Annotated in this window: 50 protein-coding genes and 1 tRNA gene (1 of these 51 running past the window's edge); 29 read left to right on the top strand and 22 right to left on the bottom strand. The window is 62.9% G+C overall.

Annotation, left to right across the window (positions count from 1 at the left end):
- The 9 genes from gltS to MB818_RS08085 all read left to right on the top strand — a co-directional run.
- Window positions 1–1,176: the 3' portion of a sodium/glutamate symporter gene (gene gltS / locus MB818_RS08125; protein WP_234162968.1), read on the top strand. The gene continues 36 nt to the left of window position 1, outside the view; the window shows 1,176 of its 1,212 coding nt (coding positions 37–1,212); the start codon falls outside the window, past its left edge; its stop codon occupies window positions 1,174–1,176.
- Between the two features lie 9 nt (window positions 1,177–1,185).
- A complete protein-coding gene (gene glyS, locus MB818_RS08120; RefSeq protein ID WP_234162967.1) occupies window positions 1,186–3,393 on the top strand; it encodes a glycine--tRNA ligase subunit beta in 2,208 nt (735 codons plus the stop codon).
- 195 nt (window positions 3,394–3,588) lie between these two features.
- Window positions 3,589–6,153: a pyruvate, phosphate dikinase gene (gene ppdK / locus MB818_RS08115; RefSeq protein ID WP_234137835.1), complete on the top strand. Its 2,565-nt coding sequence runs from the start codon at window positions 3,589–3,591 to the stop codon at window positions 6,151–6,153.
- Window positions 6,154–6,312: 159 nt separating this feature from the next.
- Window positions 6,313–6,957 (top strand): cell wall hydrolase, encoded by a 645-nt coding sequence (locus MB818_RS08110; protein ID WP_234137836.1) that lies wholly within the window; start codon window positions 6,313–6,315, stop codon window positions 6,955–6,957.
- Window positions 6,958–7,034: 77 nt separating this feature from the next.
- Window positions 7,035–8,411 (top strand): multicopper oxidase family protein, encoded by a 1,377-nt coding sequence (locus MB818_RS08105; RefSeq protein WP_238904734.1) that lies wholly within the window; start codon window positions 7,035–7,037, stop codon window positions 8,409–8,411.
- A 99-nt stretch (window positions 8,412–8,510) separates the two neighbouring features.
- Window positions 8,511–9,431, top strand: a complete 921-nt coding sequence (locus tag MB818_RS08100; protein ID WP_234137838.1) for a dihydroneopterin aldolase — start codon at window positions 8,511–8,513, stop codon at window positions 9,429–9,431.
- Window positions 9,428–10,426: a dihydropteroate synthase gene (gene folP, locus MB818_RS08095; protein ID WP_234137839.1), complete on the top strand. Its 999-nt coding sequence runs from the start codon at window positions 9,428–9,430 to the stop codon at window positions 10,424–10,426. Before MB818_RS08100 ends, folP begins: the two co-directional genes overlap by 4 nt.
- Before the next feature lie 39 nt (window positions 10,427–10,465).
- A complete protein-coding gene (gene glmM, locus MB818_RS08090; RefSeq protein WP_234137840.1) occupies window positions 10,466–11,812 on the top strand; it encodes a phosphoglucosamine mutase in 1,347 nt (448 codons plus the stop codon).
- A 52-nt stretch (window positions 11,813–11,864) separates the two neighbouring features.
- Entirely contained in the window at window positions 11,865–12,356 is a 492-nt protein-coding gene (locus MB818_RS08085; RefSeq protein ID WP_234162965.1) for a hypothetical protein, read from the top strand.
- Here MB818_RS08085 and MB818_RS08080 read toward each other — a convergent pair.
- Window positions 12,350–13,270 carry a DMT family transporter gene (locus MB818_RS08080; protein ID WP_238904732.1) on the bottom strand — a complete coding sequence of 307 codons (921 nt, stop codon included), beginning with the start codon at window positions 13,268–13,270 and terminating at the stop codon, window positions 12,350–12,352. The two genes, MB818_RS08085 and MB818_RS08080, sit on opposite strands and share 7 nt — an antisense overlap.
- A gap of 54 nt (window positions 13,271–13,324) precedes the next feature.
- Between MB818_RS08080 and MB818_RS08075 the strand changes: the two genes are divergently transcribed.
- Window positions 13,325–14,116, top strand: coding sequence for an NYN domain-containing protein (locus MB818_RS08075; RefSeq protein ID WP_234162964.1), 792 nt, complete (start codon window positions 13,325–13,327; stop codon window positions 14,114–14,116).
- Between the two features lie 47 nt (window positions 14,117–14,163).
- Here the strand turns inward: MB818_RS08075 and ilvC are convergent, their stop codons facing one another.
- Window positions 14,164–15,186: a ketol-acid reductoisomerase gene (ilvC, locus tag MB818_RS08070; RefSeq protein WP_234137844.1), complete on the bottom strand. Its 1,023-nt coding sequence runs from the start codon at window positions 15,184–15,186 to the stop codon at window positions 14,164–14,166.
- Between the two features lie 131 nt (window positions 15,187–15,317).
- Here ilvC and MB818_RS08065 point away from each other — a divergent pair, with 131 nt between their 5' ends.
- The gene (locus MB818_RS08065) at window positions 15,318–15,773 is read left to right on the top strand and encodes an Lrp/AsnC family transcriptional regulator (RefSeq protein WP_238904731.1); all 456 of its coding nucleotides are present in this window, start codon (window positions 15,318–15,320) and stop codon (window positions 15,771–15,773) included.
- Window positions 15,770–16,228 carry an Lrp/AsnC family transcriptional regulator gene (locus tag MB818_RS08060; protein ID WP_234144866.1) on the top strand — a complete coding sequence of 153 codons (459 nt, stop codon included), beginning with the start codon at window positions 15,770–15,772 and terminating at the stop codon, window positions 16,226–16,228. The genes MB818_RS08065 and MB818_RS08060 overlap by 4 nt, the downstream gene beginning before the upstream one ends.
- On the opposite strand, the gene hutC is transcribed toward MB818_RS08060, so the two are convergent.
- Window positions 16,225–16,926 (bottom strand): histidine utilization transcriptional repressor HutC, encoded by a 702-nt coding sequence (gene hutC, locus MB818_RS08055; protein ID WP_238904730.1) that lies wholly within the window; start codon window positions 16,924–16,926, stop codon window positions 16,225–16,227. The two genes, MB818_RS08060 and hutC, sit on opposite strands and share 4 nt — an antisense overlap.
- Window positions 16,927–17,448: 522 nt before the next feature.
- Between hutC and MB818_RS08050 the strand changes: the two genes are divergently transcribed.
- On the top strand, window positions 17,449–18,576 hold the full coding sequence (locus MB818_RS08050) for an aminotransferase class V-fold PLP-dependent enzyme (protein WP_234137848.1): 1,128 nt from the start codon (window positions 17,449–17,451) through the stop codon (window positions 18,574–18,576).
- Window positions 18,577–18,631: 55 nt separating this feature from the next.
- Here the strand turns inward: MB818_RS08050 and MB818_RS08045 are convergent, their stop codons facing one another.
- Complete coding sequence (locus MB818_RS08045) at window positions 18,632–19,828, bottom strand: UbiH/UbiF family hydroxylase (RefSeq protein WP_238904728.1); 1,197 nt, start codon at window positions 19,826–19,828, stop codon at window positions 18,632–18,634.
- A gap of 76 nt (window positions 19,829–19,904) precedes the next feature.
- The gene (locus MB818_RS08040; protein ID WP_234137850.1) at window positions 19,905–20,153 is read right to left on the bottom strand and encodes a hypothetical protein; all 249 of its coding nucleotides are present in this window, start codon (window positions 20,151–20,153) and stop codon (window positions 19,905–19,907) included.
- A gap of 199 nt (window positions 20,154–20,352) precedes the next feature.
- On the opposite strand from MB818_RS08040, the gene MB818_RS08035 reads away from it, so the two are divergent.
- Entirely contained in the window at window positions 20,353–21,921 is a 1,569-nt protein-coding gene (locus MB818_RS08035; protein ID WP_238904726.1) for a ComEC/Rec2 family competence protein, read from the top strand.
- 6 nt (window positions 21,922–21,927) lie between these two features.
- Here the strand turns inward: MB818_RS08035 and MB818_RS08030 are convergent, their stop codons facing one another.
- Window positions 21,928–22,572 (bottom strand): pyrimidine 5'-nucleotidase, encoded by a 645-nt coding sequence (locus MB818_RS08030; RefSeq protein ID WP_234144871.1) that lies wholly within the window; start codon window positions 22,570–22,572, stop codon window positions 21,928–21,930.
- 100 nt (window positions 22,573–22,672) lie between these two features.
- Here MB818_RS08030 and MB818_RS08025 point away from each other — a divergent pair, with 100 nt between their 5' ends.
- Window positions 22,673–23,323 carry a GntR family transcriptional regulator gene (locus tag MB818_RS08025; RefSeq protein ID WP_234137853.1) on the top strand — a complete coding sequence of 217 codons (651 nt, stop codon included), beginning with the start codon at window positions 22,673–22,675 and terminating at the stop codon, window positions 23,321–23,323.
- Between the two features lie 46 nt (window positions 23,324–23,369).
- Here the strand turns inward: MB818_RS08025 and MB818_RS08020 are convergent, their stop codons facing one another.
- Both MB818_RS08020 and carA read right to left on the bottom strand, forming a co-directional pair.
- The gene (locus tag MB818_RS08020; protein ID WP_238904725.1) at window positions 23,370–25,304 is read right to left on the bottom strand and encodes a glycosyltransferase; all 1,935 of its coding nucleotides are present in this window, start codon (window positions 25,302–25,304) and stop codon (window positions 23,370–23,372) included.
- Window positions 25,305–25,405: 101 nt separating this feature from the next.
- Window positions 25,406–26,572 carry a glutamine-hydrolyzing carbamoyl-phosphate synthase small subunit gene (gene carA / locus MB818_RS08015; protein WP_234166903.1) on the bottom strand — a complete coding sequence of 389 codons (1,167 nt, stop codon included), beginning with the start codon at window positions 26,570–26,572 and terminating at the stop codon, window positions 25,406–25,408.
- 188 nt (window positions 26,573–26,760) lie between these two features.
- On the opposite strand from carA, the gene MB818_RS08010 reads away from it, so the two are divergent.
- Window positions 26,761–27,240 carry a GatB/YqeY domain-containing protein gene (locus MB818_RS08010; protein ID WP_234166902.1) on the top strand — a complete coding sequence of 160 codons (480 nt, stop codon included), beginning with the start codon at window positions 26,761–26,763 and terminating at the stop codon, window positions 27,238–27,240.
- Window positions 27,241–27,288: 48 nt separating this feature from the next.
- Here MB818_RS08010 and MB818_RS08005 read toward each other — a convergent pair whose 3' ends face one another.
- The 6 genes from MB818_RS08005 to MB818_RS07980 all read right to left on the bottom strand — a co-directional run bounded on the left by MB818_RS08005 (window position 27,289) and on the right by MB818_RS07980 (window position 32,261).
- Window positions 27,289–27,567: a hypothetical protein gene (locus tag MB818_RS08005; protein ID WP_238904723.1), complete on the bottom strand. Its 279-nt coding sequence runs from the start codon at window positions 27,565–27,567 to the stop codon at window positions 27,289–27,291.
- Window positions 27,564–28,040 (bottom strand): prephenate dehydrogenase/arogenate dehydrogenase family protein, encoded by a 477-nt coding sequence (locus MB818_RS08000; RefSeq protein ID WP_238904721.1) that lies wholly within the window; start codon window positions 28,038–28,040, stop codon window positions 27,564–27,566. Before MB818_RS08000 ends, MB818_RS08005 begins: the two co-directional genes overlap by 4 nt.
- Before the next feature lie 188 nt (window positions 28,041–28,228).
- Entirely contained in the window at window positions 28,229–28,705 is a 477-nt protein-coding gene (locus tag MB818_RS07995) for a DUF2244 domain-containing protein (protein ID WP_234137858.1), read from the bottom strand.
- 59 nt (window positions 28,706–28,764) lie between these two features.
- The gene (locus MB818_RS07990) at window positions 28,765–29,679 is read right to left on the bottom strand and encodes a glycosyltransferase family protein (protein ID WP_234137859.1); all 915 of its coding nucleotides are present in this window, start codon (window positions 29,677–29,679) and stop codon (window positions 28,765–28,767) included.
- Between the two features lie 210 nt (window positions 29,680–29,889).
- Window positions 29,890–31,548, bottom strand: coding sequence for a cytochrome c oxidase subunit I (ctaD, locus tag MB818_RS07985; RefSeq protein ID WP_234137860.1), 1,659 nt, complete (start codon window positions 31,546–31,548; stop codon window positions 29,890–29,892).
- A 170-nt stretch (window positions 31,549–31,718) separates the two neighbouring features.
- Complete coding sequence (locus MB818_RS07980) at window positions 31,719–32,261, bottom strand: MarR family winged helix-turn-helix transcriptional regulator (protein WP_238904719.1); 543 nt, start codon at window positions 32,259–32,261, stop codon at window positions 31,719–31,721.
- An 89-nt stretch (window positions 32,262–32,350) separates the two neighbouring features.
- On the opposite strand from MB818_RS07980, the gene MB818_RS07975 reads away from it, so the two are divergent.
- The 3 genes from MB818_RS07975 (at window position 32,351) to MB818_RS07965 (ending at window position 34,667) form a co-directional block, all read left to right on the top strand.
- Window positions 32,351–33,100 carry a hypothetical protein gene (locus MB818_RS07975; protein ID WP_238904717.1) on the top strand — a complete coding sequence of 250 codons (750 nt, stop codon included), beginning with the start codon at window positions 32,351–32,353 and terminating at the stop codon, window positions 33,098–33,100.
- A 114-nt stretch (window positions 33,101–33,214) separates the two neighbouring features.
- The gene (locus MB818_RS07970) at window positions 33,215–33,637 is read left to right on the top strand and encodes an HIT family protein (RefSeq protein ID WP_234216229.1); all 423 of its coding nucleotides are present in this window, start codon (window positions 33,215–33,217) and stop codon (window positions 33,635–33,637) included.
- Between the two features lie 79 nt (window positions 33,638–33,716).
- A complete protein-coding gene (locus tag MB818_RS07965) occupies window positions 33,717–34,667 on the top strand; it encodes a cation diffusion facilitator family transporter (protein WP_234216228.1) in 951 nt (316 codons plus the stop codon).
- A gap of 507 nt (window positions 34,668–35,174) precedes the next feature.
- Here MB818_RS07965 and lipB read toward each other — a convergent pair.
- Entirely contained in the window at window positions 35,175–35,825 is a 651-nt protein-coding gene (lipB, locus tag MB818_RS07960) for a lipoyl(octanoyl) transferase LipB (protein ID WP_238904715.1), read from the bottom strand.
- 57 nt (window positions 35,826–35,882) lie between these two features.
- Entirely contained in the window at window positions 35,883–36,542 is a 660-nt protein-coding gene (locus MB818_RS07955; RefSeq protein ID WP_238904713.1) for a DsbA family oxidoreductase, read from the bottom strand.
- 141 nt (window positions 36,543–36,683) lie between these two features.
- Between MB818_RS07955 and MB818_RS07950 the strand changes: the two genes are divergently transcribed.
- Both MB818_RS07950 and MB818_RS07945 read left to right on the top strand, forming a co-directional pair.
- A tRNA-Leu gene (locus MB818_RS07950) sits at window positions 36,684–36,770 on the top strand.
- Window positions 36,771–36,862: 92 nt separating this feature from the next.
- Complete coding sequence (locus tag MB818_RS07945) at window positions 36,863–37,186, top strand: hypothetical protein (RefSeq protein ID WP_238904710.1); 324 nt, start codon at window positions 36,863–36,865, stop codon at window positions 37,184–37,186.
- Between the two features lie 330 nt (window positions 37,187–37,516).
- Here the strand turns inward: MB818_RS07945 and MB818_RS07940 are convergent, their stop codons facing one another.
- Both MB818_RS07940 and MB818_RS07935 read right to left on the bottom strand, forming a co-directional pair.
- Window positions 37,517–38,143 (bottom strand): tetratricopeptide repeat protein, encoded by a 627-nt coding sequence (locus tag MB818_RS07940; protein ID WP_238904708.1) that lies wholly within the window; start codon window positions 38,141–38,143, stop codon window positions 37,517–37,519.
- Between the two features lie 325 nt (window positions 38,144–38,468).
- Window positions 38,469–38,897 carry a carboxymuconolactone decarboxylase family protein gene (locus MB818_RS07935; RefSeq protein WP_234137867.1) on the bottom strand — a complete coding sequence of 143 codons (429 nt, stop codon included), beginning with the start codon at window positions 38,895–38,897 and terminating at the stop codon, window positions 38,469–38,471.
- A 105-nt stretch (window positions 38,898–39,002) separates the two neighbouring features.
- Here MB818_RS07935 and MB818_RS07930 point away from each other — a divergent pair, with 105 nt between their 5' ends.
- The gene (locus MB818_RS07930; RefSeq protein ID WP_234137868.1) at window positions 39,003–39,497 is read left to right on the top strand and encodes an RrF2 family transcriptional regulator; all 495 of its coding nucleotides are present in this window, start codon (window positions 39,003–39,005) and stop codon (window positions 39,495–39,497) included.
- A gap of 70 nt (window positions 39,498–39,567) precedes the next feature.
- On the opposite strand, the gene MB818_RS07925 is transcribed toward MB818_RS07930, so the two are convergent.
- The 3 genes from MB818_RS07925 to MB818_RS07915 are packed head-to-tail and all read right to left on the bottom strand — an operon-like array spanning window position 39,568 to window position 45,069.
- Complete coding sequence (locus MB818_RS07925) at window positions 39,568–40,782, bottom strand: MFS transporter (protein ID WP_304622095.1); 1,215 nt, start codon at window positions 40,780–40,782, stop codon at window positions 39,568–39,570.
- A 30-nt stretch (window positions 40,783–40,812) separates the two neighbouring features.
- Window positions 40,813–43,941: an efflux RND transporter permease subunit gene (locus MB818_RS07920; protein ID WP_234216218.1), complete on the bottom strand. Its 3,129-nt coding sequence runs from the start codon at window positions 43,939–43,941 to the stop codon at window positions 40,813–40,815.
- A gap of 3 nt (window positions 43,942–43,944) precedes the next feature.
- Window positions 43,945–45,069 (bottom strand): efflux RND transporter periplasmic adaptor subunit, encoded by a 1,125-nt coding sequence (locus tag MB818_RS07915; RefSeq protein WP_369426328.1) that lies wholly within the window; start codon window positions 45,067–45,069, stop codon window positions 43,945–43,947.
- Between the two features lie 230 nt (window positions 45,070–45,299).
- On the opposite strand from MB818_RS07915, the gene MB818_RS07910 reads away from it, so the two are divergent.
- The 6 genes from MB818_RS07910 (at window position 45,300) to MB818_RS07885 (ending at window position 53,526) form a co-directional block, all read left to right on the top strand.
- Window positions 45,300–46,262, top strand: coding sequence for a GlxA family transcriptional regulator (locus MB818_RS07910; protein ID WP_238904705.1), 963 nt, complete (start codon window positions 45,300–45,302; stop codon window positions 46,260–46,262).
- A gap of 79 nt (window positions 46,263–46,341) precedes the next feature.
- Window positions 46,342–47,100, top strand: coding sequence for a beta-keto acid cleavage family enzyme (locus tag MB818_RS07905; RefSeq protein WP_238904703.1), 759 nt, complete (start codon window positions 46,342–46,344; stop codon window positions 47,098–47,100).
- Window positions 47,097–48,419: an aspartate aminotransferase family protein gene (locus tag MB818_RS07900; protein ID WP_234177264.1), complete on the top strand. Its 1,323-nt coding sequence runs from the start codon at window positions 47,097–47,099 to the stop codon at window positions 48,417–48,419. The genes MB818_RS07905 and MB818_RS07900 overlap by 4 nt, the downstream gene beginning before the upstream one ends.
- 185 nt (window positions 48,420–48,604) lie before the next feature.
- Entirely contained in the window at window positions 48,605–49,987 is a 1,383-nt protein-coding gene (locus MB818_RS07895) for a TolC family protein (RefSeq protein ID WP_369426327.1), read from the top strand.
- Between the two features lie 86 nt (window positions 49,988–50,073).
- Entirely contained in the window at window positions 50,074–52,203 is a 2,130-nt protein-coding gene (locus tag MB818_RS07890; RefSeq protein ID WP_238904701.1) for an ATP-binding cassette domain-containing protein, read from the top strand.
- The gene (locus MB818_RS07885) at window positions 52,204–53,526 is read left to right on the top strand and encodes an HlyD family type I secretion periplasmic adaptor subunit (RefSeq protein WP_234137875.1); all 1,323 of its coding nucleotides are present in this window, start codon (window positions 52,204–52,206) and stop codon (window positions 53,524–53,526) included.
- Between the two features lies 1 nt (window position 53,527).
- On the opposite strand, the gene MB818_RS07880 is transcribed toward MB818_RS07885, so the two are convergent.
- Window positions 53,528–55,747: a CHASE2 domain-containing protein gene (locus MB818_RS07880; protein WP_234137876.1), complete on the bottom strand. Its 2,220-nt coding sequence runs from the start codon at window positions 55,745–55,747 to the stop codon at window positions 53,528–53,530.
- Window positions 55,748–55,978: 231 nt separating this feature from the next.
- Between MB818_RS07880 and MB818_RS07875 the strand changes: the two genes are divergently transcribed.
- Window positions 55,979–57,671: tandem-95 repeat protein (locus MB818_RS07875; RefSeq protein ID WP_238904699.1), on the top strand; the 1,693-nt coding region annotated here is incomplete at its 3' end.

Genomic DNA, 57,671 nt, shown 5'->3' with positions numbered 1-57,671 from the left:
GTGACCTTGGGGCTGGCGGTCTATCTGATCGGTGTACGTATCAATGACCGGCTGCCGTTTCTGGAGCGGTTCAGCATCCCCGAACCGGTGACGGGCGGCTTGCTGGCTTCGCTGGTGGCGCTGGCGCTGTATTCCCTGTTCGGGATCGAACTGGCCTTTGATCTGACCGGGCGCGATTTCCTGCTGGTTCTGTTCTTTACCGGTATCGGGTTGAACGCGCGGCTTGGCGATCTGATCGCGGGCGGCAAACCGCTGGCGATCCTCCTGGTGCTGACCCTGCTGACCATTCTGGCGCAGAACGTGATCGGGGTGCTGGGCGCGGTGGTGTTCGGCTTTCCGCCGCAGGCGGGAGTGCTGTTCGGCTCGGCGTCGCTGATCGGGGGACACGGCACCGCCATCGCCTGGGCGCCCGAGGTAGCACGGGTCACCGGCCTGACAGCCGCCACAGAACTGGGGGTCGCGGTGGCGACGCTGGGTCTGGTGATCGCGGCGCTGATTGGTGGCCCGATCGCCACCTATCTGGTCGACAGCCGCAACCTGACCCCGAACCGCCCGGACGAGGAACTGACCGTTGGTCTGCCCAACGAGATGGACGAGGAGCCCCCCCGGATCGACCACAAGTCGCTGATGAGGGTGCTTCTGACGCTTAACGTGGCGATCCTGCTGGGCTTTGCACTGCACGAAACCATCGACCAGATGGGGTTGAAACTGCCGCTCTTCGTGCCCTGCCTGCTGACCGCCATCGTGGTGGGCAACCTGCGCTCGGCCCTGTTTCCGCGTGCCCCGCGCGTGTCGCGCACGCCCACGCTGGCGCTGATCTCGGAATTCGCGCTGGGCGCCTTCCTGGCGATGTCGCTGATGAGCCTGCAACTCTGGACCATCGCCGAGACCGGCCTGGCGCTTGCGGTGATCATCGCCGCTCAGACGCTGTTTGCGCTGGGGTTCATCCTGCTGGTATTGTTCCGGGTCATGGGCGGCGGTTACCGCGCGGCGGTGCTGGCGGCGGGGTTCGGTGGCTTTGCGCTGGGCGCAACCCCCACCGCGATTGCAAATATGACGGCCGTGACCAAGCGCTATGGCCCGTCGCCTCTTGCCTTTATCGTGCTCCCCCTTGTATCCGCCTTCTTTGTGGATATCGCCAATGCGGTCGTCATCCAGATGATCGTCAATTTCTAAGGACCGACCATGCCCGACCTGCTGATCGAACTGTTTTCCGAAGAGATCCCCGCCCGTATGCAAGCGCGTGCCGGTGAGGACCTGAAAAAGCGGATCACCGACGGTCTGGTCGAGGCCGGACTGACCTATGCCCATGCCGCCGCGTTGACCACGCCGCGCCGTCTGACGTTGGCCATCGAGGGGTTGCTGGCCGAAAGTCCGGCGCTCCGCGAAGAGCGCAAGGGTCCAAAGGTAGGCGCGCCGGAACAAGCAATAGACGGGTTCCTGCGCGGTGCCGGGATCAACCGCGACCAGCTTGAAGAACGCGAAACGCCCAAAGGTGCGGTCTATTTTGCAACCATCGAAAAACCCGGCCGCCCGGCGGCAGCGATCGTTGCCGAGGTTTTGGAAGACACTATCCGCAATTTCCCTTGGCCCAAGTCGATGCGATGGGGGGCTGGGTCCTTGCGCTGGGTGCGACCCCTGCAATCGATCCTGTGCATTCTGACCACCGAGGCCGATACGCAGGTGGTACCGCTCGACGTCGACGGAATCACGGCAGGTGATCGCACAACTGGGCATCGTTTCATGGCGCCGGCCCGGTTTTCCGTCACTTCCTTCGAGGATTACCAGGCGAAGCTCAAGCGCGCGCACGTGGTGTTGGACCCCACCGAGCGGGCAGAGCACATCTGGAACGATGCCCAGAACATGGCCTTTGCCGCCGGGTTGGAACTGGTCGAGGACAAGGGGCTTTTGGCTGAGGTCGCCGGCCTGGTCGAGTGGCCCGTCGTGCTTATGGGCCAGATCGGGGCCGAATTTCTGGACCTGCCGCCCGAGGTGCTGCAAACCTCGATGCGCGAGCATCAGAAATTCTTCTCGGTCCGGAACCCTAAGACGGGCCGGATCGAACGGTTTGTCACCGTCGCCAACCGCGAGACCGCGGACAATGGCGCCACCATACTTGCGGGCAACCAAAAGGTGCTGTCAGCTCGGCTGGCCGATGCCAAGTTCTTCTGGGACAACGATTTGCGCGTGGCGCACACGGGCATGGGGGCATGGACCGAGGCCCTTGAAAACGTGACCTTCCACAACAAGCTCGGTTCGCAGGGCGACCGTATCCGCCGCATCGCAGCGCTGGCGGGTGATCTGGCACCGATGGTCGGAGCCGATACCGGGCAGGCCAAACAGGCCGCGACACTGGCCAAGGCTGATCTGAGCTCGGAGATGGTGTTCGAATTCCCTGAACTTCAGGGACTTATGGGGCGTTATTATGTTGCAGCTTCGGGTCAGGATGCGGCCATAGCAGCCGTGGCGCAGGATCATTATTCGCCGCTCGGCCCCTCCGATGACGTACCTACCGCGCCGCTTTCGGTCATCGTGGCGCTGGCCGACAAGCTCGACACGCTGACCGGCTTTTGGGCCATTGACGAGAAGCCGACCGGCTCGAAAGACCCTTTTGCTCTGCGACGCGCTGCGCTGGGGGTGATTCGGCTGGTGCTGGCCAACGACCTGCGCCTACCGCTGGACCGACCTATCGACGCCCAGTTGCTGCGCCACAAGTATCACGCCAGCAATGGCGAGGCCGAATTGCGCGACCTGATCGAAGAGATCGCCGATCACGGCGTGTTCGGCGCCGCGTTCGAGACCATCAGGGAAAAGCTGGGTGATGCGGACGCGCTCGAGGCACTGGCCGGGGACGTTCCCGATCTCTCCGCCGACCTGCTTTCCTTCATCCATGACCGGCTCAAGGTCTTTCTGCGCGACGAGGGCATCCGCCACGACGTGATCGACGCCTGTATCGCGATGGAGGGCAACGACGACCTCAACCTACTGGTCAAACGCGCCCGCGCGCTCAACACGGTGATCGCCACCGAGGATGGCGAGAACCTGGTGCAGGGTTTCAAGCGCGCCAACAACATCCTGACCCAGGCCGAGGAAAAGGACGGGGTCGAATACTCCTTTGGAGCCGATATCAAATTTGCCGAGGCCGACAGCGAAAAGGCGCTGTTTGCCGCGCTGGATCAGGCTGAGGCATCCATCGACGCCGCGCTCAAGATCGAGGATTTCGCCGCAGCGATGACGGCCATGGCCGCCCTGCGTGCGCCGGTCGATGCCTTCTTCGAAGAGGTGCAGATCAATTCCGACAATCAGGTGGTGCGCCGCAACCGCCTGAACCTGCTCAGCCATATCCGCAAGGTCTGTTCCAGTGTCGCCGATCTGACGCGGATCGACGGCTGAGGCACCCGACGCGCCATCCCCTTGTGGCGCGCATCGGGCCTCGTCAGGCGCTCGGTCTGCCGAGATCCGGTGCTGCTGCTTCTTTCTGGTCACAAATACTCATATGCCCAGTAGCCGCGGGCGCTGTCTGTGCGCACATGGCGCTTGCGCCGCCTTCAAACGCCCTTATTCTGCACGCAAACGAGGGGTGCCGCAGTGCAGAATAATCCGAACACCACGCTGATCACCGCCACCGCACCGGTGGCAACAGGCACCCATGGCGGCCGCGCCAAATGCCTGCAACGTCTGGTACGCCTCGACCTGCCGGTGCCGCGGACGGTGGCGCTGTCCTTTTCGGCGGTGCATGACATCGCGCAAGGCCAGCTGCCCGATATCGCGGCCATTGTCGGTCAGTTCGAACCGACCGCTTTGCTCTGTGTGCGGCCCAGCTCCGAGGACCCTGATTGGGGTGGGCCCGGTGCGGTGCTGAATATCGGCATGAACGATGCCCGTTTCGTTGAACTGAGCGACAGGATGGGGGCCGAGGCGGCGGCGGCGCTCTACCTGCGCTTCGTGCAGACCTTCGCCATTCACGTGGCCCGTCTGGACCCGGACGTGTTCGACGAGATCGAGGCCGACGGACGCGAGGGGCTGCGCCAGTCGTTGCGCGCCTATGAAGACGAGACCGACGAGAACTTTCCCCAGGATCCGGGCGAGCAACTGGCCGCCGTGCTGCGCTCGATGGCGCGCGCGTGGGAGGGCACCTCGGCCCGGCTGTTGCGTCAGGCCAAGGGCGCGCCCGCCGATGCGGGGCTTGGCCTTGTGGTGCAGGAAATGATCCCCGGCCTCGGCCAGGGTGAATGCGGCTCGGGCGTGTTGCAACTGGTGGAACCGGCCACCGGCCTGCCACAGATCACCGGCCGCTACCTGAGCCAGAGCCAGGGCCGCGACGCGCTGGGGGCAGGGGCCGAGGCGCTCTATCTCGAAAAGGACCCGCGCGGCGTCTCGCTCGAGGATGTGGCGCCCGAGGCCTTTGCCGCGCTCAAGCAGCACGCGGCGCTGATGCGCGAAAAGCTGCGCGAGGAGATGCAGGTCGAATTCGTGATCGAATCCGGGCGTGTGCATATCCTGGACGGGGTACGCGTGCCCCGCAGCGCCCGCGCGGCGCTGCGCATCGCGGTACGGCTGGCCGAGGATGGCATCATCCCGCAGCAAGAGGCGGTGATGCGCATCGACCCGCATTCGGTGAACGAGTTGTTGCACCGTCAGGTGCACCCGCAGGCAAAGCGCGACGTGCTGACCACCGGTATTGCCGCCAGCCCGGGCGCGGCCACCGGGAAGATCGTTTTCACCGCGGCCGAGGCGCAGGCGAGTGCGGCGCGGGGCGAGCCTTGCGTGCTGGTGCGCCGCGAGACCTCGCCCGAGGATGTACGTGGCATGCATGCGGCCGTGGCGGTGCTGACCGAACGGGGTGGCATGACGAGCCATGCGGCGGTGATCGGGAGGGGCCTCGGCCTGCCCTGTATCGTGGGCGCCTCGGACATGGAGTTCCAGACCAAGGCGCGCATGATCAAGGCGCCCGACGGGCGGGTGTTCCGCACCGGTGACATCCTGACCATCGATGGCAGTTCCGGCCAGGTGCTGGCGGGCGAACCCGAGATGATGGAGGCGGCGCTGGATGACAGTTTCCAGACCCTGATGGCCTGGGCCGATGCCGAACGCGATATCGGCATCCGCGCCAATGCCGACACCCCCGCCGATGCTCAGGCCGCGCGCAATTTCGATGCGCAGGGCATCGGGCTCTGCCGGACCGAGCACATGTTCTTTGAGCCCGGTCGCCTGACAGTGATGCGTGAGATGATCTTTGCCGCCACGCCATCGGGGCGCAAGGCGGTGCTGGAACGGCTGCTGCCGATGCAGCGCGAGGATTTCGTGCAGCTTTTCCGCATCATGGAGGGCAAGCCGGTCTGCATCCGCCTGTTCGACCCGCCACTGCATGAATTCCTGCCCACCACCCGCAGCGGCCAGCGCGAACTGGCCGAGGCGCTGGACCTGCCGGTCAGCGACGTGACCCGCCGGGTCGAGGCGATGAGCGAATACAACCCCATGCTGGGCCTGCGCGGTGTGCGGCTGGGGGTCACCGTGCCCGAGATCTATGACATGCAGGCCCGCGCCATCTTCGAGGCGACGCTCGAGGCCAGCCGCAAGGGCGAACCGGTGGTGCCCGAGGTGATGATCCCGCTTGTCTCTGCCAAGCGCGAGGTGGAGCTGGTCAAGGCCCGCATCGACGCGGTTGCCGCCGCCGTCGCCTCCGAGCGCGGGCAGGAGTTCGACTATCGCCTGGGCGTCATGGTGGAAACCCCGCGCGCGTGTTTGCGCGCCGACGAGATCGCCGCCTGCGCATCGTTTCTTAGTTTCGGCACCAATGACCTGACCCAGATGACCTATGGCCTGTCGCGCGACGATGCCGGTCGGTTCATGTCGGCCTATGTCCGCCAGGGCGTGTTTCCCGAGGACCCCTTCCACGTTCTGGATCGGGAAGGGGTGGGCGAATTGCTGAAACTGGGGGTCGAACGGGGCCGCCGTGGTCAGCCCGGCGTGACCGTTTCGGTCTGTGGAGAACATGGCGGAAACCCCGAATCAATCGCCTTTTGCCGGGCCGCGGGGTTCGACTATGTGTCCTGTTCGCCCTTCAGGGTTCCGGTGGCGCGACTGGCTGCCGCGCAGCTGGCGATTTCGGATAAACTTGGTGTTTCGGCTGAGTTGAGCGCCAAGATATAGTGGATTCGAGTGGGGTAGTATGCCTTGCATTTCTGGACGTGAGCCCCAGAAAACCCTTGCAAATTTGCAAAAACTAGATCTTTCCGCCCGTCTGGAGTATGGGCTGTCTGCGCCGACTGGGGAGGTACCGGTGCGTGATGCCTGATCTGGGGGAAGAAGATGAAACGATTTGTTCTGACAGTGCTGCTTTCTGCTGCTGTCACGCTGCCCAATTTTGCTGTTGCCGATCGGGGGCCCGAGGGCCTCAAAGCCGAAACTCAGCGCGATGCCAATCGCGAGGTTAGGACCTTTCGCGACTATCTCAGCGCTCTTATGCCGAAGTCGGAACAAGACGCACCGGTGACCGAGGTGACGTTCTCGCGTTCCTGGATCGACGGACAGCCCCGGGCCCAAGGTGGAGAGCAATGGCAATGCCTGGCCGAGGCGCTGTATTTCGAGGCGCGCGGCGAGACCGTGAAGGGTCAGTTTGCCGTAGCCGAAGTGATCCTGAACAGGGTCGAGAGCGAGCGCTTTCCGAACACGCCCTGCGGTGTCATTCGTCAGGGAACCGGGCGCAAGTATCAGTGCCAGTTCACCTATACCTGCGACGGGCGCAAGGAAGTCATCGCCGAGAAACAGGCCTATGAGCGGGTCGCCAAGGTTGCGCGCCTGGCCATGGACGGGGCCGCCGAAAGCCTGACGGATGGGGCCACCTATTACCACACTACCGCCGTGCGCCCCAGCTGGGCCCGCCGGTTCACCCAGACGGCCAAGATCGGGGTGCACCTGTTCTACCGGCATGGTCAGCGCACAGCGAGCAACTGAGTGACGCACCCGCGCTGGAACCCTGCTGGCAGGGGCTTGGCGCAAGACTATATTGCGGGCGATGAAGGAGGCCCGCAATGCTGTTGACTCGCCGACATGTTCTGAAAGCCGCGGCTGCCAGCGCGCTGCTGCCGCGTCTGGCCGCAGCCGGGCCGGTCACTTTGACCGCGCGCGAGGCACGCCAGCAGATCGCGCCAGAGGGCTATCCCGACACTGCGATCTGGGGTTATGATGGTGGCGCGCCGGGGCCGGAAATCCGGGTTGCACAGGGCGCGCGTCTCAGCCGCCGCCTGATGAACGAGCTTCCGCAACCGACCGCCGTGCATTGGCACGGCATCCGCATCGACAATGCGATGGACGGCGTGCCCGGCCTGACGCAACAGGCGGTGCCACAGGGTGGCAGTTTCGATTATGACTTCACCCTGCCTGACGCGGGCACCTATTGGTACCATTCGCATAACCGGTCGATGGAGCAGGTCGCGCGCGGTCTTTATGGACCCCTGATCGTCGATGAACCCAGCGTGCCCGATATCGACGGCGAATGGGTGCTGGTACTGGACGACTGGCGGCTCGACCCCGAAACCGGCGCGCTGGCGGGCGATTTCGACAATGGCCATGACCTCAGCCATGCCGGTCGGCTGGGCAACCTGCTGACGGTGAATGGCGGTTTCGACCCGGCCTATCCTGCAAGGCAGGGCGCGCGGCTGCGGCTGCGGCTGATCAACGCGGCCAATGCGCGGGTATTCGAGCTGGGACTCGACGGCATGCAGGGCTGGATCGTGGCGCTGGACGGGATGCCGCTGGAGGAACCGCTGCCGGTCAGTGGTGCCTTTCCCCTGGCACCGGCGCAGCGGGCCGACCTGATCGTGGACATCACCGCCGAAAGCGGCACCGCCGCCAGCCTTCTCAGTATCGAGCGCGACGGTGGTTATGGCCTGTGCCGGTTCGACGTCGCGGGGCAGGGCGCGCGTGCCACCCGCGAGGCGCCTGTGCCGTTGCCGCCCAATCCGCTGCCGGTGATCGAGGGGTTGGCCGACAGCCCGCTGCACCAGATGCGGCTGGAGGGCGGCGCGATGCGCTGGCTCGACAGCGCGCGGCTGGGCGAGACCGAGTTGAGCGGGCGCGAACTGGCGCAGCTGGGCCGGTTCTGGGCCCTGAACGGTCAGGCCGACCGGCCCGAAACCCCGTTCCTGAACGCGGCGCGCGGCAGCCTGCACCGGATCGCATTCGTCAACGAAACCGCCTTTGACCATGGCATGCACCTGCACGGGCACCATTTCCGGGTGATTGCCCCGAACGGAGAGCTTGGCCCCTGGCGCGATACGGTGCTGGTGGCGCGTGGTGAAACCCGCCAGATTGCCCTGGTCGCCGACAATCCGGGCGATTGGCTGTTGCATTGCCACATGTTGGGCCACGCGTCTTCGGGCATGACAAGCTGGTTTCGCGTCACCTGATGACGCATTCGATAACTGGTGCGGCGCATGTCGTCCTGCTATAGGCTGGATCTGCGCCTATTGAGGGCAGACTGACACGACCCCGGAAAGGCCCGCCAGATGAGTTCCGAAATCCGCCTCGCCTTTGCCCATCCCTCGGAGCGTTCCGAAGCGACGGCATCGCGCGGTCCGCTGGACCGTATCTCGTTGCGCGACCATGTGGTCGAGGTCGAGATCGGCGCATTCCAGGCCGAACGCGGCACCACCCAGCGCATCTGTTTCAACGTGGTGGTCGAGGTGATGCCGCTGACCGGCCCCATCGACGACGACGTCGACCGTATCCTGTCCTATGATCGCGTGACCGAGGCAATTGCTCGCGCGCTGGCTGAAGAGCGGCTGAACCTGCTTGAAACGCTGGCCGAACGCGTGGCCGAGCTCATCCTGCACGAGCCGCAGGCAGTGCGCGCCTTTGTCCGCATCGAGAAGCTGGATCGCGGCCCCGGTGCGTTGGGGGTCGAGATCGTGCGCGGTCGCGACAAGCTGCATGTGGACCAGACCGAGGATCTGCGCCCCCATCCGCGCCTTGTCTACCTGTCCAACGCGGCGATTGCGTCGGATAACCTCAAAGGCTGGATCGACCAGCTGGAACACCGCGACCGTCCTCTGATCATCTGTGTCGGGGCGTCGGACCTTGCGGTCCCACAGACCGGTCATGCGATGACCCAGCGTCGCATCGACCTGTTGGCGATCGAGCAGAACGCCTGGCAGCTGGCCGCGCGCGATCTGCGTTGCAAGGTGGTCTCGACCCGGACCGAACTGGACTGGGCGATGAAGAACGGTCAGATATGTGTCTGGGCACCCTCAAAGATCGTACTCGACGCGGTGGATGGCCCTTCGGCCAAACCGTCCGAGGCGGTTGCGTTGGCCGCCTGGTTCGCGGCCACCTTCGAGGCAGGCGAGATGTTGGTGATTGGCGCGTCGCTGCCTGTTGGGGCCGATGTGCCGCTGCGCGCGGTTCCGGTGGAGCAGTCCGACCTGTGAGCGACTATTTTCGTCCGCTGGTGCAGCAGGGCGCGGTACGGCCCAATGACGCAGAGCCGCTGGCGGGCAGCGCGCTTTGGTTCACCCATGCCGAGCACTTGCGTCGAGGGCAGCCGGGCGCGGTGATCCCGGTCGGCGAGATCCCGATGTCGTATCTTGAACGGCTTACGCTGCCACGTCCGGCCTTGGCCGGGCTCGACATGAACCGCCCGCATCTGATGGGTATTCTCAACGTTACGCCTGACAGCTTCTCGGATGGGGGGCGCCATTTCGAGGTCGAGGCCGCCCGTCGTGCCGCAATTGAAATGGTCGCGCAGGGTGTGAGCCTGATCGACGTGGGCGGAGAGTCCACGCGGCCCGGTGCGGCTGAGGTGCCTGCGGAGGATGAAATCAGTCGAACCGCACCCGTTATCGAAGTGATCCGGGCTGAAACCGGCACTGCCATTTCCATCGACACCCGCAAGGCCAGCGTAGCCGAGGCGGCGCTGGTCGCCGGTGCAAGCCTGGTGAACGATGTGTCGGGCTTTACCTTTGACGCCGCGCTGGCACCCCTCTGCGCCGAGACGCGGACTCCGGTCTGTATCATGCATGCACAGGGTGATCCGGCGACCATGCAGCATGATCCGCACTACGAGGATGTCCTGCTCGATGTCTTTGATTTTCTGGCCGCTCAGACCGACCGGCTGGTCGCGCAGGGCATGACGCGCGGCCAGATCGTGATCGACCCGGGTATCGGGTTCGGTAAGACGCAGGAACACAATCTGACACTGCTACGAAACCTGTCACTGTTCCACGGCATCGGTTGTCCGATCTTGCTAGGTGTCTCGCGCAAGCGGTTTATTGGGGCCATCGGCAAAGAACCGCGCGCCGAGGCGCGCGGGCCAGGCTCGATTTCCGTTGGTTTGTCGGGGCTTGCGCAGGGCGTCCAGATATTGCGCGTGCATGACGTGGCAGAAACCGCGCAGGCCTTGCGCCTCTGGGCCGCCGTCCGCTAAAGCTGTTCCGCCAGGGATTTCAAGAAAAGCGAGGCGGGGATGCGCAAGCTATTCGGTACCGATGGGGTGCGGGGCACCGCCAATACCCACCCGATGACCGCCGAGATGGCGCTGAGGATCGGCGCCGCCGTGGGCCGCTATTTCCGCCGTGACGCCAGCGGTGTGCACCGTGTGGTGATCGGCAAGGATACCCGCCTGTCGGGCTATATGCTGGAAAGCGCGCTGACCGCGGGGCTGACCTCGACCGGTATGAACGTACTGCTGCTTGGCCCGGTGCCGACACCCGCGGTGGGGCTGATGACCCGCTCGATGCGGGCCGATCTGGGGGTGATGATTTCCGCCAGCCACAACCCGGCCGAGGATAACGGCATCAAGTTCTTTGGCCCGGACGGGTTCAAGCTGTCCGATCAGGCCGAGATCGAGATCGAGGCGCTGATTGAGGCTGGCGTACAGCCGGCGCAAGCGCAAAATATCGGTCGCGCCAAGCGGGTCGATGATGCCCGGTTCCGCTATGGCGAGCGGGTGAAATCTTCTCTGCCGCGCGATCTACGGCTTGACGGGCTCAAGGTGGTGGTCGATTGCGCCAATGGTGCGGCCCACCGCGCCGCGCCCGAGATCTTGTGGGAACTGGGCGCCGATGTGATCCCGGTGGGTATCGCGCCCGATGGGCTGAACATCAATCGGGGCTGCGGCTCGACCCATCCGCAGACGGCAGCCGAACAGGTGGTGGCGCATGGCGCCCATGTGGGGATCGCGCTGGACGGTGACGCCGACCGGGTGATCATGATCGACGAGACCGGCACCCCCGCAGATGGGGACCAGCTGATGGCGTTATTGGCGGCACGCTGGGCCGCCGAAGGCCAGCTTGCCGGTGGGGCGCTGGTGGCAACGGTGATGTCGAACCTGGGGCTGGAGCGGTTCCTGAACGGGCAAGGGATCAGGCTGGAACGCACCGCCGTCGGCGACCGCTACGTGGTCGAGCGGATGCGCGAGGGCGGGTTCAACCTGGGGGGCGAACAATCGGGCCATATCGTGATGAGCGATTATGCCACCACCGGCGACGGGCTGATGGCGGGGCTGCATTTCCTGGCCGAGATGGTGCGGTCTGGCCAACCCGCCAGCGCGCTTGCCCGCCAGTTCACACCGGTTCCCCAACTGCTCAAGAATGTGCGCTTTGCCGCCGGCCAGGCGCCGCTTGACACTGCGCCGGTTCAGGTCGCGATTGCCGAGGCCGAGGCGGCGCTGAACGGTTCTGGCCGGTTGCTGATCCGCAAGTCTGGCACCGAACCGCTGATCCGGGTGATGGCCGAGTGTGAGGACGAGGCGCTGCTGGAGCGGACCGTCGATAGCGTGGTCGAGGCGGTGGCCGACGCGGTTCAGGCTTGAAAACAGGCGCGGCGCTGCGCATCCTGCCCCCGTTGAACAGGGAGAATTCTGGATGTTTCGTTCTTTGACCACTTTTGCATTTCTGCTTTCGGCCGGAATGGCCCAGGCCGGGATGACGGTTGATCTGCTGCCACCCTGGGACGGCAAGAAGATCCCCAAGGGCCAGCATTGCCAGTTGCAGGGCGGCAAGGGTGCGACGCCGCCGATGCAGGTGGCGGGCATCCCTGAAGGCACGGTGATGCTGGTGGTTCAGTACAACGACAAAAGCTACAAGCCGCTCTCCAGCAAGGGCGGGCATGGCACCATCGGCTATCCGGTCAAGGGCGCCAGCGCCAAGCTGCCCGCGGTGCCGGGCATGACCGCGAAACTGCCGGGCGGGGTACGGGTTGTGGCCCCGGCGCGCAGCACCGGCGAATACGCCTCCAAGGGTTATCTGCCGCCCTGCTCGGGCGGGCGTGGCAACACCTATGAGGCGGTGGTGCAGGCGGTTGGCGCCGATGGCAAGGTGCTGGACCGGGTGAAACTCAAGATCGGCCGTTACTGACGGGCGAACAGGCGCCTGAGCGCGCCATACTGGCTGAGCCCGACCCCGGTCAGGATCAGCAGCAGCGACCACAGCAGGACCGGCGGCAGCGGCTCTCCCAACAGGGCCGCGCCCAGCAGGACCGACCAGACCGGCACCTGATAGTTGGTCAGGCTCATGAACACCGGCCCGGCGCTGCGGATCAGGGTGACGCGCAGCAGATTCGCCGCGGCCGTGGGCACCATGCCCAGGAACACGATCAGGCCCAGCGTGCGCAGATCGGTGGAGGGCGGCGGGCCTTCGGCGATCCAGGCCATCGGCAGCACCGCGACCACCCCGATCAGCAAGAGTACGGTCGACAGGCCGACCGGATCGACCGCCGGCAGCCGCCGCATCAGGATCGAGGCCACCGCGTAACAGGCGGTCGCCGCCAGACAGGCCAGCCGCCCGGGCAGTTCCAGCGTCGCGCCGCTGCTCTCGAACGCCTGCGCCCCCATCAGCAGCGCAACTCCGGCAAAGCCGATGGCAAATCCCAGCGCGCGGCGCCAGGTCATTCGCTCGCCCGGCACAAGGAAATGCGCCAGTGGCAGCACCATCAGCGCGATCGAGGCCATCGAGACGCCGGTAAACCCGGCCGTCACATATTGCTGACCCCATGCGATCAGCGAGAAGGGCACCGCCGAACTGAGCAGTGCGATGGTCACCAGCGAGAGGCGCTCTGACCGGCTCAACGGCGCCGAAAACAGCCGCCCGCCCATGAGGCGCCAGACCAGCGTGCTGAGCACCGCCCCGAAACAGACCCGCCCGGCGGCCAGCCAGAACGGCGTGATCCCCTCAAGCGCCAGTTCGTTGATCAGGAATGTCCCACCCCAGACAAAGCCCAGCGTCGCCACCATGGCCCAGCTTTTCGCCGTTATGTCAGGGGATTGGGTCATTGTCTTCCCGTTGATGAGGTGTCGACAGAAAGCCTCTGCTTCTTTCCGAGGTCAATGACGAACGTTTCGGAGCGGGGCGAAACTTTCTCAACTCAGTCAAAGTTCTGCCGCCATTTCGTGCAACTAGAGTCGAAGTTGCAATATGAGATTAACGACAGAATGGACAGGCCCGGTTTCGCGCTCTTGATCGATGGTGACAATATCAGTGCCGAGTACGCATCTCAGATCGGGAAGATCGCGCAGAACGTTGCCCCAGCCCGGTTTCGGCGAGTGTATGGGGATGCAAGCAGATTGCCGAACTGGGAGAAAACGCCCGGGTTCCGGGTGATCCATAGCGGATCCGGCAAGAATTCCGCCGATATCCTGCTTGCGATTGACGCGATCGAGCTTGCCTGCTGCAGGCAGGTGGACACGGTTATGATCGTCAGTTCGGATGGTGATTTCAGCCATCTTGCAACCCGGTTGATCGAACGTGGAGTGCGTGTCATTGGCAGTGGCGAAGACAAGAGCCCGCCCGGATTTCGTGCGATATGCTCGGAGTTCCACATCCTCAGACCCAGGTCGAAACAGACTTCGAGCGAGGAAATGCGGGCCTGCCCCAACCCCCAGCCGGCCAAGTTGCACGATCTTGTGCGCAATGTGGTGTCAAAGCATGACAGCGCTTCTCAGGGTGTACCGCTTGTGCAGCTCAACGGTTTGATGCGTGCGAGCCATGATGTTCGAATCAGCAATCACCCGGACAAAACCTGGCGCGGCTACTTGTCCAAGCGTCAAAACCTCTTTCGTTTGACAGGAGAAGGGCAGGAAACGCGGGTTCATGTTCACCCCGCTTCGCCGCTGCAATGAAAAAGGGCGCGCAATCGGCGCGCCCTTCGTGTTCCTGAACCTGCGGATCAGTTCTTCGACTTGTCAACCATCTTGCCGGCCGAGATCCAGGGCATCATGTCGCGCAGCTTCTGGCCGACCTGCTCGATCTGGTGCTCGTCATTGGCGCGACGCGAGGCCTTGATGGTCGGCTGGCCAACCGCGTTTTCCAGCATGAAGTCGCGGACGAACTTACCCTGCTGGATGTCGGTCAGAACGGCCTTCATCGACGCCTTGGTCTGCTCATAGGGCAGGATGCGCGGGCCGGTGACATACTGGCCGTATTCGGCGGTGTTCGAGATCGAGTAATCCATGTTGGCAATACCGCCTTCATAGATCAGGTCGACGATCAGCTTCACCTCGTGCAGACATTCGAAATAGGCCATCTCGGGGGCGTAGCCCGCCTCGACCAGGGTCTCGAACCCGCAGCGGATCAGCTCGACCAGGCCGCCGCACAGCACGGCCTGCTCGCCGAACAGGTCGGTTTCGCATTCCTCGCGGAAGTTGGTCTCGATGATGCCCGAACGGCCGCCGCCGATGGCCGAGCAATAGGACAGGCCGGTTTCTAGCGCCTTGCCGGTGGCGTCGGTGTGAACTGCCACCAGGCAGGGCACGCCGCCGCCCTTGGTGTATTCGCCGCGCACGGTGTGGCCGGGGCCCTTGGGCGCCATCATGATGACGTCGACGCCTTCCTTGGGCTCGATCAGGCCGAAATGCACGTTCAGGCCGTGGGCAAAGGCAATTGCGGCGCCGGGACGGATGTTGTCATGCACGTATTTCTTGTAGGTCTCGGCCTGCAATTCGTCGGGCATGGTGAACATGATCACGTCGCACCAGGCCGCCGCTTCGGCGATGCCCATGACCTTGAGCCCTTCGCCTTCGGCTTTCTTGGCCGAGGCCGAGCCTTCGCGCAGGGCGACAACCAGGTTCTTGGCGCCCGAGTCGCGCAGGTTCAGCGCGTGGGCGTGGCCTTGCGAGCCATATCCCAGGATGGCCACTTTCTTGTCTTTGATCAGGTTGATGTCGCAGTCACGATCGTAATAGACGCGCATGATGCCGGTCCTTTCTGTTTCGATTGCCGCGTTTCTATAGGCTGTTACGCCGAGGTGCGAGAGGAATGAGGTTGAGATTTCGTCAGTTTGATGAAAGATAATTCGCCAAGTTCGAGAAATACGGAAAATTCATGCTCGATGATATCGACCGCCGCATTCTGCGCCATTACCAGGCCGACCCCAGTCTCAGCGCCGCCGAACTGGCCGAGCGGTGCCGGATCAGTTCGGGCGTCTGCTGGCGGCGGATCGAAAAGATGCAGGCCGCCGGTATCATCCAGGGGCAGGAGGCGGTGATCGACTGGGCGGCGCTGGGCTTTGCGGTCGAGGTCAGTTTGCGCGTCACGCTCGACAAGACCCAGCCGCGCGCCTTTGACGATTTCATCGGGGCCGCGCGCAAGGTGCCCGAGGTGATCGAGATCCAGACCTTTCTGGGCCGGGTCGATGTGCGCCTGTCGGTGATCGCCCGCGACATGGCCCATTACCAGCAGCTTTATCGCGACCGCATCCTGACCCTGCCGCATATTGCCGATATCGAGGCGCTGATGCATATCGCGCGGCTCAAGCGCGACGAGGTATTGCCGGTATGACGGACCTGGACGAGATCGACCGCAAACTGTTGCGCGCCCTGGCCCAGGATGCGACCCAAAGCGCGGGCGCGCTGGGGCGCCGGTTCGGTCTGTCGCAGCCTGCTACCTGGCGGCGCATCCGCAGGCTGGAGGAGGCGGGGGTGATCAAGGGCCGCCGCCTGCGTCTGAACGCCGAGGCGCTGGGATTTGGCGTCACCGTGTTTCTGGGGGTCAAGCTGGCGCGCAAGGGGCGCGTCAGCCTCGAGGATTTCGAACGCGCCGTCAGCGCCATCCCCGAGGTGCAGACGGTCGAACATGTCCTGGGCCTCTACGACTATCGCCTGCGCGTGGTGGCGCGCGACCTCAGCGATTTCGAACGCGTCCTGCGCCGCCGGATCATGACTCTGCCCGGTGCGGGCGAGGTCGAGGCCAATGTGCTGCTCAGCGAGGAGCGCCTGCCAGGCCCGATCGGTTAATACTCGGTCCGGATGCGATAACCGGGGTGATGGGTCAGCCGGGCAAAGGTCACGGGCTCGCCCTTGAGCCAGGTGGTGCGCTCCATCTGCATCACCGGCATGCCGACGGAGGTCGACAGGAACTCGGCCAGCCGCCCGTCGGCGCCGATGGCGCCAAAGGCGATTTCGGCATCGGTAAAAGGGATCGCGGTCAGCAACCACTCGGTCGGGCCGGTCCGGCTCAGATCGGCCTCTTCCATCGCCGGGACGGCGGACAGGCTGACCCAGCGCTCTTCAAGCTGAAAGGGCTGGTTGTTGGCATAATGCATGCACAGCAGGTGCAGCACCCGCGTGCCGGGGTGCAGCCCCAGTTGCGAAGCCAGCCAGGCGGGCGCGGTGATCACCGCCCGCTCGACCAGCGCATAGCGGTAATCGGCATTCTGTTCTTCGACCACGCGGCGGGCCAGCGAGATTTCGAAACGGGCCTGCCGGACCGGCGCCATCTTGACCCGGGTGCCACTCTTGCGTTTGCGCTCGACAAATCCCTGCTCGGCCAATTCGCGCAAGGCCCTGTTGACCGTGGCACGTGCACAGCCGAACTCCTCTGCAAGTTCCGACTCGGTTGGAAGCAATGTCCCTTGCGGCCAAATCCGGCTTTCGATCCGGCGTTTCACCTCGTCGCGGACGGCATGAAAGCTGGTTCGCTTCTTTTGTTTCAAGGGTAACTGGTCCTTTACCTGTATTCCGTGCGTGTTTGTGCCCGTATTTTTCGGAAAGAGTAAAGGGGAGTTGACCCTAAGTAGCGTCATATCTACGTCAACATCACGCATATTCGATACAGGGAAAGAACATCGTCTGTATTAAGGTTAACGTGTTGAGGTTAACGAGGCGGAGATGCCCCGCGTGGGCACGCCCCAGCTTCACGAGCGCGGGTAGATCTCTTTACAGCCGCGCTACCCGGTCGTTCGAGCGCCCTCAATGCGTCCGTCCTGCGCGCCATTCCCTGCCCGCAGCGATTCGCTTGAGAGGTCACGGCGCCGTGCGCGCCGGCAAGCATCCGAGCATGGCGGCCCCGGGCACAATCAGCGCATCTTCCGCTTTCTTCTGTTCAAAAATACCTTGGGGTCCGGGGCAAAGCCCCGGTTCCATCCGCGTGGCCAAGACGCCCGGCCGCGCTCCCCTCTTTACCCGGCGGCGCAGAGCGGCCATGAAAGAGCCTGGAACAAGGAGAGGAGCCCGCGATGGCCGCACTACTGGATACTGTCGATCCCGATGGGCTCGAGGAATTCTCGGTCGTTTTTACCGACCGTTCGCTCAACCATATGTCCACGGCCTTTCAACAGGTGATGCGGGACATTTCCGACATGCTGCGCGCGGTCTACAATGCCGATGCCGTGGCGGTCGTTCCCGGCGGTGGCACCTATGCGATGGAGGCGGTCGCGCGCCAATTCGCCCGGGGCGCGCGCGTTCTGGTGGTGCGCAACGGCTGGTTCTCGTATCGCTGGAGCCAGATCATCGAGACCGGCGGTCTGACTGCCGAGACAACGGTGATGAAGGCGCGCCGCAGCGGCAATGAAAGCACCGCGCCCTTCGCCCCGGCGCCCATCGAAGATGTGGTGGCGGCCATCCGCGAGCAGAAACCCGATGTGGTCTTTGCCCCGCATGTGGAAACCGCCGCCGGGGTGATCCTGCCCGATGATTACATCACTGCCATGGCCTCTGCCGCGCATGAGGTGGGCGCGCTGATGGTACTCGACTGTATCGCCAGCGGCTGCGTCTGGGTCGATATGCAGGCGACCGGCGTAGACGTGCTGATCTCGGCGCCGCAAAAGGGCTGGAGCGCTTCGCCCTGCGCTGGTCTGGTGATGCTGTCCGAACGCGGAGAGGCGCGTCTGGCAGAGACGCAGTCGGACAGTTTCGCCATCGACCTGAAGAAATGGCGCGACATCATGAAGGCCTATGAGGGCGGCGGCCATGCCTATCACGCCACCATGCCCACCGACGCGCTGCGCGCCTTCCGCGACACCATGGCCGAGACCCGCGACTACGGCTTCGACAAACTGCGCGAGGCGCAATGGGCGCTGGGCAACGGGGTGCGCGCGCTGCTCAAGGGCAAGGGCATCGTCTCTGTCGCCGCCGAAGGGTTCGGCGCACCCGGCGTGGTGGTGAGCTATACCAGCGATCCCGAGATCCAGAACGGCAAGAAATTCGCCGTCCTGGGCATGCAGATCGCTGCTGGCGTGCCGCTGCAATGCGATGAACCGGCCGATTTTCGGACTTTCCGACTGGGCCTCTTCGGCCTCGACAAGCTCTATGATGTCGATGGTACGATTGACCGGTTGAAACGCGTGCTCGACCAGGTGCTCTGAGCCTGGTTTCTTTCTGGTCGGAAATACTCCGGGGTCCGGGGCAGCGCCCCGGGGCTTACCGCACGCCCAGACCCATCTGCATCAGGGTCCGGCGTACCGGTGCCAGTGAATAAAGCGCGTTCAACCCCATCGCGCGCGCGTCCCGCAAGGGGCGCGCCTCGACCATCGAGGCGCGATTGAGCAGGTCTATCCCCTTCACGCGCAGCTCGATCTCGGCATGACGCGCCTTGTGATAGGCAGCCAGCATCTGCGCATCGCCCAAGTCCTCGGGCCGGGCCTGCGCCAGTTCCAGCAACGCCCGCAAGTCGCCCAGCGACATGTTCAGCCCCTGCGCGCCGATGGGCGGCACCACATGCGCGGCCTCGGCCATCAGCGCGACCCGCTCGCCGGTCAGCCGCTCTGCCGATTGGCTGATGATCGGCCAGATGGTACGTCGCGAGGCCAGTTTCAACGGCCCGAAGAGGCCGCAGGAGCGTTCGGTCATGGCCGCCTCAAATGCCTCGGGTTGCATTTCGAGGAGCTCTACTGCGCGCGGCCCCCGCTCCATCCACACCACCGCCGAGGATGGTTGCCCTTCCCAGTCGGGCAAGGGCACCAGCGTGAACGGCCCGCCGGATCGGTGGATCTCGGTCGAGACATTCTGATGCGCGATCGGGTGGGTGACGGCAAAGGCCAGCGCCTTTTGCCCATAGCGGGTGGTCTTGACCCCGATCCCCGCCGCCTCGCGCATGGGTGAGTTTCGCCCGTCGGCGGCCAGCACCAGCTTGCAGGTCACGCGGCTGCCGTCGCTCAGCCCCACGCGGGCCTCGGCCGTGCGGGTGAACAGGCTGGTGGTGGCGGTGCCGGGGCGGAAATCCACATTGGGCAGCTCGGCCAGCCGCGCCACCATCTCGCGCCGGAGCAGCCAGTTGGGCAGGTTCCAGCCAAAGGGCTTGTCGCTCAGGTCGGCGGCGTTGAAATCGCGCACCACGCGCGGTTCGGGCACCGCGCCACCCGCATCGACGATGCGCATGATCTGCAAGGGGGCGGCGTGATCGGCCAGCCGTGCCCAGAGGCCGCAGTTTTCCAGAAGCACTTGCGCCGGTTGCAGGAATGCGGTGGTGCGCATGTCCGATCCGTCCACGTCGCGTTCGGTCACCGGCGGGGCCGGGTCGACGCAGATCACCCGGAACCCGGCGCTGCCAAAGGCCGCCGCCGCGGTCAGTCCGGCGATGCCGCCGCCGGAAATCAGGATGTCGCAGCTCTCTTGCATGGGCAGGCTCCGTCTTTTCCGCGGCACCCTATGCCGGAACGCGCCGGGGTGCCAAGCGACATCCTGTCCGGCGCACTCAGCCGCGGGTGATCAGGATCAGCACCGCCCAGATCACCGGGACCAGCGCCAGCGCCGGAATGTAGAGGCCCGGAATGCCGAACAACAGGATGGCGATGCCCCAAAGGCTGAGCGCGGCGGCAATGGCGTAATAGATGTTGTCGCTGTCGCCATAGGCCACTTCCTTGGCGATGCGGCCCAGCAGAGGCACGGAAAACAGCAGGCGCTGGCCCAGGGGCAGGTTGCGGGGCAGGTCGATGGCGCTCATGTCAGGTCCTTTGAACTATCTGTCAGGGGGCAGATAGGTTTTGGAACCTGAGTCCAAAGGTCACCTTTTGCCGCAGTGCAGCGCGATGCCGCATCCCCTGCGGCGCGGTGCCGCTGATCGTGCCGAGCGGAGCAGAGATGCGCGGCGATTCTGCTTTTGTGCTATCATCCGGGAATTGTATTGAGGGCGGAGATTTCCCATGACGCTGAAATATGCGCGCGGTCCGGTCAGCTACCTTTACCGTGACGTTGAAAAGAACGGTAAAACCAGCCGCCGCAAGGTGAAACAGGTGCTGTGGGGCGACTGGGTGGATGTCCGCGATCCGGTCGATGCCACCTGGACCCATGTCCGCTATGGCAAGAAACCCTATCTGATGAAACGCGCCGAGTTGCAGGACGAGCGGGTGCTGGAGCTGATCTTTCTCGACATCGGGCAGGGCGATGCCTGTATCCTGACCGAGCCGGGCCACCATCATCCGCCGCGCGTGATGGTGATCGACGCCGGGATCGGGCGTAACACCAACGGGTTTCTGAACTGGCGGTTCCGCGATTTCGACAATTCGGGCCAGATCCATGCCGCCATCGTCACCCATCCGGATGCCGACCACTATCGCGGTTTCCAGCCAATCTTTGAAAACCGCCGCCTGCGGATCGACCATGTCTATCACAGCGGGCTGGTCGAACGGGTGGGCGACGATCTGCTGGGGCCGGAACAGGGCGGATACCTGACCGATATCGTTGAGACCGACGCACAGATGCGGGCGTTGTTGTCCGATCCGGCCCGGCGCGGGCGCAAGCTCTATCCCAAGCTGATGCAGACCGCGCTGGAGGCGGACCGGATCGGCCCCGTCACCGCGCTCACCACCGCCCAAGCGGTGCAGGAGGACGGGCGTGCCTGGCTGCCGGGCTTTGCCCCTGGTGACGGCGGGCTGATAACGATCGAGGTGCTGGGTCCGGTCGTCGAGCCCGATGCAACAGGCCAGCCGCGCCTGCGCGCCTTTGGTGACAAACCCACCTCGCGGTCAATGGATGACGGCAAGACCAAGAACGGGCATTCGGTCCTTTTGCGGCTGGATTTCAACGGGTTCCGGGTGTTGTTCGGAGGCGATCTCAACACCTCGGCCGAGTGCTTTCTGATGCAGCACTATGGTGGGGTGCCGGTCTCGACGCCGCTGGCAGCGACCGAAGCCGAGCTTGAGGCCATCGCCCGGCCCGAGATCATCGCTGCTGCTGCCGAGCGGTTTGGCGTAGATCTGATGAAAACCTGCCATCACGGGTCCTCGGACGTGACCGAGGAGTTTTTGCAGGCCGCCCATCCGGCCGCCTATGTGGTGTCCTCGGGCGATGAAGAGGGGCACGTTCATCCGCGCCCCGACCTGTTGGGTCTGTTGGGCAAGACGGGCGCCGGGGCGCGGCCGTTGATCCTGTCCACCGAACTCCTGCGTTCCACCCGAGAGCGCGAGCGGGACGACCTGCGCCCGGCGCTCGACCGGCTGAACGGGCGGATCGAGGCGGAACTGGCCAAGGGCGCAGGGGCGGATGCGGCGGCGCTGGCCGAGATGCGCGCGGCCAAGCGCAAGCTGCTGGACGAGGTGTTCCGCCGCAACGTGGGCGTCTATGGCGCCATCAACCTGCGCACCGACGGGCGCGACGCGGTGATCGCCTTTCGCAAGGAAAAGGCACCCGCGCACCGGCGCTGGTTCTATTACGAGATGCAACGCGACCCCGAGAGCGGCGGCTTTCTGCCCGTGCTGGGCGACGGGCACTGAGCACCCTCAGGTCAGCCGGGACAGAAACGCGGTGAGATCGTCGGTATGGTGGTGGATATGCTCCGCCGGGTGAGGATCGGGGGCCACATGTACCGTGCGCATCCCCATCTCGTGCGGGGCGGTCAGGTTGCGGGGGTCGTCCTCGAACATGGCGGCGCGTTCGGGGATCACCCCGTCGCGGGTGAACACCTCTTCAAACGCGGCGCGCTCGGGCTTGGGCCTGTAGCCCGCGTGTTCCACACCATAGATTGCATCGAATAACCCGCTCAACCCGCGCGCGGCCAGCACCCTCTCGGCATAAGGCGCCGAGCCGTTGGTATAGACGATGCGGCGCCCGGGCAGGGCGCGGATATGGCTGGCCAGCGCGGCGTCGGGGGTCATGTGGCTCATGTCCACCTCATGCACCGCCACCAGATAGGGGTCGGGGTCGAGCCCGTGTTCGCGCATCAGCCCGGCGAGCGTGGTGCCGTATTGCCGCCAATACTGCGCGCGCAGGCGGTCGGCCTCGGTCCGGGTGACACCAAGCGCCTCCATCACATAGGCGGTCATCCGCACTTCGATCTGGTCGAAGAGCCGCATCGCGGGAGGATAAAGGGTGTTGTCCAGATCGAACACCCAGGTCGTCACATGAGAGAAGGCTTCGCGCACCATGGCCCGGATCTAGGGCAGATAGCGCGCGTGCGCAATGGCAGGGTTGATCCGGGCGGGTCCCGGCGGATACACAAGTCCGAACAGGGAGAAGAGAACAGCAATGACCCAAGGCCGCCCGGCGCAGAAAGACGCCTATCACCTGATCCTCGAAGCCATCGACAGCGGTATCTACAAACCCGGTGATCGCCTGGTGGAAAGCGAGTTGGCCGAACGGTTCGGAGTGTCGCGCACCCCGATCCGCGAGGCACTGCAACGGCTTGAGACGCAGTCGCTGCTGGAACGCGACGGGCGCTCGATGATCGTGGCCTCGCTGGATCACAACCAGATGGCCGAGCTGTATCAGGTGCGGCGCGAGCTGGAGGGGCTGGCGGCGCGGCTCGCCGCGCGCCATGCCACAGCCGAAGAGATCGCGGTATTGCGCGAGATGGTGGTGGCCGATGACAAGCTGGTGGGCAACCCCAAGGCGTTGAGCCGGGCCAACCGGCGGTTTCACGAACAGATCCACCTGGCCTCGCACAATCGCTATCTGGTGCAGCAGCTTGACCTGGTGCACCGGACCATGGCGTTGATGGCGACCACTTCGCTGGCCGCCGAAGGGCGCGGAGAGATTGCCCAGAGCGAGCACAAGGGGATTGTCGAGGCCATCGCGGGCCGGAACGAGGAAGCGGCCGAAAAGGCGCTCAAGGATCACATCTCGATCGCATTCATGACCCGGTTGAAACTGGACGCCGACAGCCGCGAACGGCGCTGAGAACGAGGCCACGTCAGGATTTCGCAGAAATCCTGTGAACAGGGTTTTAATGAAAACCCTGTTCCCGCGCCTGTTCATCGGTCGCGCCGGGTAGCGGGGCCGGTTTTTCCTCGCTGGCCTGACCGTGTTCGGTCTTGTCCCAGAAATAGGGATTGACCACCAGTTCATAGAGCGCCTTGTAGGCGGCCAGCACGCCAAGCGGGAAGTAGAGCGGCATGGTCAGCACCCAGGGGGTCAGAAACCGGCGCTCGGATGCAGAGACCGCGACCAATCCGATCGCCAGTCCCAGCAGTTCGGTCGCCCCGAAGATGGCGCTGCACAGGATCAGAACCGGGGCCGACAGAACATCGTCCAGCGGGTGGGGCAGGCCGAACAGGATCAGCCAGAAGGACCACAGCACAGGCGCCAGCAGGAACTGGCCCAATGTCCCCAGAAAGAAGGCCTGTACGCCCAGAAAGCGCCGCGTGCCCAGTTCGGCCCACAACCGCAGCGGTGCCCGCATATGCACCAGATATGTCACCATGAAGCCCTTGAGCCAGCGCGAGCGCTGCTTGACCCAAGGCCAGGAGCGGTAATTCGCCTCTTCATAGGTCACCGTGTCGATCAGCTCGGTCCGGTACCCGGCCCGGCAGAGGCGCACGCCCAGATCGGCATCCTCGGTCACGTTATGCGCGTCCCACCCGCCCAGTTCCTCCAGCACGGGGCGGCGAAAGAACAGGGTCGTGCCTCCCAGCGGCACCACCAGGCCCAACCGGGCGATACCCGGCAGCACGATGCGGAACCAGCTGGCATATTCGATGGTGAAACACCGTGCCCGCCAACTGCTGCGCGGGTTGTAGTAATCCAGGATGCCTTGCAGGCAGACCACCTCTTCGGACGCCTGGGCGAACCGGGTTGCGACCTGTTCAAGCTGGTCAGCCACCGGCGCATCCTCGGCATCCCAGACGCCGATGATCTCGCCCCGGCAGAAATCGAGCGCATAGTTCATCGCGCGGGGCTTGGTTGTCAGCCCCTTGTGGCCGGGCACCTCGATCACCCGCATCCAGGCGGGCAGGGTGCATTGAGCAAGGGTCTCGCGGGTGACCTCGTCTTTCTCCTCCAACACCAGGATGACGTCCAACAGCGCCTTTGGATAGGTCAGGCGACCGAGACGGGTCACCAGTGCGGTGGCGATCTCGCGCTCTTTGTAGAGCGGTACCAGCATCGAGATCTTGGGCAGGCGCACTCCCTTTATATCGGTGCCGGGCGAGGGCGGATGCGGCGCGGTCAGATGCGACTGGCTCATGAGATGGGCCACCAGGGCAACCGCCTTGAGCCCCGCGAACAGCGCCAGGGTCAGAACGGCGGTCAGGAACAGCAGCGTCAATCCCTGTACAGGCGCCAGTACAAGCAATCCCAGCAGGGCCAGCAGCGCCAGGCTGCCCGGTATCCGGCTGCGCCAGTTCCAGGTCCGGCAGCTATAGCGCGGCGCGACCCGGGTTTCGGCCAGCTGCGCAAGGGTGATGGCATAGCGTCGCGCCAATGCCGCGTCGATCTGATCGCGGCTGGCAAGCGCCGGCATCAGCAGGATACCCGTTTGCGCCATCTCGGCGCGCAGCCGGTCGAACAGGTCGGGGCGTGCGGTGGCGACGATGACCATGGGCCCCAGGCGCATCCAGGGAATTGCACCATGCCGCAGCCAGAAATCATGAGGCATCAGCCCGCATAACTCGTCCCTCGGCGGATCAGCGGCCAGATCGGCCCATTGCACCCCGTTTTGCAGCGCCAGCGCGCGCAGGATGTCATTGGGTTCGGCCCAGCCCTCGGCGATCAGGATCTCACCGATCGGCGCATCAAGCCAGAGTTGCATTTGCAGGGCCTGCACCAGCTGGGCCTGGCTGATCACCCCGTTCCGCACCAGGTATCTGCCAAGCGGCAGGTGCGGTTCCGGCGCCGGATGCGCAAGGCTGGCAGAGCTTAGCCTGAGATGTAGGTCGCTCATGATGCGCAGCCCCGACAACCGTTCCGGGAGTCAGGGTTGCGCAATTCAGGTTAATAGAGCGTTAATGGCAGACAAAACCGGCTGCGATTGCAGGTTTTTTGTCAGGCATCGGCCTTTTGTGCGTCCATCGCTTCGGCAAAGCGTTCGAACAGATAGAAACTGTCCTGCGGGCCGGGGCTGGCCTCGGGGTGATACTGCACCGAGAAGACGGGCCGCTCGGTCATGCGGATGCCGCAGTTGGAACCATCGAACAGCGAGCGATGGGTTTCCACCACGCCCTCGGGCAGGCTCTGCGCATCGACGGCAAAGCCGTGGTTCATCGAGGTGATCTCGACCTTGCCGGTTTCCAGGTCCTTGACCGGGTGGTTGGCGCCGTGATGGCCGTGGTTCATCTTGACGGTGCGGCCGCCAAGCGCCAGCGCCAGCATCTGGTGGCCCAGGCAGATGCCAAAGACGGGCAAGGCGGTGGTGTCGAGGATTTCGCGGATCATCGGCACCGCATATTCACCGGTCGCCGCCGGGTCGCCGGGTCCGTTCGACAGGAACACGCCGTCGGGCGCATGCGCCAGCACCTCGGCCGCGGTGGCGGTGGCGGGCAGCACGGTCACGTCACAGCCTGCCGAGGCGAGGCAGCGCAGGATGTTGCGCTTGGCACCATAGTCAATGGCAACCACCTTGTGCTTGGGCGCCTCCTGCCGGACATAACCCTCGGGCCAGGCCCAGCGCATCTCGTCCCAGCGATAGGATTGCGCGCAGGTCACGTCCTTGGCCAGGTCCATGCCTTCGAGCCCGGCAAAGCCGCGCGCGGCGGCGACCAGCGCGGCAAGGTCGAACTTGCCATCGGGGTCATGGGCCAAGGCCACATGCGGTGCGCCCTGCTGGCGAATGGCGCGGGTCAGGCGACGGGTATCGACACCGCCGATGGCGATCCGGCCGCGCCGGGCTAGCCAGCCCTTGAGCTCTTCGGCGGCACGCCAGTTGGACGGTTGCGTCGGGTCCCATTTCACCACCATGCCTGCGGCCACCGGGTCGGCGGTCTCGTCATCCTCGGGGGTGACACCGACATTGCCGATATGGGGAAAGGTGAAGGTCACGATCTGGCCCGCATAAGAGGGATCGGTCATGATTTCCTGATAGCCGGTCATCGCCGTGTTGAAACACAGCTCGGCCACGGTCTGGCCGGTAGCGCCGAAGCCGGTGCCGTAAAACACTGTTCCATCGGCCAGAACCAGGCATGCGGTGGGCTTGGACAGGGGGTTCTGGGCCATGGCGCGACTCTCTATCTCTGGGTAAATCGGCGCATACCTAAGGGTCTTGTGGCCCTGGGTCAACCCTGATCAATTTTTGGGCTTTTGTTGTTTTTCAATAACTTATCAATGTAGCGCCCCGGTTGTGTCGTGCTTTTTCTTTCGCTATGTTCGGGAACTTGAACAATGTCAGGGGATGGGCAGTTCTGATGGATATGCGGGCACGTGTGAATACCGCGCTGAAACAGGCGATGAAGGACAAGGCGGCCGATCGGTTGTCGACCCTGCGGCTGATCAATGCGGCGATCAAGGATCGCGACATCGCGGTGCGTGGCAGTGGCGATGAAGAGGCCGCCTGTTGCGGCGATGCCGAGGTTCTGGCCATTCTGGGCAAGATGACCAAGCAGCGCCAGGAAAGCGCGCGCGCCTATGAAGAGGGCGGGCGGCTGGACCTGGCCGAGCGTGAGCGTCAGGAAATCGCGGTGATCGAGGAGTTCCTGCCCAAGCAGCTGGACGAGGACGAGGTCGAGAACGCCGTGCGCGCGGCGATCACGGCCACCGGTGCCGGGTCGATCCGTGACATGGGCAAGGTGATGGGCGAATTGAAGGCGCGCTATACCGGCCAGATGGATTTCGGCAAGGTCGGCCCGATGGTCAAGGATCAGCTCTGCGCCACCGGCAATTGCTGATCCGATCTTGCATAGACTGACTGAAAGGCCCGCCCATGCGGGTCATTTCTATTTTGGCGCCGCATAGGCGTGGTCTAGCCCCGTCACGAGATCCAGAAATTCTTCGCGCACGCCCGAGGCAAAGGGATTGGCACTTTCGATGGCGGCCAGAACGCCGGGCGGGTCGTGTCGTACCATCTCGACTGCCTGTTTCAGCAGCTCGAAGCTGGCGGTGGTCATGCGGTCGGGCAACGGCCCCATCCGGTTCAGCGCCTGGGCGATCAGATGGGTCAACCCCTGTACCGTGGCGGCCTCGCGGTCATGCGCTTCGGGAGTGGTGATGATCACCCGCAGCCCCAGCCGCGCGCGCAAAACGCCGCCACCGGCAGATGGGCGCGTCCACGCAACGGGCAAAGCGCGATCTTGTGACCGGCAATCCCGTGTCGCGCGCTTTGCGGACCAAACAGGGGATGCGTGCCGATCAACGCCACATGGCTGGGCAGGTTCGCCTGCATGATCTCCGCCGGGGTCATCTTGACCGAGCCCACATCGGCTACCACCGCACCGGGGCGCAGAAGTGGGGCGATGGCGCGGCAGGCCTCGGCCATGCCCGCGACGGGCATCGCAAGGATCACCAGGTCGCAGCCCGCCGCCTCTATCAGCGGGACAGCCCGTGCGCCGACGGGGAGGTTGATGCCATCGGGCATGGCGGGGTCATGGATCAGGCAGGGCAGATGTGGCGTCAGATGCGTCGCGATCAAGCGGCCAAAGGCGCCAAAACCCAAGAGGCCGACCGAGGTAAAGGTAAGGTGACAGGACATGACAGGCTCCGAAGGGGCCGCGATGCCGGGTCATGTGGTCAAGTGAGAAGCTGTTCGGACCGCCGGATCGCGGCGGTTGAACAGGAAATGCTGCCGCCGTTATGTGAACGGCGGATAATAGACGGTGCTGACAAAGGCGCGTGTCTGTTGCATGTCGTTTGCCTAGCCCGCCATGCCGCTCCTGTCAATCACCGCGCCAGCATGTCCCGCAGATCGTCGTAAAGCGCGATGCGTTCATCCTCGGACAGAAACGCCCCGATCTCGACCTCGCGCCCGCCACCCTGGAGGGTCACGTAATGGGGCACCGGTCCGCCATGAGCATGCATGGTGGCGCGCGCCCAATAGCGGTTGCAATCCCATTCCTGCGCCGCCCCGCGCGGGTTGTGGCGCACCAGATGCGCGCGTTCGGGGTCGAGCGTCAGTATCTCGAGGATGCGGCGCTGGCGATAGTTCATCTCGATAGCCAGCCACAGCCCGGCGACCGCCAGTAAAAGAAACGGCAACAACCCCCACAAGAGTGGCGACCCCAGAACCGCGATCAGCGGCAGCACCCCAAGCGCAAAGATCGACAGCACCAAGGCGGCCGCCCCACGCGGCGGCAACGAGTTGTGCGGCCACAGATGCAGCTCTTGCAGGGTATCGGTGCGTTTCCAGTCATAGGGCATGGCGCTTAGGTATCACGACCGCGGCCGCCGTCCATAGCCCGCGTTGCCGCAGCAACGGTTCAATCGAGGAGTTCGACCTGATGGTATTGCAGCAGGTCCAATGCCTCCATACGCGCACGCAAGTCCTCGGACAGCACGCTGACCCGGTCGTAGAAGCCCGATAGCAGTTCCAGAAGGTCCTGTTCGCTGGGATTCTCCAGCGCCGCCGCCTCAGGTGCCACATAGGGCAGGATGTCGTAATTGCCGGTGCGCAGGTTGTAAGAGGTGTCGCGCATCTTGTTCAGGGTCCGGTTCACCCAAAGCTCGCGGTTCTCGCAATGCATATGCGCGATCCAGGCGTTGTCCATCTCGAAGATCGCGTTTTCGATCTCGGGCGACGGGGGGCGGGGAAAGTGGATGCCATGGCCCCAGCCCTCCAGCCCCGCGCGCAGGATCGACTTGCCCTGGTAATGTCCGAACAACCCGTTGCGAAAAACCTGGAGGTCTTCGCCATAGACATGCAGCCGGGCGCGGAATTTCAGATGACGGACCGAGCGGCGGAAGGGCATCGGCCCGTCATGTTCCTCGGGCGGGGTCATCGGTTCCAGCGTGCCCAGATGTGCAGTCTGGTGGCAGGGCGGGACCGCAGCCAGTAGCGTGCCAAGCGGCCCCCCCCGCGTCACCATCAACTCGTCGGCATCGAAATGGGCCTGCCAATCGGTCAGGCAACGCTCGTACGCGACGCGGCCATTCAGCAACTGCCGCCGCTCGACGTAGGGCGGGCGCCGGCGGTTCAAGCCCTCCCAATAGTCGGGGCCGCAGCGCTGGGTAATTACTCCGGGCTGGTTGGCGAAGGTATCAAAGGCGGGATCGTCGGGATCGTCAAAGAAGAGATGCACATAACTGGCACCCGCGCCCAGATTGTGATCCACAAATCGGCGCAGGATGTGAACGGGTTCCTTGACCATGGAGAAGACGCTCCAGGTCGCTTTCATGCTCTGCCTCAAAACTTGTTCTGTTTTTCGACAAAGTCTCCACAAATCCTGCCGCATGTACAGCTTGCGGTTTTGGACAAGCGTTAGTGCCGCGCCCGGCGTTGAGATTTTGCAACGCCTGCCGGTAAGGGCGATGGTAGAGCAAGAGAAAAGGAAAAGGCCCCCGCGCGGATGCGTCGGGGGCCTTTCTGGTTTTTCTGGCTCTGGCGCTTAGTGCGCGTGGCCCTTGTCCCAGTCTTCCTGCTTGGGCAGGGTCTCGAACGTGTGTTCCGGAGGCGGGGTGGGCAGGGTCCACTCCAGCGTATCGGCATATTCGTTCCAATAGTTGTTGCGGCTTTCGCGGGCGCCGCGGAACAGCGCATAGAACACGATGCCGAAGAACAGCAGGAACGAGGCGAACGAGATGAACGCGCCATAGGACGAGATCTTGTTCCAATAGGCAAAGGCTTCCGGGTAGTCGATGTAGCGACGCGGCATGCCCTGACGGCCCAGGAAGTGCTGCGGGAAGAAGGTCAGGTTGGCGCCGATGAAGAACATCCAGAAGTGGATCTTGCCCCAGAACTCGGAATACTGGCGGCCCGTCATCTTGGCAAAGTAGAAATACATGCCGGCAAAGATGGCGAACACGGCCCCCAGGCTCATCACATAGTGGAAGTGGGCAACCACGTAATAGGTGTCATGATAGGCCCGGTCGACCGAGGCCTGGCTGAGCACCACGCCGGTCACACCGCCGACGGTGAACAGGAACAGGAAGCCGAAGGCGAACAGCATAGGCGTCTTGAACTCGATCGAGCCGCCCCACATGGTGGCGATCCAGCTGAACACCTTCACACCGGTGGGCACCGCGATGACCATGGTGGCCAGCATGAAATAGGCCTGCTGGTTGAGGCTCATGCCGACGGTGTACATGTGGTGCGCCCAGACGACAAAGCCCAGAACACCGATCGCGATGATCGCCCAGACCATCGGCAGATAGCCGAAGACGGGCTTGCGCGCGAAGGTGGCGATCACATGGCTGATGATGCCAAAGCCGGGCAGGATCACGATATACACTTCCGGGTGGCCAAAGAACCACAGGATGTGCTGGTACAGGATCGGGTCGCCGCCGCCTGCCGGATCAAAGAAGGTGAAGCCGAAGTTGCGGTCCATAAGCAGCATGGTGATGGCGCCGGCCAGAACCGGCAGCGACAGCAGGATCAGCCACGAGGTCACGAAGATCGACCACGAAAACAGCGGCACCTTGAAGAGCGTCATGCCCGGGGCGCGCATGTTCAGGAAGGTGGTGATCATGTTGATCGCACCCAGGATCGAGGAGGCGCCCGACAGGTGCACGGCGAAAATCGCCAGATCCATCGACATGCCGCCTTCGGTGGTCGACAGCGGCGGGTACAGAACCCAGCCCACGCCCGAACCCAGCTGGTCGTTGCCACCCGGCGTCAGCATCGAGGCCACACCCAGCGAGGTACCGGCGACATAGAGCCAGAAGCTGAGGTTGTTCATGCGCGGGAACGCCATGTCCGGCGCACCGATCTGAAGCGGCATGAAGAAGTTGCCGAAACCGCCGAAGAGGGCCGGAATGACGACAAAGAACATCATCAGGACGCCGTGATAGGTGATCATCACGTTCCACAGATGGCCGTTCGGCGTGCAGGGATCGGCCATGAAGCCTTCCAGACACATGTACTGAACACCCGGCTCCATCAGTTCGAGCCGCATGTAGACGGTCATCAGCACCGAGATCAGACCGGCCAGCGCCGAAAAGATCAGGTACAGGATCCCGATATCCTTGTGGTTGGTCGACATGAACCAGCGGGTAAAGAAGCCGCGATTGTCCTCATGCCCGTGACCATGAATGGCTGCGTCTGCCATTTAGGTGCCTCCTTGCAGATTTCTACGCACAGCCGAAACGCTCCGGGCCGCGCGGATTCCTTGCGGTTTTAGAATGTGAGGCAGGGCGCATCAATGGCGGAGTTTGATCTGGATCAAGATAAATGGCCGCACCCCTCTTGAACCGGGGCGGCAAAAACCGGGGATGTGGTTCAGACAGGCACCTGCTCGTGGCAGATTTGCTGCGTTTCTTCGGGCAGAAGCGGTGCCTTCAGAAGATTGCAGAGGCCGCCGGTCCCGGTGGCCCTGTAATGGGTGCAGTTCTGGCAAACCCCAAAGGACCGCCCCTGATTGGCCACCAGCATGGCCGACAAGACGGCGCTCAACTGTTGCCAAAGCGCCGATTTGCCATCCTTGCCCAACCCGTCGATAGCATGGCTCAGCGCAGTGCTCCGGCCCGCTGCCTCTTGCCCCTTTAGGGTAGGGGTGTAGCTGATCGAACGCTTGTCGGCTTCGGACCGGCTCTCCTTCAAATAACCGTTGCGCAGCAAGACCTTGAGCGTTTGCGACATGGTGCCCCGGGTGGTGCCCAGATAGGCGGCCACATGTGAGGGCGCGCGCGAGAAACGGTTGGCGCGCGACAGATAGTCCAGCGCCGCCAGTTGCACGGGGTTGAGGTCGTCCTCCCAGGTCTCGGCCGCATCAAGACGGGCGAGACGGGTGACAAGCGCGCGGATCTGCTCGGTCTCGGTCATGAGGTATTTGTAGCGACTCGCTATGAGTATTGCAATGATGTGGGTTATATGATAGCGAATCGCTACTAAATATCATTCAGGAGACCGACATGCTCAGACCCTTGCTTCTTTCCGTTGTCTTGCCATTCGTCGCGGGTGCCGGCCTGGCCGGGGGCACTCATGCCGTCGAGCAGGAGGGGGCGGTGCTGTCCGCCGCCGATGCATCGCGGGTGGCCGCCTTTGACATCCTTGCGGCCCATGCCCATCGCGAGGGCCGTCTGGTGACCTTTCACATGACCACCAACGGCACCGCCGGTGCCGAGCGGCCCGAGCCAGTCGGGGCGCTGGGCGGGGCGCCGGTGCTGTCCTATGTCTGGCCCACCTCGCTGGACCCCGCGACGGTCGGGTTCGAGGGCGGCACCGGCATTCTGGCGCTGGCCGCCACCAGCCACCCGGATTTTGACGACACGCCGCTGTTTGACGAGGATGGCGACGGCGACCCGGCCAATGACGGAACGCTTTGGCACAGCCACTGGGTGGTGCTGACCCCGACCGAGGCTTGCGGGGCCGGGGCGCTGGGGGTGCGCGACATTCCCGAGGGCGCGACACCGGCAATGCCGCTGACCTGGCCCGGCCTGCCGATCTATATCGACAGTCCCGGATATACACCGCGCTTTGACGGGCCTGAGATCACGCTGACCGTGCCCTTTGCCGATGCCGATGCGGTTGCGGGCGCGGCCTATGACGGGGTGACCGCCGCGCTGCGGGTGAACGCAAACATTCATGCGCCGCTGCTATGCGTGACCGATGTGTTCGACATCGCCTCGGGCGATCTGAGCCTGCCGGGCCGGATCGAGTGACACGGCGCGGGGCCACGTCGCCGTGGCCCCGCATCCCCGGACAGAAGACCGTACCGCGCCTTGACCCCGCCCTGCGGCTCGCTCACAACTCTTGCGACGTACAGAACAGGACGGATGACCATGGCCTATGATCCCGACAACATTTTTGCCAAGATCCTCAGGGGCGAGATCCCCTCGACCCGGGTCTATGAGGATGACGACACGCTTGCCTTCATGGATATCATGCCGCGTGCCGACGGGCATCTGCTGGTGATCCCCAAGACGCCCTGCCGCAACCTGCTGGATGCCAGCCCCACGCAACTGTCTGCGGTGATGGCGACGGTGCAAAAGCTGGGCCATGCGGTGATGGCGGCCTTTGGCGCCGAGGGTGTGACCATCCAGCAGTTCAACGAAGCGGCAGGCGGGCAAGAGGTGTTCCACCTGCATTTCCACGTGCTGCCGCGTCACGAAGGAGTGCGCCTGCGCCCGCCGGGCCAGATGGGCGACATGGCGGCAATTGCCGAACAGGCTGAGAGGATTCGCGCCGCCTTGGGCTGAAAAGACGGATCGCCTCTTGAACCTACAGCCGCTGTAGCAATTAGGTGGGAAAGCGAACCGGAATCAGGAACGCTTTCTCATGCCACATGACCATGAGGCCGCATCGGCCCATACTCATGCCCACGGGCTCCACCACCATCACATCGACCCATCCGCCGGCGATGCGCGCATTGCTTGGGCCATCGCGGTCAACATGCTGCTCACCCTTGCCCAGGTGGTGGGTGGGCTCTTGTCGGGCTCGCTGGCGCTGATCGCCGATGCGCTGCACAATTTCTCGGACGCGGTGGCGCTGATCATCGCCTTTGGCGCCCGCCGCATCGCCCGGCGCCCCGCAGATGCGCGGATGAGCTATGGCTATGGTCGGGCCGAGGTGATCGCGGCACTGATCAACTATACCACCCTGATCGTGCTGGCGCTCTACCTCGTTTACGAGGGGATCATGCGCTTTCTCGACCCGCAGCCCATCGACGGCTGGCTGGTGGTCTGGATCGCCGCGCTGGCGCTGGTCATCGATCTGGTGACGGCGGCGCTGACCTGGTCGATGGCCAAGACCTCGATGAATATCCGCGCGGCCTTTCTGCACAATCTGGCCGATGCGCTGGGCTCGGTTGCGGTGATCGTGGCAGGCAGCGCGGTGATCTGGTTTGGCTGGACCTGGGTCGACCCGTTGGTGACGCTGATGATCGCGGCCTACATCCTGTGGCATGTCCGGGCCGAGATCGGCGCCGCGATCGGGGTGCTGATGCTGGGTACGCCGCCGGGACACGATCCCGAGTCGGTGGCGCAAGAAATCGAAGCTGTCGAGGGCGTTCGATCGCTGCATCACCTGCATCTGTGGAGTCTTCAGGAGAATACCGCCGCGCTCAGCGCGCATTTGGTGATCGAACCCGGCGCCTGGGGGCAGGCCGATGCAATCAAGGCACGGGTGAAGTCCGTTCTGGAGACACGTCTGGGCATCACACATGTCACGCTTGAGATGGAGTGCGTGGTGCATGCCTGTGCCCATCCGCAGCGCATCGGCGGTGATTGAGAGCGGAGCTAGCAAAGAAATTGCCGCCCCGCCAAGGGGCGGGGCGGCAGAACCGAAACAATAGCGCAGGTACTGCTATGGGAACAGGCGACCGCGCCGAACTTGTTGAAAACACCACTCACTCACTGAACGGTAAGCCTAACCTGACACGGAACTTTGTCCGTTACATGACCCAAATGGGTTATTTTCAGACCAGCAGAGAAGTTTCCTTTCTTTGAATTGACCCAATCTGGTGGTTGCCAGCTTAGAATTGGGGGTTAGCGGTCTGATAGAAGGAGAGCAAAAAGAGAGCCCGGACCAACCTCCATTTCAGGTAGCACCAAACGGCGAGCAGGTGATTGCGGCAATACACGTGACGGTGCTGGTGGCCTGAGCCGCCGTTTCGCCGCCAGCATGCGCGGCGCCAGCTTTCGCCGGTTCTAAGGCATGGGGCAGTTCCTGTACTATGAACGTCCCGATGCGGTGCTGAATGTGATCGAGGAGATGCTGCCCGCGCGCTGAGCGGGATCAATCGGCGCCGAACACCTGTTCGAAGCTCTGACGCAGGGCCACGTCCACATCGCCCATGGTCACCGGCAGGCCCAGATCGACCAGCGAGGTCACCCCGTATTCGGTGATGCCGCAGGGCACGATGCCCGAGAAATGGCTCAGATCCGGTTCCACGTTGATCGAGATGCCGTGAAAGCTGACCCATTTGCGCAGGCGGATGCCGATGGCGGCGATCTTGTCCTCGGCGGGCTGACCGCCGAGCGTCAGCGGCTTGTTCTCGCGCTTGACCCAGACGCCGACGCGGCCCTCGCGGATTTCGCCGCGAATGTTGAACTCGGCCAATGCGGCGATCACCCATTCCTCGAGTTGCTGGACAAAGCGGCGCACGTCATGGCCGCGCTTGCCCACATCGAGCATGACATAGACCACCCTTTGTCCGGGTCCGTGATAGGTATACTGTCCTCCGCGCTTGCTGTCATAGACGGGAAAGCGGTCGGGATCAGTCAGATCTGCGGGCCGGGCAGAGGTGCCGGCGGTGTAAAGCGGCGGATGCTCCAGCAGCCAGATACATTCTTCGGCCTCGCCCGCCGCGATGGCGGCAGCGCGCGCCTCCATAAAGGCCACGGCCTCGTCGTAATCGGTCAGCCCGTCGGTGATCTTCCATTCCATGGCGCTGTCATATCGCGCGGACCCGGGCAGGGGAAGGGGGCAGGCGAAGGGGTGGCGTCAGGCCGCCTCGGCCAGGCACCGCTCTATCACCTGCGCATAGCTTTCGGCGCCCTGCGCGCCGGTCAGCAGGTATTTGCCGCCGAACACCATCGAGGGGACGCCGGAAATGCCATGCTGCGCCCAGAACCTCTGCTTTTCGCGCACAGGCGCCTGATGCGCGCCCGAGGTCAACGCCGTTTGCGCAGCCTTCCTGTCCAGCCCAGCCGCCTCTACCGCGTCAAGCAGGATATCAGGGTCCGACACATCCCGGCCTTGGGTGAAATAGGACGCGAACAGAGCCAGTTTCAGCGGATGCTGGCGGCCCTGACCCTCGGCCCAGTCCAGCAGTTGATGCGCCGCAAAGGTGTTCACGATGCGGCTTTCATCGGTGAAGTTGAACGTGAACCCCAACTCGGCCCCGATCGCGGTCAGCCGAGCGCGCGCCTCGGCGCTCTGCTCTGGCGTCGAGCCGTATTTCTCCATGATATGTTCGCGCAGGTTCTGGCCCTCGGGTCCCATCTGCGGGTTCAACTCGAACGGATGCCAGCGCAGCCGCGCCAGCACGCCGGTGGCCGCAAGCGCCTGATCCAGTTGCCGAAACCCGACGATGCACCAGGGGCAGACCACGTCCGAGACGATGTCGATCTGAAGTTCGGGGCGAGGGGACTGACCGGTCATCTGCGGGCTCCTGAGTCTGGGGCGTATCGTGCCATCCGCTAGCAGATAGGGCGTCGTTCAAGAAATCAAAGTCATGTGTTTTTGTCTCTTCACATCCCGACAACCCTCGTCTATACGCCGCTCTACCAAGTCACTGGCAGTGCGGTCGTGGCGGAATTGGTAGACGCGCAGCGTTGAGGTCGCTGTGGGGTAACACCCGTGGAAGTTCGAGTCTTCTCGACCGCACCAATTCACCCCCTTGAGGGGCCTGTTTTTCAAGGCTATCAGGCATATCGCGCCCATCCCGAGACACAAAACGGGACACATATGGGACACTTGCGATGGTGGTGATGATGAAGCTCAAATACGTTGATGAACTCTCTGGAGGCCGCAAACGGTTCCGCCGAAGATTCCCTAAAGCTGTTGCTGGGGTCTTGGGTGAAGAATTTTTTCAGGTGCCCATCAAGGCCCGTGAAGGGGTCGCGCTGGTCAAAGAGCAGGAAACCCTCCTCGCTGAATACGAAAAGATCGTTGCGAAGGCTAAGCGCAAGGGAGCAGGGCAGGGTACCCTAACGGGCAATCGAGCGAGCCTTGTGATAGGCCACCATGAAGCTGGCCCCCGGAAGGTCGATGATGACCTCTCCCGGCGCTGGGCGGCTGAGTAAGCTACGGGCTGGGGCGGTCTCACGCTGGGCGACAAACTCGAAGCGACCGAGGCGGAAGGAGAAGATGATCATGGGGTGTTCCTTGCGTTGATGTGAAGGCGGGCATGATGCCTCGCTCCCTCTACATCAGCAGCGCAGGAGTGATAGTCAAGTCATTGTTTTAGCTTCATTTTATGAGCATTCCCGCAGGTGAAGCTAACGGGGTGCAGAGAGTACCCCCCCACGGGGGGTGTGCGCGTGCCTCTCTATCTATCTTGGGCTGTAGGATTTTTGCGGTGAGAATAAATCGACCTATCTCTATGGGTTCGTTTCTCTTTAAGAGCATCCGATCTACTGCTCATCTTTCAGTTCATCTGGTGGTGGGGGGAGTTGGGGATGCTTCTCAGCCTCGATCTCGTGTCGTTTAGCTTTACCCATCGCTTTGGACAGGCGCTCTATTAATTTGACCGCAGGTTCAAGGTTCTCAGCTCCATTTCCTATGGCAGATGTAATCTGGAGCCATGCATCCGATACCCTTTCCAGCCGTGTTCGGTTGCGGTCTATTTCGGATTGAAGTTGGTTAAGGCTCCTGAGAATTGGCTCACGGAGGTCGTCGGCCATAGTAGCGCGGGTGACGACTTCTCTTATATGTGAGACCAATGTGGTGGCATGAGACTTCCACTCCTGATCAAGGTAGACCGATGCCTCTCGTAGGTTCGGTTCGAGATCGAAAAGGTTCTCCGCTTTGACCTTGTCCATGAAGCCTTCAAGCTTGAAAAGAGCCTCTTGGATAGCATCATCTCCGTCCGACAACTGCACAGGCTCAAACGGCAAGTCTGGAATATTCAGCACTTTGGCGTAGGAGCACGCTGCGTTGATGTAGAGGACGGCACGAGCGTTGAAGCCAGCCCTGCCCACCTCTGAAAAGTTTACACGACGTTCGTTAACCTTCTGATAGAATATAACTTCTGAGTTCATTCGCGTTGGGCCTTCTGTCCAATTTCCTAAAGACTAATTGTCAAGTCGGCACAGTATCTTAGGTTTTAGTTTGCGTCACTGTGTTTCAAGCTCTTCAGAGAGCGCTCTCGGTCGGACTTGTGCAAGAACTCGATTTGTGAGACACAAATGATGCACACCTTGGGACACAAGGGCGGGGTCGTTTTCTGATTATGTTAGAAAAAACAGTTACCTAGAGGTGTTCTGGTAGGAATGGGTAGTCTTCTCGACCGCACCATTCTCAAATCCGGTATCTGTGCCTCTTATGGCGGCGCCCGCATCCCGTGCGAACGCCGCCTGTCGCGTTTCAGACCGGCAGGCGGGCGCCGACGCCCATGCGGTTCCACAGGTTGATCATCCCGATCGAGGCGGTGAGCGCGGCGACTTCCTGTTCAGACAGTTCTGCGCGCACGGCGGCATAATCGGCATCCGAAACCTCGGAGCCTTCAAGCCGGGTCAGCGTTTCGGCCCAGGCCAGCGCGGCGCGGTCTCGGGCGGTAAAGACACTTGTTTCGGGCCAGACAGCGATCAGATGCAACAGGGTGTCGGGCAGTCCGTCTTGCTGCGCTTCTTTCACATGCATGTTGACGCAATAGGCGCAGCCATTGATCTGCGACACCCTGATCTTGGTCAGATGGACCAGGCGGCTGTCGGGATTGGCCTGAGAGATCGTGTCGTTGAGCGCCAGCATCGCGTCAAAGACCTGAGGTGTTTGTCTGGTGAAGTTGAAGCGCATTGTTACGTGTCCTTTCAAGTGGGTGTTGCAGTCGAATCATCGATAGTTTATATCCATGAATGGCCGACGCAAGCGGGATCGGCGGAACCGGCGCGGGGGGAAGGCATGCGGCGATTGGGGGATGGGGTCGAGGCGGCGCTGCACTGTGCTGCGGTTCTGGCAGAGCTTCCAGAGGGCAAGGTTCTGTCCGGGCGTGATCTCGCCACCCTGCACGGCCTGTCGGAAAGCTATCTGCTCAAGCATATGCGCGCGCTGACAGCCGCCGGTGTGGCCGAGGCGGTGCCGGGACCGCGTGGCGGCTTTCGCCTTGCCCGCGCGCCGGAGCAGGTCTCGCTGCTTGATGTGGTCGAGGCGGTGGATGGTCCCGGCCCGGCTTTTGTCTGTCGCGAGATTCGGCGCAAGGGCGAGGTGACCAGCAATGACCCCTGCGCCTATCGCAAGGATTGTTTCATAAAGCGGCGGATGTTGGTCGCTGAACAGGCGTGGCGTGCCTCGTTGCGGGGCCAGTCGCTGGCGGACCTGATGGTGGATGCCCGCGCCGAGATCGGGCCCGAGAACATGCGCGCGGTCGGCGGGTTTATCGAGGAAAAACAGCGCTGAGGGCGACGGGCCAATCGGGTTTCGGACGTGATCCGGGCGCGCATTCTCCCGGACCCTGCAAATCTGACTGTCATGCCTGCGGTTCGGGCGGGACAGCAGGGGACCAGTTACGGGCCGCAGCCAGGCATCCCGCGGCACCGATCAGCGCAAGCACCGTCAGGGCGATCTGAGGTGTCGTGACCGTGGTCAGCCAACCCGCCAGCGGATAGGACAGCAGCCAGCAGGCATGGGACAGCGAGAACTGCGCCGCAAACAGCGCGGGCAGGTCCTCGGGCCCGGCCGAGCGGCGCAACAGCCGGCCCGACGGTGTCAGCGCCGAGGCAAAGCCGATGCCGTTGAGGAACCAGGCCAGCAGCAGCGGGCCCGATGTCAGACCGAGAAGCGCCACCCAGAGCGCCAGACCCAGCCCGGTCACTGCCATCGCGATGCCTCCGGCAAGCATGACGAGCCGGTCGCTGAAACGGTCCAGCAGCCGGGGCAGGGCCAGCGCCGCCAGCATTGAGCCGCCGCCAAAGGCCCCCAGCGCCAGCGCCACCATCCGGTCCGACCCGTCCAACTCGCTCTTGACCAGAACCACCGTGTTGACCAGCACCATCGCGCCGGGCATCGCCACGGCAAGGTTCAGCGCCAGCAGCCCGCGCAGCCGTGGGGTGGCGAGGTAGAGGCGCAGACCCCGCAGGCTGCGCGTTGCCAGCCCGCCGGTGCGGCTGGCGCCGGGCCGGGGCAGGGCAACCGATACCACCAGCAGTGCCGAACCGACAAAACCCAGCGCGGTGCCCAGAAACAGCGCGTTGAAACTGACCAGCCCCAGCAACAGCGCCGCCAAGGCGGGGCTGACCAGGCTCTCCAGATCATAGGTCAGGCGGCTCAGTGACAGCGCCTTGGTATAGTCCTCTTCGTCAGGCAGCAGGGTTGGGATGGTGGCCTGAAAGGCCGGGGTAAACCCGGCCGAGGCCGCCTGTAGCACGAAGATCAGCACGTAAACCTGCCAGATTTCGGTGACCAGCAGCAGACAGGCCGCCGCTACCGCTCGCACCAGGTCGAGCGCCACCAGCACCCGGCGCCGGTCCATGGCTTCGGTCAGCGCGGCGGCGAGCGGCGACAGAAAGACATAGGCCAGCATCTTGATGGTGAGCGCGATGCCCAGCACCATACCCGCGTGCGGTCCGGCCAGATCATAGGCCAACAGCCCCAGCGCGACGGTGGCCAGACCGGTCCCGGTCAGCGCCACCACCTGCGCAGCAAAGAGGTGCCGATAGGCGCGGTGGCGCAGCACGTCGAACATGGACTGCGCTCCTCTCTCAGCCGGTCGGGGTCACTCAGCGGGGGTCGGGGCGTCGGGGCTGCCCTTGATCCGCTCGCGCGCGCCCTGCATCACCGCATAGAGCACCGGCACCAGCACCACGCCGATCACCGTGGCCGCCAGCATGCCGCCGAACACGGCAACGCCGATGGCTTTCTGGCTTGCGGCGCCGGCGCCATTGGCGGCCAGCAGCGGCACCACGCCCAAGAGGAAGGACAGTGCCGTCATCATGACTGCGCGGAACCGCTGATGCGCGGCCTCGGCAGCGGCCTCGCGGATGCTCAGCCCCTTGGCGCGCTGCTCCATCGCGAATTCCACGATCAGGATCCCGTTCTTGGACGCCATGCCCACCAGCATGATCATGCCGATCTGGGTATAGAGGTTGATGTCCGAGCCGACCACGGCCACCGCCGCCACCGCCCCGAACAGCGCCACGATCACCGAGAGCAGGATCGAGACCGGCATCGACCAGCTTTCATACTGGCCCACCAGGAACAGATAGGCGAACAGCACCGCCAGCCCCAGGATCACCGCGACCAGCCCGCCCGAGCTCAGCTGTTGCTGGGCACTGCCGGTCCATTCGAAGGCATAGCCGGGGGGCAGGGCACTCGCGGTCTCCTCGGTCATCACCGAAATCGCGTCGCCGGTGGACAGGCCCGGTGCGGGCACCGCCGTTACCGTGGCCGAGCGGAACAGATTGTGCCGTTTCAGCAGCACCGGCCCCAGCACGTTTTCCACGTCGATCAGCGTGCCCAGCGGCACCATCTGGCCCTGTTGCGAGCGCACATAGAGGTTGCCGATATCCTCGACCTTGTCGCGATAGCTGCCCTCGGCCTGGATCATCACCCGGTAGACGCGGCCAAACAGGTTGAAGTCGTTGATGTAATACGACCCCAGATGCGCCTGCATGGTCTGGAACACCTCGGCCACCGACACTTGCAGCGTCTTGGCCTTTTCCCGGTCCAGATCGACGAACAGTTGCGGCACGTTGGCCCGGAAGGTGGTATAGCTCTGCGCGATCTCGGGCCGCTGGTTGGCGGCATAGACCAGCGAGCCCACCGCCGCGGCCAGATCCTGGGCCGAGCCGCCACCGGTCTGTTGCACCTCCATCTCGACGCCCGCCGACATGCCCAGACCCTGGATCGGGGGCGGGTTGAAGGCCACGATCGAGGCCGCGCTTTCACCATAGGCGATGTTCAGGATCTTTTTCAGGATGGCATCGGCGCTCAACTCCGGCTCTTGCCGTTCCTCCCAGTTGGTCAGGTTGACGATAATCATCGCGCCGTTGGGCGTCAGCCCGTTCAGCATCGAGAACCCGTTCACCAGAACCGTGTTGGCCACGCCGTCAAGCTGTTGCAGCTTGTCGTTCAGCCGCGCGGTGACCGTCTCGGTCCGGCCCAGCGTGGCCGCGTCGGGCAGTTGCACGTCGACAAACAGGTATCCGTTATCCTCAAGCGGCAGGAACCCTTTGGAGGTGTTGGAGAAGATGCCGCCAGCCCCGGCGCCAATCGCCGCCACGATAGCCAGCGAGATTACCGGCAGGATCAACAGCTTGCGCACCAGCGCCACATAACCGTCGCGCACCCCGCCGATGCCGCGCTCGAACAGGGCAAGGGCCCCCTTGGGCGGACCCGAGCGCGCCCGCAGCACCAGACCGCACAGTGCCGGCGACAGCGTCAGCGCGTTGATCGAGGAGATCGCGACCGCGACCGAAATGGTGACGGCGAATTGCGAATAAAGCCGCCCGGTGATGCCGGGCATGAAGGTGACCGGCACGAACACCGCCAGCAGCACCAGCGTGGTCGCGATCACCGGTCCGGTGATCTGGCCCATCGCCTTGCGGGTGGCCTCGGGCGGGCTCAGCCCCTCTTCGGCGATGATGCGTTCGACGTTTTCCACCACCACGATGGCGTCGTCCACCACGATGCCGATGGCCAGCACCAGCGCAAACAGCGAGATGGTGTTCAGCGACATGCCGAAGGCCAGCAGAAAGGCAAAAGTGCCGATCAGCGAAACCGGGATTGCCACCGCCGGGATCAGCGTGGCCCGCCAGTTGCCCAGGAACACAAAGACCACCGAGACCACCAGAACAAAGGTCAGCATCAGGGTCGTCACCACGTCATTCAGTGACTGTTCCACAAAATCGGTGGTGTTGAAGGGAATCTCGTATTCCACATCCTCGGGAAAGCCGCGCGACAGCCGTTCCAGCTCGGCGGTGACCCGTTCGGATACCGCCAGCGCATTGGCGCCCGGCGCCTGGTAGATGCCCAGCACGGTGGCCGGCTTGCCCTGGAAATAGCCCGACGCGCTGTAAAACTGCGCCCCCAGCTCGACCCGGGCGATATCGCGCACCCGCACGACGGCGCCGGCCTCGCCGGTGCGGATCACGATATTCTCGAACTCGTCAACCGTGCTCAGCCGGCCCTTGGACTTGATCGTGTACTGGAATGTCTGTCCCTCGGGCGCGGGGGGCGCACCGATCTGGCCGGCAGATACCTCAAGGTTCTGCTCGCGCACCGCCGCGATCAGGTCACCGGGCGTGATCGACAGGGCCGCCATCTTGTCGGGGTCCATCCACATCCGCATGGCATATTGCAGGTCGGTCAGCACATCGGCCTTGCCAACACCCTGTACCCGCGCCAGCGCGTCCTTGAGGTTGATCGAGGCATAGTTGGACAGAAACACGCTGTCATAGGTGTCGTTGGGCGAGGTGAGCGTGACCACCATCAGCATGTTGGTCGAGGATTTCTGCGTCACCACGCCGGAATTGGTCACCTCGGTCGGCAAAGAGGACAGCGCCTGTGCCACCCGGTTCTGCACGTTGACCGAGGCGATGTCCGGGTCGGTGCCTACCTCGAAGGTAACGCTCAGCGAATAGGACCCGTTATCGGCCGAGGTCGACGTCATGTAGAGCATGTCGTCGACGCCGTTCACCTGCGCCTCGATCGGGGCGGCGACGGCGTTTTCCACCGTCTCGGCATTGGCGCCGGTATAGTTGGCCGAAACGCTGACTACCGGCGGCGTGATATCGGGGAACTGCGCAACCGGCAGGACCAGATAGCCGATCCCGCCCAGAATGGTCAGGACCAGCGAAATGACAAAGGCCAGCTTTGGCCGGCTGATGAAAAGGGCCGAGAACATGGGTTACTCTCCCGGCTGCTCTGCGGCGACGACCGCATCGACGGCAACGCCGGGGCGCACCCGTTGCAGGCCCTCTACGATCACGCTTTCGCCCTCGCGCAGGCCATCGAGCACGATGGCCGCAGTGCCTTCCGTGTCGCCCAGCGTCACATAGCGCTGTTCGACCATCTGCTTGTCATTGACCACCAGCACGAAATCGCCGCGCTGATCGCGTTGCAGCGCCGCCTGCGGAATCAGCACCCGCAACGTCGGCTCCAGCGCCGAGATGCGCACATGGACAAAGGCGCCATCCACGATCAGCCTCTGGGTATTTGCGAACTCGGCCCGCATCACGATTGCGCCGGTCAACGGATCGACCCGGTTATCGACAAAGACCAGTCGCCCGACCTCGTCCAGCGGTGCGCCGTTGGGCAGGGTGACGTGAACGTCGGGGCTGCGCTGGTTCTCGGCCAGCGTCTCGGCTGTTTCACCAAGCTGTTGCAGCACGTCGATCATCCGCTTTTCGTTGAGCGCAAAGGTGACATGGATCGGTGTCTCGCGCACCAGCGTGACGAGCGGCGGGTTGGCCGGCCCCACCACATCGCCGACCGACGTCGCGACCCGACCCAGCCGGCCGGCAAACGGTGCTTCGATCTGGGTATAGCTCAGATCAAGCTCGGCCTGACGGATCGCCGCCTGTGCCGATTTCACCGCCGCTTCGGCCACCAGTTCGTTGGCGCGGGCAATGTCCACTTCCGAGGCCGGAGTGGCCTCGCGGCGGAGCAGCTCTTCCTTGCGGGCGAGTTCTACGCCTGCCAGTTCCAGATTGGCCTCGGCCTTGTCCAGATCGGCGCGCCGCGCCTCGAGCACCGCCTGATAGAGGTCGGGCTCGATCCGGAACAGCAGATCGCCCTCGGCCACGGTGCTGCCATCCTCGACCAGTTGTTCGTCCAGGAACCCGCTGACACGGGCCACGATATCGACCTTGTCGATCGCCTCGCCACGCCCAATGAACACCGCCTCTTCGGTAATCTCCTGGGTGTAGGCAGCAGCAACTGACACCTTGGGCGCTTCTTGCGCGCCCATCGGCAGGGCGGTCAGTCCGACCGCAAGGCCGGTGAGGGTGGCGGGCACCCAGCGCATACGCATCAGGAGTGAAGGGGAGCGGGTCTGCATGGAAAACCTCTTTCGTCTGGTACGGTGCGCTCTCGATAATCGGAACGGCCAGGGCCGAGTCGGAATGATATACCCTCGACAATGCAGGCTCTGTCCATTTTTCTCAAGCAATCCCTCAACTTCCGTTAAGTGTCACGGTGTAGCGCTTGCCCCGGTGGTACGCATTTCTATGCTGACAGGGAAACGGGGGAACGGCGGTGCGCATGGGTCAGTACACGGCGGGGAGGCATTTCGTCTTTGTCCTCGACGAGGGGTTCACGATGCAGGCGTTCTCGTCGGCGGTCGAGGTGTTGCGCCTGCTCGACAGGGTACGGCCCGGCACCGGCTATCGCTATAATGCCGTCAGCCTGTCGGGCCGGCCGGTGGCGGCGTCGAACGGGTTTCGTCTGATCCCCGACCTTGCTGCCGAGGCGGTGCCGCCCCGGTCGGTCATCGTGGTGGTGGCGGGCGTGCGGGCCGGGCACAGCGCAGAACCGGCGCTGGCCGCGCGGCTGCGCGGCTGGGCGCGGCGGGGGCATCCGGTCTGGGGCATCTCCTCGGGCGTGGTGCGGTTGGCACAGGCGGGGCTGCTCGACGGGCGCCGGGTGGCCGCGCATTGGGAGGACGTCGCCTATCTGCGCGACAGCCACCCCCGGATTCAGGTCACCGCCTCGCTGTTCGTAAGCGATGGTGACGTGATGACCTGTGCGGGTGGCGGGGCGGCGAGCGACATGATGCTGAGCGTTCTGCGCCGCGACCTGGGTGGCGAGATTGCCGACGAGATCGCCGCCCGGTTGGTGATCGACGCGGTGCGCGGTGGCGGCACCCGTCAGCGTCGGGCATTGGACATGCGGTTCGAGACCCGCAACCGGGTCGCCTTTGCCGCGCTGCGCCTGATGCGTGCCAACCTGCTGCCGCCCCTGCCGATCGCCGCCATCGCCCGCGCGCAGGGCGTGTCCGCGCGACAGCTGGAGCGCGTCTTTGCCCGCGAATTCGGCAAGACTCCCAGCGCGCTCTACCTGGAATTACGGTTTCAGGATGCCCGCACCGAGGTGCGCGACAGTCGCCGCAGCCTGACCGAGATCGCGCTGGATCACGGCTATAGCCCGGCGGGGTTTGCGCGCAGCTACCGGCGGCTGTTTGGCCTGTTGCCCTCCGAGGACCGGCAGAACGCCATGTCGGATTAGGTCACTTGATGTGTCGGATCAGGTCATCTTGAGACAGGCAAACCGCTCTATCCTGACACACAAAGCCAAAGGAGTTCCGATGACCGCCCCCCTGATCATGGTTGCACCCAATGGCGCCCGGCGCGGCAAGGCCGATCATGCCCGTCTGCCGATCACGCTGGACGAGATGCTGACCGAGGCGCGCGCCTGCCGCGCCGCTGGTGCCGATGCGCTGCACCTGCATGTGCGCGACGCAGACGGGGCTCATTCGCTGGATGCGGGCCGGTACCGCGAGGCACTGGACGAACTGGCGCGCGTGCTGCCCGATATGCAGGTGCAGATCACAACCGAGGCTGCGGGTATCTACAGCCCGACCGAGCAATATGCCTGCCTTGATGCGCTGCGTCCGGCCTGGGCCAGCGTCTCGCTGCGCGAGATCGCCCGCGACGCCGATCTGGCGCCGCGCCTCTATGCGATGGCCGCCGATCACGGCATCCGCTTGCAGCATATCGCCTATGATCGCGCCGATCTGGACCTGTTGGCGCAAGGGCGCGCGGCAGGGATCATCCGCCCCGAGCAGGACGAGGTGATCTGTGTGCTGGGTGCCTATACGCCGCCGCGTGCAGGCCGGCCCGAGGAACTGGCCGCGCTTGCCCCGGCGCTGGATGGGCTGCGGCTGGGCCTGTGTGCCTTTGGTCCGCAGGAACAGGCCTGCCTGCTGGCCGGAGCGCGCGTGGGCGCCGAGATCCTGCGCGTCGGATTCGAGAACAACCTGCTGTCGCCCGATGGCACCCCCTGGCCCGACAACGCCGCCGCGGTGGCATCGCTCCGGCATCATCTGGAAAGGAAAGCGGCATGAGCCACGTCTTCCCCCGTCACTGTCACGCGCAACTCCCCACCGCCGTTGGTGGCGATGGTTGTTACCTCATAGACAGCACCGGCAAGCGCTATTTCGACGCCTCGGGCGGCGCGGCCGTGTCCTGCCTCGGCCATTCCAACGACCGCGTGAAACAGGCGATCAAGGATCAGGTGGACCGGCTGGCCTTTGCCCATACCGGTTTCTTCACCTCGGACCCGGCCGAGGATCTGGCCGATCTCTTGATCGCAAACGCCCCCGAGGGGATCGAGAGGGTCTATTTCGTCTCGGGCGGGTCCGAGGCAGTCGAGGCCGCGATCAAGCTGGCGCGGCAGTATTATCTGGAAGTGGGCCAGCCCGAACGGCGCCACCTGATCGCCCGGCGGCAGAGCTATCACGGCAACACGCTGGGGGCGCTGGCGGCGGGCGGCAATGCCTGGCGGCGGGCGCAATTCGACCCGCTGTTGATCGGGGTCAGCCATATCGCGCCCTGCTATGAATATGCCGAACGTGCCGAGGGAGAGAGCCTCGCCGACTATGGCCGCCGCGCGGCGGACGAGCTGGAGGCCGAGATCCTGCGGCTTGGCCCGGAAACGGTGATGGCGTTTATCGCCGAGCCGGTGGTGGGCGCAACGCTGGGCGCGGTTCCGGCGGTCGAGGGCTATTTCGCCCGCATCCGCGAGATCTGCGACACCTACGGCGTGCTCCTGATCCTGGACGAGGTGATGTGTGGTATGGGGCGCACCGGTCACCTCTTTGCCTGCACGGGCGAGGGGGTGCGGCCCGACATCGTCACCATCGCCAAGGGGCTTGGGGCGGGCTATCAGCCGGTGGGCGCGATGCTGTGCTCAGGTGCAATTTACGAGGCCATTGCGAACGGTTCGGGCTTCTTCCAGCACGGGCATACCTATATCGGCCACCCGGTCGCCACCGCCGCCGGGCTTGCGGTTGTGCGGGAGATGCTGGAACACGACCTGCCCGCGCGGGTGCAGTCGCTGGGCGGGGTGATGGAAGCGGCGTTGCGCGCGCGGTTCGACCAGCATCCGCATGTGGGGGATATTCGTGGACGGGGCCTGTTCTGGGGTGTCGAGTTGGTAGCCGATCGTGACGGCAAGAACCCGTTCGACCCGGCCAAGGGGGTGGCCGGGAAGCTTAAGAAAGCCGCTTTTGCCCATGGCCTTATCTGTTACCCGATGCCCGGCACACGCGACGGGCGCCATGGCGACCACGTTTTGCTGGCGCCCCCCTTTATCATGGAGGAATCGGATGCCGATTTGATCGCCGAACGTCTGTCCCTGGCGTTCAACGGTGTATTGCGATAGCACTTCAGCCTTACCAGCGCACGGTGCGGCAATGCCAAGCAAACTCGCGTTACTGAGATGCGGTTTTGGTCGTCTGGTCCACCGATTGTCTTCTGATTTAGGTCCGGTCGGTAAATAGCTTCTAAAAATTCGAATATTTTGCTACGGTGAGAGTTCAATCTTCAATGTCCGTAGGGGAGCGTTGAATGTTTAGAGTTAGGTTAGTTTCGTCTATTTTTTTGATTTCGCTCTTTCTGACCGCGCCACCAGTCATGAGCCAGGATTTAAGGACCTCTGTAAGAACGGCACTCAGTTCGAACCCAAGTGTACGAGCGAAAGACGCTGCAGTGCGGTCGGCTGCATACGAACTTTTGGAGATGCGGGGGGCCTACGAGCCGACGGTGACCGCTTTCGGCTCGCTGGTTCCGGAGTATGTGGATGATCCGGGAGGATTGTCCTTGGCGGACAACGCAAGATCGAAAAACTCGCGCGAGGTTGGTTTCGTGGTAGAGCTTCCGGTCTTCGATGGCTATCGACGCGCCAATACCGTCTACGTGCGGGCGGCACGGCTTGATCGCACGATGTTCGAGTATCTTGACGCTTCGGAAACCATGGCGTTGACCGTTGTGCAAGCGCATATTGACGTTGCCAGAAACAGAGCCTTGCTAGCAACGGCGCAAGATCAATTGGCGCGGCACCTGGAAATATCTGACAAGGTGTCGAACCAGGTGTCGGGTGGGCGCCTTCCGCTGAGCGATCAGTTGCAGTCCGAGGCACGCGTCGAAGCCGTGCGCATAACAATCGGCGAAATCTCTCGCGAGCTTCAGAACGCCGAATGGCGTTTCCAGGAACTGGTGGGAAGCTTGCCGAAGTCGAACCTGGCGGTGCCACCTGTCCCGGCTATCCCGCAAAGCCTGGATGTGTTGGTGCGGACCAGCATAGCCAATAATTTCAGGGTGAAGGGCGCTCAGGCGCATGTAGATGCAAGGAAATTCGAACGGGGGGTGTCCGAGTCGGAGTACTTGCCACAAGTAAGTTTGAATGCGGGGTCTTCCTACGGGGCCGATCTCGATGGGGCGAGTGGTGAGGAAACCCGTGCCTTTATAGGCTTCAATCTGACGTGGCAGCTGTATAGCGGCGGTCGGAACGAAAGGCGCAGAGCCTTGGTGGAAAGACAGAACGAAGCCCTCTACGACCGGATGGCCATCGCCCGGCAAGTCCAGCAAATGGCGGAAACCGCTTGGACTTCCTTTCACTCCAACCAGCGTATCTCGGGCTTGGCGTCCAAACAGGTTTCGCTGAACCGTGATCTGGTGGCGCAGTATCTTGTGGAATTCGAACTCGCCACGCGCAGTCTGCTGGATGTCCTGATCGCCGAAACCGAGTTGTTCCATGCCCGTGTACAACAAGTCAATTCCAACGCGGCGGTCGTCATGAGCGCATATCGAATGCTAGGCGCCCAAAGCCAGCTGGCGCGGTATTTCGGCATCGATAGCACCGGCGAGGTTCTTGCCTTGCAGGTGGGGGCAACTCAAAGTCAAAAGCCTTTCAACGTAATCGACAAGGCCTTACCCGTCGTGAATAGATGAACAAGTCAACCCCAGCGACGGAGACAAAGATAGCTGTAACGCAAGCGCCGGGGATATCGCTCGGCGGTGGCGAAGAGGCACGGAAGATGTCGCCGCCGCTGCGATTGGTCGAGTGGTTTGCCGACTACTATGCGCGATCTTTCACCCCGATCGCCGTTATGTCGAGATTGCCAGCGGGCGCAAACCTGGGAGAGGTCGACGACCTTGAACTCGCCCTGCGTGCCATTGGGTTCCGAACCCGGGTGCATCGCGCTAAATTGAAGCGGTTGGACCCGATCGTTCTGCCCTGCATTTCGGTCGGGCCACGCGGCGACATGCTGGCAATCATCGAGATTGATGCGAAACGAAGAACGGTGACGGTTTTCGACCCGGCAACCGGTGAAACCGAGGTGCGGCCGCTTTCGATCGTGCAAAAGCGGATCAGGCCTGATCTGCTTCTGGTGACACCTCTGGAGGATGTGCAATCTGCGTCCTTTGCGGCCGAGACCAATAGCGAGACCCTAACTGGAAGGCATTGGTTCTGGGGGCCGGTCTTTTCGAACTGGCAAGGGTGGGGCCAGGTCATGCTGGCCACCTTGCTTATCAATATCATGGCGCTGGCACTGCCTTTGTTTGTTATGAATGTCTACGATAGGGTGATCCCGACCAACTCTACCGTCACGCTTTGGACGCTGGCCATCGGTGTCGGCATTGCCATATCGCTCGATCTGCTGCTGCGCCTGTTGCGAGCCGGAACACTGGAAGGCATTGGCCGACGCGTCGATCTCAAGGTTGCGTCCGCGTTGTTCCGGCAGGTTTTGAACCTCCGGCACCTGGATCGTCAGGCGGAATACGCGACACTGGCAGGGCGTATCAGAGAATACGAAACAGTTCGGGAGTTCTTTGCATCGGCCTCTTTTGTCGCGCTCGTCGACTTCCTTTTTGTCGGCGTCTTCGTTGCCGTTCTTTTCGCAATTGTCGGGCCGCTCGCCTATGTGCCGCTGGCCGCCATTCTGTTGACCCTGGTCATAGCGAGCGTGTCTCAGCTGCCGATGGCAAAAACGGCACAGACCGCGATACAGGTGGCCGCGCGCCGGTTAAGCGTTCTTTCCGAAACACTCGCCGCGGTGACCACGGTCAAATCGCTGAATGCGGAAAACGTGCTTCAGCGCGAGTGGGAAAACGCGGTCGCGTCCTCGTCGCGCCTGAACGGCCGGGCGCGAATCTGGGCGGGATTTGCCCAAAGCGCGACACTTGCGATCCAGCAACTCAACAGTGTCTTTATCGTTGTGCTCGGCGTTTATCTCATCGTCGCTGGCGAAATCACCGTTGGTGGCTTGATCGCTGCCAATATTCTTGCCAGCCGGGCGCTTGCGCCCCTTGCTGTTATCGCGCAGACGATCTTTCGCGCCCAGTACGCGCGCAAGTCTCTAAGTATGCTCAACGATATCATGGCACGGCCTACCGAACGTCACGATACCGTGCAGTCCAATCTGAGGGTCAGAAAGGGTGCGGTCAGTTTTCGCGAGGTCACGTTCACCTATCCCGGCGCGCGCAGGCCGGCTATTGACGCGGTCGAACTGGACATTCCCGAAGGCGCGCGCATTGCGCTACTCGGTCGGGTCGGGTCTGGCAAATCTACACTTGGCATGCTGCTGTCGGGGCTGATTTCACCCGAAAAGGGTACCATTCTGGTCGACAATCACGGGCTATCGCAATTCGACCCGGCCGAGCTGCGCGACGGCATAGGTTACTTGCCGCAATCCGTCGAAGCCTTCACCGGGAGCTTGCGTGAGAATCTGTTGATCGGTAGGCCGAACAGCTCGCAATCGGAAATTGAACGGGCGCTTTATCTCTCGGGTCTGGACGAGTTCGTATCAAGCGTGCCCGAGGGGCTGAACTATTCGGTGGGCCAGCGCGGTGCAAGGCTGTCGGGCGGTCAAGCGCAGGCGTTGTCACTGGCCCGCATGCTGCTGCGCAGCCCGAGGCTTCTCTTTCTCGATGAACCCACCAATGCGATGGACCAGGGGATGGAGGCGCGTGTGTGCCAACGTCTGGATACCGAACTTGGGCCGGGCACTGGTTTGATCTTGTGCACACACCGCCAACCGCTGGCCAATATCGCCTCGCGTTACGTCGTTCTCGATGCTGGCAAGAAGGTGCTGGACGGAACGCGCGAGGATGTCTCGGCGCAATTGTCTAGGGCGACCACGCTCAAGCAAACGGGGCAAGGATAGATGTTCGAGCAGAATGTCGAAGGCATGTTCGCAAACAATCCTCGGGGGTCCGGTAAGGCCGCTTCGGGCCGTACATCCGCGCGGCTTCTGCTGTTGGTCGCCGCGGCCGTCCTCGGCTTTTTCGTTTGGGCCAGCAAGAGTGAGATCGAAGAGTTCACCAAGGGGCAAGGCCAGGTGATACCCTCCAGAAAGGTACAGGTCGTACAAAGCCTTGAGGGCGGCATCGTGCGCGCGATCTATGTTCGAGAGGGGGACACCGTCGCCGAAGGGGACGTGATCATGCTGATCGACGATACCCGCTTCGCCTCCGAGCTTGGCGAGCTAAAACAGCGGCGGGGGGCTCTTCTGGCTGAACGCCTTCGCTTGGTCGGCGAATCCATGCGCCATGACGACATCAGTTTTCCGGCCGAGTTGAGAGAGGCGAACCCCCTTGCGACGCGCGCCGAAGGGGAGTTGTTCCGAACCCGGCGAGCGCAATTGAACCGGGAGTTGCAGATTCTCGATGACAGGCTGCGCCAACGCAAAAGCGAACTGGCCGAGCTTGAGGCGGAGCAAGTCAAACGCCGCAAGATGATTGTCCCGCTCGGTGAAGAAGTGGAACTGACCGAACAGATGACCAGAACGGGAGCAGTGCCAAAGATCGAGTTCTTGCGGCTGATGTCTAAGATGGCCGCACTGGAAGGGGACCTGGCTGTCGGGGAAGCGTCGAAACTCCGGCTGGAAGCGGTCATCGCGCAAGCCGAAACCGAGATCGAAGTGGCCCAATCCGGCTATGAACTGACGGCGCGTCAGAGGCTGGCAGAGCTGCAGGTCGAGCTCGCGGTTGTCGAAGAAGGCTTGCGCGCTGCCCGCGACCGTGTGGCCAGAACGAACATCCGTGCACCGGTGCATGGAACGGTAAATGCCGTTCCGATCACAACGCTTGGTGCAGTGGTCGGGCCGGGACAGGCGCTGGCGGAAATTGTGCCGGTCGATGATGGCCTGGTGATCGAAGCAAACCTGCGTCCTGCGGATGTCGCCTTTGTCCGGCCGGGCGCACGGGTTTCGGTCAAGATCACGGCATATGACTATCTGATCTACGGCGATATTCCGGGATATGTCGAAAGGATCGGCGCAGACACGATTGCCGCAGATGACGGGACCGAGTTTTTCCGCGTTGTCGTACAGACAGAACAGAGTCATCTGGGTGACGCAGAAAGGCCGCTTCCCATTTCTCCGGGGATGGTGGCGAGCATCGATATCCTGACCGGACGCAAGACGGTGCTGGATTACCTGCTAAAGCCCTTGAGACGCGCACAATACGAGGCCATGCGCGAACGCTAGGTTACTTCTCTTGCGCATCGTAGACCCCTGTCCAATTCTCGTCGGGCGGCGTTTCCTGAAGCTGGCTCAGACGGTTTCGGAACAGGGCGCAATAGCCCCACATCTCGAGTTGCAATGCCGAAACCAGCTTCTCGACATCGCCGACCCTTCTTAGGACCAGGCCCCATTCACCGGCTCGATAGGCGGTAAGCATCGCTTCGACGGCCTTTTTTAGCGCGCGGAACTGAAGGTTTTCGGCAAGCGCCCTGTCTCCGAACAGACCATAGATCCGTTCGGGTTCGGTCTTGCCTTTGACCCGGACAAGATCCAGTTCGATCACCGCGAAGCTGTCTTCGATGGCCTTGGCTGTTGCTTCGCCGACCAGAATGCGCACCCCGTATGACTTGGTTTGACCCTCCAGTCTGGAGGCAACGTTCACGGTGTCGCCAACAGCAGTGTAGTCGAAGCGGGTATCGCTGCCCATGTTGCCGACGAAACAGGTTCCTGTATTAACAGCAATTCCGATATCGATCGGTTGGACCTCCTCTCCAGACGAACGGTCTTTCTTGCGTTGCTGGTTCAGCTCGTGAACGGCTGCCACCATCTTGAGCGCGGCGTGGCAGGCATCGGAGGCATGATCGGGGTGGTCGAGGGGGGCGTTCCAGAACGCCATGACGGCATCGCCCATGAATTTGTCAATGGTACCGCCATATTGCAGGATCGGTTCAGACATGGCCGTCAACATTCGGTTCATCAGTCGCGTCAGCCCCTGCGGGTCTTCGCGAAAGGTTTCTGCTAGGGTGGTGAAACCACGAATGTCGCTGAAAAGCACGGACAAGTCCCGTCGCTCGCCGCCGAGTGTCAGTCCTTCCGGGCTATCCGCCAACTTTGCGACGAGATCGGGGGACACATATTGTCCGAACGCGTTTCTGATCCTCCGCTTGCGCCGTTCCTCACGCAGGTAGTTCGTGCTCGACGTCAGCATCAAAGACAGGATCGTCGAGAACATCGGATAGGTCGGATCGACCAAGGTACTGGTCCAGGCAAACGAAAGATAGGAATAGCTCGCGTAGGCAGAGACCAGCAACAGTGAACTGACGATCAGCCAGCTCGCCTGCATCATCGGTGCCAGCGCGATGACCAGAAGCGAGAGACAAGCCACCCAGAACAATTCCTGCACATCGGCGGTGTTGCTACGCTTTAGCAGCTCATTGCCGAGGATATTCTCCAGCAACTGTACATGCAGCTCGACACCGGCCATCGGAACGCCAAGGGCCGTTGCGCGAAAATCCTCGAGCCCGATGGCCGAGGTGCCAACTAGAACCAGTCGACCTTGCAGACGCTCGGGTGGCAGGTCGCCCCGTATCAGATCGACGGCGGAAACGAACCGATCGGGATCGGATTTCGAAAGCCGTGTCCAGACTGTTCCATCCCCCTGGGTCCTGATCATCTGGCCGGCCACAACGACCCCTTCGATTCCGGCCTCGTTGGCCCTGGTCGCAAACGCATTTCCGCCCGTCGCGACCCGCAGCAACTCTACCGACAAGCTCAGTCTCAAGGCGCCTTCGACCATCATCACGATAGGGACACGCCGATAAACCCCATCCGAGTCGGGAAGCACGGTGAACACCCCGTGTCCCAATGCAGCGTCTTCAAGAACGGACAGGTTTTCGATGAGATTGGGAAACTTCAGCAGGAAAGGCGTCGGATCATGCCCGATAAAGGCGTGAGGGATTTGCCGAATATCCTTGGTTTGGTCGGTCCGCTGCGTTCCGATACGGACGCTGGTCTGACCCACGACAACTCTCGACCGTGCAAAGGCATCTGCCAGAATGCGGTCGTTTGAGGGTTGCTCCAGCATCACAGCACGCAAGTCTTCCGGCAGTTGCGGGTTGTCTGCTGCCACGACTGCAGGCGACAGCCGGTCGGGTTCCGAAAAGACGATGTCAAAAGCGAGTGCCACCGCACCGGCTTGCATGGCGCGCTCCGTCAAGGTCGCAAGCAATGTCCTGGGCCACGGCCACTGACCGAGTTCGGCCAGGCTCCGGTCGTCGATATCCAAGATCACAACCGGAAAATTCCCGGTCTCGCGGGGCACAAGGCGCTGATACAGATCGAAGGTCTGTAACCTTGTCCTTTCTACGATTGTAGGATCGATGGCCCGCAGCACCAGAAGGCCGGCAAGCAAAGCCAGGCCGAGAAGTCGACCAAGATTGACCGTGCTTGTGAGCGTCTTAAACACCGTACCGCTTTCCCGTCCGCACCTGTGGCGAGTATGGGCCCAATCTACAATCTATCTTACCGGGAATGGAGAGGCTCGGGTGTGAACAATAGCTTGTAGTTTGGAGTAAATGTTACCCTATATCGGCCAAAATGTAGACATAATATAGCATCTTCATTGATGTTTTTAGGCAGAATCGACCGCCTGTGTTAAGGTTAACCGTTGGTTAATGTTTGTACTGGGGGGCGAAGGATGGCTCGGGTAGCGTTTTCGGAACCAGTCGGTACGCTTGAGACCGCGGTCGATATCACGTCTCTCGATAGTAGTCCTCTTGTGTTCCCCGATGGTTTCGGGCTTTTTGGAGCGGAGTTCGAAAAGTCGCAGCAAGATCTGCTCGTCCGGGATGCACAAGGGACTGTTGTGCGCGTCCTGGAATATTTCGAAAGCCTGAGCCCTGCCGACCTTGTTTCGGCAGAGGGTGGTGTACTTGACGGCGATACCGTCAGATTGCTGGCGGGTGCCGCGGTCGATGCGCAATTCGCCCAGCTCGGGCCCGCCCCGGTGCCGGTTCCGATCGGGCAAGTCGAAGTGGTATCGGGCAGTGCCCGGGTACAGAGGCTCGACGGAACGATAGACAATCTGTCGGTAGGAACCAAGATATACCAACGCGATGTCCTGTTGACCGACGCGGATGGCAGACTGTCAGTTACCTTCGCCGATGGTACCGTGTTTTCGATGTCGGAAGCGTCGCGCATGGTCATCGATGAGCTTGTCTATCAGCCGGAGGGAACCAATAACGCGGGGTCATTCAACCTCATCAACGGTGGCTTCGTTTTCATTGCTGGACAACTGGCGAAAACCGGCGACATGGATGTCAGCACTCCTGCAGCCACGATGGGCATCCGTGGGACCAATGTTTATGCCGAGGTCGATCGCGCAGAGGCCGTCACCCAAGTAACTGTCGCGCTCAACTACGACCCGGACGGCAGCCTGGGTTCGATCGTGCTTTCAGATCTTGACGGAAATCTGATCACGACAATCACCACGACCGACACAAAATGGGTGATTCCTGTTTCTGGCCAGGTTGTCGAACTGCCGCGTTCGGACGGAGAAGAATTGGACGAGTCACTGTTGGTGGGGGATGCACTTGTCGCCTATCAACTGGCTCAAGAGCGTATCCTCGCAGGCCAGAATTACGTCGAGATCAAATCCGTTAGCTCACCTCTCATCCAGCAAAATGCACCGGATGATGGCACACTTCCACCCTCGCAGGGATTTGAACCTGAACCCGAGGAACCGGAGAATAACCCCAATGAAACGAGGGGGGATTTCGACGACACGCATCTGAACATTGACAATATTCGCGACCCGTTCGGGGAGATCGAACCAGTTGATGTTGTGGTTTCCGGACCCGAAGATTCTGGCGGCTCCTCGCCCATTTCAGGCAAGATTGAGCTGGCGGATGCCTCGGACGATTCAATTGTCTTCTCGTTAGACAAGGGGCCACAGAACGGTACCGCGACGGTTAATCCGGACGGGACATTCGTTTACACGCCCGAGGCCGATTTCTTCGGGCAAGACTTTTTTACATATGAGATCGTCGACACGACCGGAACTTCTGCCACTGGCACCGTGACTGTAGAAGTCGAAGCCGTAAATGACGACCCGATTGCCGCTCCGGATACTTTCGTGGTCGGCGAAGACGGTAGCGTCGCGGGTTCAGTTCTAGAGAACGACTCTGACATCGAGGGCGACGCGCTGGCGGTTGTGCTCACGACTGCCCCAACACACGGCACTCTGACGATGCTGCCGGATGGTCGATTCACTTACGCGCCGGATGCGAATTTCACTGGCACAGACAGTTTCGTCTACACGGTGAGCGACGGCAATGGCGGTGCCGACACGGCAACGGTGACGGTGACGGTGACGGGTGTGAACGACGCGC

It is taken from the genome of Ruegeria alba, from assembly GCF_022321465.1.
GTDB lineage: Bacteria > Pseudomonadota > Alphaproteobacteria > Rhodobacterales > Rhodobacteraceae > Ruegeria_B > Ruegeria_B alba.
Note: the sequence above shows the minus strand (reverse complement) of the source record. Positions and strands in the feature narration are given on the sequence as shown.

Coding starts and splice junctions, on each gene's coding strand:
- MB818_RS07920 (WP_234216218.1), bottom strand. CDS start 43,941: ATGTTCTCGGCCCTTTTCATCAGCCGGCCAAAGCTGGCCTTTGTCATT.
- MB818_RS07925 (WP_304622095.1), bottom strand. CDS start 40,782: ATGTTCGACGTGCTGCGCCACCGCGCCTATCGGCACCTCTTTGCTGCG.
- MB818_RS07995 (WP_234137858.1), bottom strand. CDS start 28,705: ATGCCCTATGACTGGAAACGCACCGATACCCTGCAAGAGCTGCATCTG.
- MB818_RS08035 (WP_238904726.1), top strand. CDS start 20,353: ATGACGCTGAAATATGCGCGCGGTCCGGTCAGCTACCTTTACCGTGAC.
- carA (WP_234166903.1), bottom strand. CDS start 26,572: ATGGCCCAGAACCCCCTGTCCAAGCCCACCGCATGCCTGGTTCTGGCC.
- MB818_RS07900 (WP_234177264.1), top strand. CDS start 47,097: ATGAGCCACGTCTTCCCCCGTCACTGTCACGCGCAACTCCCCACCGCC.
- MB818_RS08030 (WP_234144871.1), bottom strand. CDS start 22,572: ATGGTGCGCGAAGCCTTCTCTCATGTGACGACCTGGGTGTTCGATCTG.
- ilvC (WP_234137844.1), bottom strand. CDS start 15,186: ATGCGCGTCTATTACGATCGTGACTGCGACATCAACCTGATCAAAGAC.
- MB818_RS07945 (WP_238904710.1), top strand. CDS start 36,863: ATGGTGGTGATGATGAAGCTCAAATACGTTGATGAACTCTCTGGAGGC.
- MB818_RS07935 (WP_234137867.1), bottom strand. CDS start 38,897: ATGCGCTTCAACTTCACCAGACAAACACCTCAGGTCTTTGACGCGATG.
- MB818_RS07895 (WP_369426327.1), top strand. CDS start 48,605: ATGTTTAGAGTTAGGTTAGTTTCGTCTATTTTTTTGATTTCGCTCTTT.
- MB818_RS07970 (WP_234216229.1), top strand. CDS start 33,215: ATGACCATGGCCTATGATCCCGACAACATTTTTGCCAAGATCCTCAGG.
- MB818_RS08065 (WP_238904731.1), top strand. CDS start 15,318: ATGCTCGATGATATCGACCGCCGCATTCTGCGCCATTACCAGGCCGAC.
- MB818_RS08045 (WP_238904728.1), bottom strand. CDS start 19,828: ATGCAAGAGAGCTGCGACATCCTGATTTCCGGCGGCGGCATCGCCGGA.
- MB818_RS08105 (WP_238904734.1), top strand. CDS start 7,035: ATGCTGTTGACTCGCCGACATGTTCTGAAAGCCGCGGCTGCCAGCGCG.
- MB818_RS07910 (WP_238904705.1), top strand. CDS start 45,300: ATGGGTCAGTACACGGCGGGGAGGCATTTCGTCTTTGTCCTCGACGAG.
- MB818_RS07975 (WP_238904717.1), top strand. CDS start 32,351: ATGCTCAGACCCTTGCTTCTTTCCGTTGTCTTGCCATTCGTCGCGGGT.
- ctaD (WP_234137860.1), bottom strand. CDS start 31,548: ATGGCAGACGCAGCCATTCATGGTCACGGGCATGAGGACAATCGCGGC.
- MB818_RS07990 (WP_234137859.1), bottom strand. CDS start 29,679: ATGAAAGCGACCTGGAGCGTCTTCTCCATGGTCAAGGAACCCGTTCAC.
- MB818_RS08075 (WP_234162964.1), top strand. CDS start 13,325: ATGACGAACGTTTCGGAGCGGGGCGAAACTTTCTCAACTCAGTCAAAG.
- MB818_RS07940 (WP_238904708.1), bottom strand. CDS start 38,143: ATGAACTCAGAAGTTATATTCTATCAGAAGGTTAACGAACGTCGTGTA.
- MB818_RS08000 (WP_238904721.1), bottom strand. CDS start 28,040: ATGTCCTGTCACCTTACCTTTACCTCGGTCGGCCTCTTGGGTTTTGGC.
- MB818_RS08020 (WP_238904725.1), bottom strand. CDS start 25,304: ATGAGCGACCTACATCTCAGGCTAAGCTCTGCCAGCCTTGCGCATCCG.
- MB818_RS07905 (WP_238904703.1), top strand. CDS start 46,342: ATGACCGCCCCCCTGATCATGGTTGCACCCAATGGCGCCCGGCGCGGC.
- MB818_RS08110 (WP_234137836.1), top strand. CDS start 6,313: ATGAAACGATTTGTTCTGACAGTGCTGCTTTCTGCTGCTGTCACGCTG.
- lipB (WP_238904715.1), bottom strand. CDS start 35,825: ATGGAATGGAAGATCACCGACGGGCTGACCGATTACGACGAGGCCGTG.
- MB818_RS08025 (WP_234137853.1), top strand. CDS start 22,673: ATGACCCAAGGCCGCCCGGCGCAGAAAGACGCCTATCACCTGATCCTC.
- MB818_RS08080 (WP_238904732.1), bottom strand. CDS start 13,270: ATGACCCAATCCCCTGACATAACGGCGAAAAGCTGGGCCATGGTGGCG.
- glmM (WP_234137840.1), top strand. CDS start 10,466: ATGCGCAAGCTATTCGGTACCGATGGGGTGCGGGGCACCGCCAATACC.
- MB818_RS07965 (WP_234216228.1), top strand. CDS start 33,717: ATGCCACATGACCATGAGGCCGCATCGGCCCATACTCATGCCCACGGG.
- MB818_RS08050 (WP_234137848.1), top strand. CDS start 17,449: ATGGCCGCACTACTGGATACTGTCGATCCCGATGGGCTCGAGGAATTC.
- MB818_RS08040 (WP_234137850.1), bottom strand. CDS start 20,153: ATGAGCGCCATCGACCTGCCCCGCAACCTGCCCCTGGGCCAGCGCCTG.
- MB818_RS07885 (WP_234137875.1), top strand. CDS start 52,204: ATGTTCGAGCAGAATGTCGAAGGCATGTTCGCAAACAATCCTCGGGGG.
- MB818_RS07915 (WP_369426328.1), bottom strand. CDS start 45,069: ATGCGTATGCGCTGGGTGCCCGCCACCCTCACCGGCCTTGCGGTCGGA.
- MB818_RS08085 (WP_234162965.1), top strand. CDS start 11,865: ATGTTTCGTTCTTTGACCACTTTTGCATTTCTGCTTTCGGCCGGAATG.
- MB818_RS07955 (WP_238904713.1), bottom strand. CDS start 36,542: ATGACCGGTCAGTCCCCTCGCCCCGAACTTCAGATCGACATCGTCTCG.
- MB818_RS08010 (WP_234166902.1), top strand. CDS start 26,761: ATGGATATGCGGGCACGTGTGAATACCGCGCTGAAACAGGCGATGAAG.
- MB818_RS07890 (WP_238904701.1), top strand. CDS start 50,074: ATGTCGCCGCCGCTGCGATTGGTCGAGTGGTTTGCCGACTACTATGCG.
- MB818_RS08060 (WP_234144866.1), top strand. CDS start 15,770: ATGACGGACCTGGACGAGATCGACCGCAAACTGTTGCGCGCCCTGGCC.
- MB818_RS08100 (WP_234137838.1), top strand. CDS start 8,511: ATGAGTTCCGAAATCCGCCTCGCCTTTGCCCATCCCTCGGAGCGTTCC.
- MB818_RS07980 (WP_238904719.1), bottom strand. CDS start 32,261: ATGACCGAGACCGAGCAGATCCGCGCGCTTGTCACCCGTCTCGCCCGT.
- MB818_RS07930 (WP_234137868.1), top strand. CDS start 39,003: ATGCGGCGATTGGGGGATGGGGTCGAGGCGGCGCTGCACTGTGCTGCG.
- glyS (WP_234162967.1), top strand. CDS start 1,186: ATGCCCGACCTGCTGATCGAACTGTTTTCCGAAGAGATCCCCGCCCGT.